Source organism: Gilliamella sp. LMG 34359 (assembly GCF_984569085.1).
This window is the reverse complement of the sequence record NZ_OZ474906.1, coordinates 1,211,100-1,268,770: the sequence shown is the minus strand read 5'-3', so window position 1 is coordinate 1,268,770 and position 57,671 is coordinate 1,211,100. Positions and strand designations below refer to the sequence as shown.

55 protein-coding genes and 3 pseudogenes (1 of these 58 only partly in view) are annotated in these 57,671 nt (G+C 36.1%); 9 read left to right on the top strand and 49 right to left on the bottom strand.

Going from position 1 to position 57,671, the window contains the following annotated elements; genetic code table 11:
• Positions 1–473: 473 nt before the first annotated feature.
• The 4 genes from AC5LXV_RS05905 to AC5LXV_RS05890 form a co-directional block, all read right to left on the bottom strand.
• On the bottom strand, positions 474–878 hold the full coding sequence (locus tag AC5LXV_RS05905; RefSeq protein ID WP_493467638.1) for an Imm7 family immunity protein: 405 nt from the start codon (positions 876–878) through the stop codon (positions 474–476).
• A gap of 12 nt (positions 879–890) precedes the next feature.
• Complete coding sequence (locus AC5LXV_RS05900; RefSeq protein WP_493467637.1) at positions 891–1,586, bottom strand: restriction endonuclease fold toxin; 696 nt, start codon at positions 1,584–1,586, stop codon at positions 891–893.
• Between the two features lie 329 nt (positions 1,587–1,915).
• Positions 1,916–2,398, bottom strand: coding sequence for an immunity protein RhsI2 family protein (locus tag AC5LXV_RS05895; protein ID WP_493467636.1), 483 nt, complete (start codon positions 2,396–2,398; stop codon positions 1,916–1,918).
• Between the two features lie 12 nt (positions 2,399–2,410).
• The gene (locus tag AC5LXV_RS05890; RefSeq protein ID WP_493467635.1) at positions 2,411–2,812 is read right to left on the bottom strand and encodes a hypothetical protein; all 402 of its coding nucleotides are present in this window, start codon (positions 2,810–2,812) and stop codon (positions 2,411–2,413) included.
• 313 nt (positions 2,813–3,125) lie between these two features.
• On the opposite strand from AC5LXV_RS05890, the pseudogene AC5LXV_RS05885 reads away from it, so the two are divergent.
• A pseudogene (locus AC5LXV_RS05885) lies at positions 3,126–3,236 on the top strand (SymE family type I addiction module toxin); the annotation flags it as partial.
• A gap of 43 nt (positions 3,237–3,279) precedes the next feature.
• Here AC5LXV_RS05885 and AC5LXV_RS05880 read toward each other — a convergent pair.
• Entirely contained in the window at positions 3,280–3,669 is a 390-nt protein-coding gene (locus tag AC5LXV_RS05880; RefSeq protein ID WP_493467634.1) for a hypothetical protein, read from the bottom strand.
• Positions 3,670–4,398: 729 nt separating this feature from the next.
• On the opposite strand from AC5LXV_RS05880, the gene AC5LXV_RS05875 reads away from it, so the two are divergent.
• A protein-coding gene (locus tag AC5LXV_RS05875) for an IS3 family transposase (protein ID WP_493467633.1) occupies positions 4,399–5,480 on the top strand; the annotation gives its coding sequence in 2 pieces (ribosomal slippage) (positions 4,399–4,639 and positions 4,639–5,480; 1,083 coding nt in all).
• Positions 5,481–5,646: 166 nt separating this feature from the next.
• Here the strand turns inward: AC5LXV_RS05875 and AC5LXV_RS05870 are convergent.
• The 9 genes and pseudogenes from AC5LXV_RS05870 to AC5LXV_RS05830 form a co-directional block, all read right to left on the bottom strand.
• Complete coding sequence (locus tag AC5LXV_RS05870; protein ID WP_110433767.1) at positions 5,647–5,868, bottom strand: Imm31 family immunity protein; 222 nt, start codon at positions 5,866–5,868, stop codon at positions 5,647–5,649.
• Positions 5,869–5,879: 11 nt separating this feature from the next.
• Entirely contained in the window at positions 5,880–6,527 is a 648-nt protein-coding gene (locus AC5LXV_RS05865; RefSeq protein ID WP_493467632.1) for a polymorphic toxin type 17 domain-containing protein, read from the bottom strand.
• Between the two features lie 65 nt (positions 6,528–6,592).
• The gene (locus tag AC5LXV_RS05860; protein WP_493467631.1) at positions 6,593–6,790 is read right to left on the bottom strand and encodes a hypothetical protein; all 198 of its coding nucleotides are present in this window, start codon (positions 6,788–6,790) and stop codon (positions 6,593–6,595) included.
• 555 nt (positions 6,791–7,345) lie between these two features.
• A complete protein-coding gene (locus AC5LXV_RS05855) occupies positions 7,346–7,951 on the bottom strand; it encodes a hypothetical protein (RefSeq protein WP_493467630.1) in 606 nt (201 codons plus the stop codon).
• Positions 7,952–8,202: 251 nt separating this feature from the next.
• Complete coding sequence (locus AC5LXV_RS05850) at positions 8,203–8,562, bottom strand: hypothetical protein (protein ID WP_110433765.1); 360 nt, start codon at positions 8,560–8,562, stop codon at positions 8,203–8,205.
• A 4-nt stretch (positions 8,563–8,566) separates the two neighbouring features.
• A pseudogene (locus tag AC5LXV_RS05845) lies at positions 8,567–8,929 on the bottom strand (hypothetical protein); the annotation flags it as partial.
• A 624-nt stretch (positions 8,930–9,553) separates the two neighbouring features.
• Positions 9,554–9,895: a hypothetical protein gene (locus tag AC5LXV_RS05840; RefSeq protein ID WP_493467629.1), complete on the bottom strand. Its 342-nt coding sequence runs from the start codon at positions 9,893–9,895 to the stop codon at positions 9,554–9,556.
• 288 nt (positions 9,896–10,183) lie between these two features.
• Positions 10,184–10,522 carry a hypothetical protein gene (locus AC5LXV_RS05835; protein WP_493467628.1) on the bottom strand — a complete coding sequence of 113 codons (339 nt, stop codon included), beginning with the start codon at positions 10,520–10,522 and terminating at the stop codon, positions 10,184–10,186.
• A 133-nt stretch (positions 10,523–10,655) separates the two neighbouring features.
• The gene (locus AC5LXV_RS05830; protein ID WP_110433761.1) at positions 10,656–10,871 is read right to left on the bottom strand and encodes a hypothetical protein; all 216 of its coding nucleotides are present in this window, start codon (positions 10,869–10,871) and stop codon (positions 10,656–10,658) included.
• Here AC5LXV_RS05830 and AC5LXV_RS05825 point away from each other — a divergent pair.
• A complete protein-coding gene (locus AC5LXV_RS05825; RefSeq protein ID WP_493467627.1) occupies positions 10,836–11,039 on the top strand; it encodes a SymE family type I addiction module toxin in 204 nt (67 codons plus the stop codon). The genes AC5LXV_RS05830 and AC5LXV_RS05825 overlap by 36 nt on opposite strands.
• Positions 11,040–11,080: 41 nt before the next feature.
• Here AC5LXV_RS05825 and AC5LXV_RS05820 read toward each other — a convergent pair whose 3' ends face one another.
• The 15 genes from AC5LXV_RS05820 to AC5LXV_RS05750 form a co-directional block, all read right to left on the bottom strand.
• Complete coding sequence (locus AC5LXV_RS05820; protein WP_493467626.1) at positions 11,081–11,371, bottom strand: MafI2 family immunity protein; 291 nt, start codon at positions 11,369–11,371, stop codon at positions 11,081–11,083.
• A 1-nt stretch (position 11,372) separates the two neighbouring features.
• Positions 11,373–11,819: a polymorphic toxin type 50 domain-containing protein gene (locus AC5LXV_RS05815; protein WP_493467625.1), complete on the bottom strand. Its 447-nt coding sequence runs from the start codon at positions 11,817–11,819 to the stop codon at positions 11,373–11,375.
• A 76-nt stretch (positions 11,820–11,895) separates the two neighbouring features.
• Positions 11,896–12,228 (bottom strand): hypothetical protein, encoded by a 333-nt coding sequence (locus AC5LXV_RS05810; protein ID WP_025331479.1) that lies wholly within the window; start codon positions 12,226–12,228, stop codon positions 11,896–11,898.
• Position 12,229: 1 nt separating this feature from the next.
• Positions 12,230–12,403 carry a hypothetical protein gene (locus AC5LXV_RS05805; protein WP_493452437.1) on the bottom strand — a complete coding sequence of 58 codons (174 nt, stop codon included), beginning with the start codon at positions 12,401–12,403 and terminating at the stop codon, positions 12,230–12,232.
• Between the two features lie 235 nt (positions 12,404–12,638).
• Positions 12,639–12,800, bottom strand: a complete 162-nt coding sequence (locus AC5LXV_RS05800) for a hypothetical protein (RefSeq protein WP_181415299.1) — start codon at positions 12,798–12,800, stop codon at positions 12,639–12,641.
• 204 nt (positions 12,801–13,004) lie between these two features.
• Positions 13,005–13,382, bottom strand: a complete 378-nt coding sequence (gene cdiI, locus AC5LXV_RS05795; protein ID WP_110424027.1) for a ribonuclease toxin immunity protein CdiI — start codon at positions 13,380–13,382, stop codon at positions 13,005–13,007.
• Positions 13,379–14,632 (bottom strand): CdiA family toxin C-terminal domain-containing protein, encoded by a 1,254-nt coding sequence (locus AC5LXV_RS05790; RefSeq protein WP_493467624.1) that lies wholly within the window; start codon positions 14,630–14,632, stop codon positions 13,379–13,381. The genes cdiI and AC5LXV_RS05790 overlap by 4 nt, the downstream gene beginning before the upstream one ends.
• A 418-nt stretch (positions 14,633–15,050) precedes the next feature.
• Positions 15,051–15,287: a hypothetical protein gene (locus tag AC5LXV_RS05785; protein ID WP_493467623.1), complete on the bottom strand. Its 237-nt coding sequence runs from the start codon at positions 15,285–15,287 to the stop codon at positions 15,051–15,053.
• The gene (locus tag AC5LXV_RS05780) at positions 15,284–16,540 is read right to left on the bottom strand and encodes a glycohydrolase toxin TNT-related protein (RefSeq protein WP_493467622.1); all 1,257 of its coding nucleotides are present in this window, start codon (positions 16,538–16,540) and stop codon (positions 15,284–15,286) included. The genes AC5LXV_RS05785 and AC5LXV_RS05780 overlap by 4 nt, the downstream gene beginning before the upstream one ends.
• Positions 16,541–16,606: 66 nt before the next feature.
• Positions 16,607–17,200, bottom strand: coding sequence for a hypothetical protein (locus tag AC5LXV_RS05775; RefSeq protein ID WP_493467621.1), 594 nt, complete (start codon positions 17,198–17,200; stop codon positions 16,607–16,609).
• A 236-nt stretch (positions 17,201–17,436) separates the two neighbouring features.
• Positions 17,437–17,907 carry a hypothetical protein gene (locus tag AC5LXV_RS05770; RefSeq protein WP_086362887.1) on the bottom strand — a complete coding sequence of 157 codons (471 nt, stop codon included), beginning with the start codon at positions 17,905–17,907 and terminating at the stop codon, positions 17,437–17,439.
• Between the two features lie 20 nt (positions 17,908–17,927).
• Positions 17,928–28,553 (bottom strand): two-partner secretion domain-containing protein, encoded by a 10,626-nt coding sequence (locus tag AC5LXV_RS05765; protein WP_493467620.1) that lies wholly within the window; start codon positions 28,551–28,553, stop codon positions 17,928–17,930.
• A gap of 273 nt (positions 28,554–28,826) precedes the next feature.
• Positions 28,827–29,141, bottom strand: a complete 315-nt coding sequence (locus AC5LXV_RS05760) for a hypothetical protein (protein WP_493467619.1) — start codon at positions 29,139–29,141, stop codon at positions 28,827–28,829.
• A gap of 317 nt (positions 29,142–29,458) precedes the next feature.
• Positions 29,459–29,704, bottom strand: a complete 246-nt coding sequence (locus tag AC5LXV_RS05755; protein WP_110434313.1) for an AraC family transcriptional regulator — start codon at positions 29,702–29,704, stop codon at positions 29,459–29,461.
• Between the two features lie 343 nt (positions 29,705–30,047).
• Positions 30,048–30,542: a hypothetical protein gene (locus AC5LXV_RS05750; RefSeq protein WP_493467618.1), complete on the bottom strand. Its 495-nt coding sequence runs from the start codon at positions 30,540–30,542 to the stop codon at positions 30,048–30,050.
• 862 nt (positions 30,543–31,404) lie between these two features.
• On the opposite strand from AC5LXV_RS05750, the gene AC5LXV_RS05745 reads away from it, so the two are divergent.
• From AC5LXV_RS05745 to AC5LXV_RS05735, 3 genes are all read left to right on the top strand, one after another.
• Positions 31,405–31,977 (top strand): RNA 2'-phosphotransferase, encoded by a 573-nt coding sequence (locus AC5LXV_RS05745; protein WP_110434316.1) that lies wholly within the window; start codon positions 31,405–31,407, stop codon positions 31,975–31,977.
• A gap of 391 nt (positions 31,978–32,368) precedes the next feature.
• Positions 32,369–33,541, top strand: a complete 1,173-nt coding sequence (locus AC5LXV_RS05740; RefSeq protein WP_493467617.1) for a M20 aminoacylase family protein — start codon at positions 32,369–32,371, stop codon at positions 33,539–33,541.
• Positions 33,542–33,556: 15 nt separating this feature from the next.
• A complete protein-coding gene (locus AC5LXV_RS05735; RefSeq protein WP_493467616.1) occupies positions 33,557–34,981 on the top strand; it encodes an MFS transporter in 1,425 nt (474 codons plus the stop codon).
• A gap of 170 nt (positions 34,982–35,151) precedes the next feature.
• Here the strand turns inward: AC5LXV_RS05735 and mnmE are convergent, their stop codons facing one another.
• From mnmE to AC5LXV_RS05720, 3 genes are all read right to left on the bottom strand, one after another.
• Complete coding sequence (mnmE, locus tag AC5LXV_RS05730; RefSeq protein WP_493467615.1) at positions 35,152–36,513, bottom strand: tRNA uridine-5-carboxymethylaminomethyl(34) synthesis GTPase MnmE; 1,362 nt, start codon at positions 36,511–36,513, stop codon at positions 35,152–35,154.
• A 125-nt stretch (positions 36,514–36,638) separates the two neighbouring features.
• Positions 36,639–37,241 carry a YdcF family protein gene (locus AC5LXV_RS05725; RefSeq protein WP_493467614.1) on the bottom strand — a complete coding sequence of 201 codons (603 nt, stop codon included), beginning with the start codon at positions 37,239–37,241 and terminating at the stop codon, positions 36,639–36,641.
• An 11-nt stretch (positions 37,242–37,252) separates the two neighbouring features.
• The gene (locus AC5LXV_RS05720) at positions 37,253–37,804 is read right to left on the bottom strand and encodes a DNA-3-methyladenine glycosylase I (protein WP_493467613.1); all 552 of its coding nucleotides are present in this window, start codon (positions 37,802–37,804) and stop codon (positions 37,253–37,255) included.
• Between the two features lie 246 nt (positions 37,805–38,050).
• Between AC5LXV_RS05720 and AC5LXV_RS05715 the strand changes: the two genes are divergently transcribed.
• A complete protein-coding gene (locus tag AC5LXV_RS05715; RefSeq protein WP_110434322.1) occupies positions 38,051–39,415 on the top strand; it encodes an MFS transporter in 1,365 nt (454 codons plus the stop codon).
• A gap of 109 nt (positions 39,416–39,524) precedes the next feature.
• On the opposite strand, the gene gorA is transcribed toward AC5LXV_RS05715, so the two are convergent.
• The 12 genes and pseudogenes from gorA to ribH form a co-directional block, all read right to left on the bottom strand.
• Positions 39,525–40,877, bottom strand: coding sequence for a glutathione-disulfide reductase (gene gorA, locus AC5LXV_RS05710; RefSeq protein WP_493467612.1), 1,353 nt, complete (start codon positions 40,875–40,877; stop codon positions 39,525–39,527).
• 164 nt (positions 40,878–41,041) lie between these two features.
• The gene (locus AC5LXV_RS05705) at positions 41,042–41,521 is read right to left on the bottom strand and encodes a hypothetical protein (protein ID WP_110453704.1); all 480 of its coding nucleotides are present in this window, start codon (positions 41,519–41,521) and stop codon (positions 41,042–41,044) included.
• 167 nt (positions 41,522–41,688) lie between these two features.
• Positions 41,689–43,113: a bifunctional D-glycero-beta-D-manno-heptose-7-phosphate kinase/D-glycero-beta-D-manno-heptose 1-phosphate adenylyltransferase HldE gene (gene hldE / locus AC5LXV_RS05700; protein ID WP_493467611.1), complete on the bottom strand. Its 1,425-nt coding sequence runs from the start codon at positions 43,111–43,113 to the stop codon at positions 41,689–41,691.
• Positions 43,114–43,154: 41 nt separating this feature from the next.
• On the bottom strand, positions 43,155–43,919 hold the full coding sequence (gene tatC, locus AC5LXV_RS05695) for a twin-arginine translocase subunit TatC (protein WP_493467610.1): 765 nt from the start codon (positions 43,917–43,919) through the stop codon (positions 43,155–43,157).
• Between the two features lie 14 nt (positions 43,920–43,933).
• Positions 43,934–44,257: pseudogene (gene tatB / locus AC5LXV_RS05690) on the bottom strand (Sec-independent protein translocase protein TatB); the annotation flags it as partial.
• A 3-nt stretch (positions 44,258–44,260) separates the two neighbouring features.
• Positions 44,261–44,470 (bottom strand): twin-arginine translocase TatA/TatE family subunit, encoded by a 210-nt coding sequence (tatA, locus tag AC5LXV_RS05685; RefSeq protein ID WP_110424093.1) that lies wholly within the window; start codon positions 44,468–44,470, stop codon positions 44,261–44,263.
• A 74-nt stretch (positions 44,471–44,544) separates the two neighbouring features.
• Positions 44,545–46,086: a ubiquinone biosynthesis regulatory protein kinase UbiB gene (ubiB, locus tag AC5LXV_RS05680; protein ID WP_493467609.1), complete on the bottom strand. Its 1,542-nt coding sequence runs from the start codon at positions 46,084–46,086 to the stop codon at positions 44,545–44,547.
• A gap of 13 nt (positions 46,087–46,099) precedes the next feature.
• Complete coding sequence (gene ubiE / locus AC5LXV_RS05675) at positions 46,100–46,876, bottom strand: bifunctional demethylmenaquinone methyltransferase/2-methoxy-6-polyprenyl-1,4-benzoquinol methylase UbiE (RefSeq protein WP_110434330.1); 777 nt, start codon at positions 46,874–46,876, stop codon at positions 46,100–46,102.
• A gap of 62 nt (positions 46,877–46,938) precedes the next feature.
• The gene (gene nadR, locus AC5LXV_RS05670; protein ID WP_493467608.1) at positions 46,939–47,874 is read right to left on the bottom strand and encodes a multifunctional transcriptional regulator/nicotinamide-nucleotide adenylyltransferase/ribosylnicotinamide kinase NadR; all 936 of its coding nucleotides are present in this window, start codon (positions 47,872–47,874) and stop codon (positions 46,939–46,941) included.
• A 143-nt stretch (positions 47,875–48,017) separates the two neighbouring features.
• The gene (locus tag AC5LXV_RS05665; protein WP_493467607.1) at positions 48,018–49,061 is read right to left on the bottom strand and encodes a TrmH family RNA methyltransferase; all 1,044 of its coding nucleotides are present in this window, start codon (positions 49,059–49,061) and stop codon (positions 48,018–48,020) included.
• A 21-nt stretch (positions 49,062–49,082) separates the two neighbouring features.
• Positions 49,083–49,502 carry a transcription antitermination factor NusB gene (nusB, locus tag AC5LXV_RS05660; protein WP_493467606.1) on the bottom strand — a complete coding sequence of 140 codons (420 nt, stop codon included), beginning with the start codon at positions 49,500–49,502 and terminating at the stop codon, positions 49,083–49,085.
• Between the two features lie 4 nt (positions 49,503–49,506).
• A complete protein-coding gene (gene ribH, locus AC5LXV_RS05655) occupies positions 49,507–49,977 on the bottom strand; it encodes a 6,7-dimethyl-8-ribityllumazine synthase (protein WP_493467605.1) in 471 nt (156 codons plus the stop codon).
• Positions 49,978–50,340: 363 nt separating this feature from the next.
• Here ribH and lpcA point away from each other — a divergent pair, with 363 nt between their 5' ends.
• Both lpcA and AC5LXV_RS05645 read left to right on the top strand, forming a co-directional pair.
• Complete coding sequence (gene lpcA, locus AC5LXV_RS05650) at positions 50,341–50,916, top strand: D-sedoheptulose 7-phosphate isomerase (RefSeq protein WP_110434335.1); 576 nt, start codon at positions 50,341–50,343, stop codon at positions 50,914–50,916.
• A gap of 1 nt (position 50,917) precedes the next feature.
• The gene (locus AC5LXV_RS05645; protein WP_493467604.1) at positions 50,918–51,697 is read left to right on the top strand and encodes a class II glutamine amidotransferase; all 780 of its coding nucleotides are present in this window, start codon (positions 50,918–50,920) and stop codon (positions 51,695–51,697) included.
• Here AC5LXV_RS05645 and mdtH read toward each other — a convergent pair.
• From mdtH to asnS, 5 genes are all read right to left on the bottom strand, one after another.
• Positions 51,675–52,886 carry a multidrug efflux MFS transporter MdtH gene (mdtH, locus tag AC5LXV_RS05640; protein ID WP_493467603.1) on the bottom strand — a complete coding sequence of 404 codons (1,212 nt, stop codon included), beginning with the start codon at positions 52,884–52,886 and terminating at the stop codon, positions 51,675–51,677. The genes AC5LXV_RS05645 and mdtH overlap by 23 nt on opposite strands.
• The gene (locus AC5LXV_RS05635; RefSeq protein ID WP_034883504.1) at positions 52,887–53,345 is read right to left on the bottom strand and encodes a methylglyoxal synthase; all 459 of its coding nucleotides are present in this window, start codon (positions 53,343–53,345) and stop codon (positions 52,887–52,889) included.
• 133 nt (positions 53,346–53,478) lie between these two features.
• Positions 53,479–54,618: a porin gene (locus tag AC5LXV_RS05630; RefSeq protein WP_493467602.1), complete on the bottom strand. Its 1,140-nt coding sequence runs from the start codon at positions 54,616–54,618 to the stop codon at positions 53,479–53,481.
• 309 nt (positions 54,619–54,927) lie between these two features.
• Positions 54,928–56,151 carry a porin gene (locus AC5LXV_RS05625; protein WP_493467601.1) on the bottom strand — a complete coding sequence of 408 codons (1,224 nt, stop codon included), beginning with the start codon at positions 56,149–56,151 and terminating at the stop codon, positions 54,928–54,930.
• Between the two features lie 291 nt (positions 56,152–56,442).
• Positions 56,443–57,671 carry the 3' portion of an asparagine--tRNA ligase gene (gene asnS / locus AC5LXV_RS05620; protein WP_493467600.1) on the bottom strand. Its footprint extends 175 nt past the window's final position, so 1,229 of the gene's 1,404 nt are visible here — the last part of the coding sequence; the start codon falls outside the window, past its right edge; its stop codon occupies positions 56,443–56,445.

Below are 57,671 nucleotides of genomic sequence, written 5' to 3'. Positions count from 1 at the left end.
TTTACCCTCTAATTTATTGTATTCCCCAAAAGAGCTAGTATCATTCCCTTTTTGATTTTCTGTTATATTTTCGACTACATTCTCTTTGGTTGGATCTGTATTTGCACCACCTTATTAAAGATTGGCTTAAGTTTGCTATGGGCATTTTCGGTATCATGACTGAGTTCATTAATATCTTGTGTTTGCTTATCTGGGTCTCGAATGATTAACTTACCGTCACTGATTGCCGCATGGGTAATATTCGAGGCTTCATCGTTGTGGTCATAAATGATTGGTTACAGACCCAACGTCTAGCAATTCAACCTTAAACCGCAGCTGACAATTAAAAGTCGCTCGCTGGAAACCTTTGGCTTTACTAATTGTTAGACAGTAATCATTAATGTCCAACAAGGATTGTTGATTATCGGTAATTGAGGGGCTGAGCTAAGAGGTAAAATAAAATCCCCCACAGGTTAAGTGGGGGGGGATTAATTCTATTCCTCATCATCCTCAATCACTGGTATACAAGGCGATAAGAACGGATCTTTTTCTTTTTTAATTTCACCTCTAGCTAAGACAAAAACCTCAAATTCATTAAAAGCATCTTCCGACTCGTCATTTCTAATATATAGTAGTCCATAAGAACCAACTGCTATCTTAGCTACATACTCATAGAGCTTAAAAATATAAATTAATTCCTGAGAAAAATGATTTCTGCATCCACTAACTAATAACTGAGTTACGCCATTTACCTGATGTAATTTTAAAATCCCTAATGAATCATTTATTTTATATTCATTAATAAATACATGTAATTTTTCGAGTACTAAAGAGAGTGCTTTATCATCACTTTCATATGTGGAATCACTTATAGATATCCAACCGTAATATTCAACCATTTAATTACCTTATTATTTTGGGTTAAGAGGTTTAGTATCGATAACAACTTTTACTCCGTAACGGTTACTATATTTATTAAGTTTATTAATTACCGATTCAGACGGTTGCCCCTCAAAGTGATAATATACTGATCTATTTGAATCTTTCGCAGCTTCAAAGGTAGCTTTCATTTGGTCTCTAACACTCTTATTTACTTGCTGTAAAGCTGGCTTGATTTGAGCAATGTATATATCACTCATGCTATCAAATTCCCTACCATCATTTGCAAACCTAACTCCTGACTCACCACCTATCCTTTGAGCAAATGCATCTGCTGCATCAGGTTTATTTACTTTAACTAGCCCACCAGAATATTTGTTATTAGATTGAGTAGCAGCTCCAGTCCCCTTTCCAGCATTCTCTAAGCCATTCTCATTTACTACATGCTCATCAAAATTACTGTTTTTATTGGCCTGTTGATTTGCTACCTGATTATTATTTATATTATCCTTTGTTTCTTTATAATCACCAAATCCTTGCTCAACATTATTTTTACCATACTGATTTTCAAAATATTCTTTGTCTAATTTGTTAACATCAGATAATGCCTCATCCAATTTACCTGCTTTATTAGCATCTGAAATAACTTTATCTGATTTATTGATAAGTTTTTCTGTCTTACCTACATTTCCCAATCCTTTAGACGGTGTAATTATACCAATTAACAATGCCGCTGAATTCTCTAGGCTATCTGATCACCATCAGCAGCTTTAACAAAATTATCTTTAATTGCATCCCATGCTTGGCCGTTAATGATCGATTATGCAGCGTTCGCTACGGTTTGATTTGCTTTTCTCAGTTGGTTATAGCCTCAACGGCGGGCAACCCAACTCAAGACCACAGTTCATCGTTAAAGGACGCTGGTTTGAGTAGCTTGGCTTTTATGTCGGGCAGGCTGTCGTGGTGAAAATTGAGCGCAACAAGTTAATTATTTAACTTGCGATGCAGCTCTAAAAAGCAATAAAAGATCCCCGTTGGTTAAAGCGGGGATTAATGCTTATTCAACAGGTGCTAATGAAACTGCCATTTCTAGCACTATATCTAAATAGATCTTTTCTCCATTAGCCCCACTTCTTTTCAACTCATCACGAGCATAAATAATATTAACATTGGATCCGACTCTAAAAAGCTTTTTATCATCTTCTTTTATATAATTATAAATACCTTCTTCACATACTGATCCATCATCTAATAATAAACTGAAGCTGTTATCTATCAATGATGGATCTTGTCCGGCGACATAGGTTCTAGTTATAATTCCTGAAATAAATAGTAAAGGCATTTTATTTTGCTCAATACTATTCCACCATTCTTGGGAGCCAAAAAGACCATTAGTACCTTTAAGACCCATATTAGGTCTTGAATGATCCAGTGTGAGAGCTTGAGTTAAAGTGATCTTTTCTGGATTAGCTTGTAACTCTTCAGAAAGAAGATATACCAATTTCATAGGCACTTTTGTATTTTCTAACTTTAATAGCATAATTCTTTACTTTCATTGCACTTTTTCAAAATGGACAATATTATTATTAAAAATTTCCATTCCTTTACCTTGCCCAAGTTGGGTCGTCATTTGCCCACCTTCAACTTTAAAACGGGTATTGGTATCCATCCATTTTCCTGTTTGAGTTGACATACTCGGCAGTTGTTTTGCTGCCTTATTATTATTTATATTATCCTTTGTTTCTTTATAATTTCCACCACCTTGGTGAACGTTTTCTTTTCCATATACTGATTCAAAATAATCTTTATCTAATTTTCCGGTTATATTACTAGTTTTACTTTCATTAGCCGTTAATAATTTGCTTACTTTTAATGCTCTATTTATTATAGATAAAGTAAAATTCCCTTCAAAACCATTAATAATTATCATTATTCCAATGGTTTTACCGGCCATTACTTTAGCTTCTTCATCACTGTAACCAAAACTGTTAAAACTTACTACATATCCATTATAAATAGCACAGAATTAATTTGCTGCTGATGATTTTTTGTCTAGTCTGGTCTGCTCATCCTCTTTATTAAAGACAGGTTTTAGTTTGCTATGGGAATTTTCGGTATCATGACTGAGTTCATTAATATCTTGTGTTTGCTTATCTGGGTCACGAATGATTAGCTCGCCGTCACAAATTGCCGCATGGGTAATAATTGAGGGGGCGTAAATGGTAGATCATAGCCTCAACGGCGGGTAACCCAACCCCAAACCGCAACTCACCATAAAGGGGCACTGGCTGAAGCAACTTGGGTTTTATCCCGGATTACCTGTCACCATTAAGATTGAGCAGAATAAGTTAATTATTGAACTTGCTATGCGGCTCTAAAAGATTATTAAGTCAGATCCCCACTGGGTGGAGATCTGACTATCTACCACCATTTAGGATAATTAGTAAATTCATTTCTGATTAATGAATAAACATCATCAGTAATCTTACTACTATAGGTAGCCGTCATAACGTTTCCTTCTGGATCTTGTTTCTTAACTGACCATGCAAACTCTATAAACTCATGTTTCTTTATTATTTTTATAATAAAAACATCATTCATATCATGTAACATTGCGCTTTCTCTCTTATTAAGTCCTTTAGAGAAAAGATCCCAAACATTACAATCAATCCAAATTTCACCACTGTATGCTAAATGATGAGTAAACTGTTTCATATTAATATCAATTTTAAATTTAATTGATGGTAAATAATTATCTATCTCTATCTCATCAAAAAATATTTTGATAGGATCATTTAAATTAATACTCATTAACACCCCTTTTATTTAACTGGTCGAGTGTGAATTACAGCAGGAAGATCACCTAGTTTTTTAGGTGGTGCTAACTTTAATTCCCAACCATCAATTGTGATTAATTTATTATATTCAACGCCACTTTTTGTAGCTATATTGAGAGCATCCTGTAAACTATTAAATTGTTTCTCACAGCCTTTGGTGTATAGTTTTTAGCCGTGAACTGAGCATATTCTGCGATATGTTCTGTTCCCTTTCCATGAACCCACATTTTTTGCCCATTACCCATTTTACCATCTTGGGAGTCTTTACCGGCATCTTTATTAATAGCCGCACTGGCATCACCAACACTACCACCGCCGGCAGCTACTGCCAGACCGGATGCTAGTTAAGATAGTGCGCTGAGGATTTGTTTTCATCTTCGGTTAAATCTTTGACTTCTTTGCCATACAGTTGTTTGCGGATGATATCTGCTGCAACTTCACCTATCACAGCACCGGCTCCACCCGATAGCACTGAGGTATCTTGCAGATCAGCGACTACCGCACCAAGTATTGCATGGGCAATTAAGTTGCTGGCAATATCATCGGTTTCCCATTTACCATCTTTATCTAGGTGTCCAGTGTGCAGTTTTATCTGCTCAGCTAGCCATGGCGCACTGGCTAGAGCAGATTTGTAACTATCCCCTAAAATAGTACAGCAAAAAAGTAGAAAATTCTCTATGATAAAAGTAAAGGGGATTTAATTATGAAAAAAATGACTGAACATCAAATAGTAGCTATTTTAAAAGAAGCTGAAGCGGGTATTCCTGTCAAAGAGCTCTGTCGTAAATATGGCATGGGTAATTCAACTTTCTATAAATGGCGGGAAAAATATGGCGGAATGGAAACTTCGGATATCAAACGCTTAAAGGAGCTTGAGGCTGAAAACCGTAAGCTTAAGCAGATGTTTGCCGAACTGAGCTTAAAATCCCAGCTTCAGGAAGAAATTATAAAAAAGCTTTAGTGCCCACAAAAGCACGTAAAACGTGGGCACAGCAACTACAACAAAATCATTCTATTACTATTGCTATGAGTTGTGCCATTGTTGGCTTAAGCCGTTGTGCTTACTATTATCAACCTAAGTTACTGGATGATTCGGTGATTGTTTCGGTGTTGAATGCTATCACAGACCGGCATTTACGCTGGGGCTTTCCTAAATGCTTTAATCGTATCAGAAAGCTCGGCTATAAATGGAATCATAAACGAGTATATCGGGTGTATTGTGAATTAAAGCTTAATCTCAGGGTAAAGCGTAAAAAACGCATTCCTCCACGAACCCCAGAAAGGCTATCAGCACCCAATAAACAAGGTGAATGTTGGTCAATGGATTTTATGAGTGACAGTAGTTGTAATCAACGTCACTTTAGGACATTCAATGTCATCGATGACTTTAATCGTGAGGCGCTAGGCATTGATATTGCTGTAAGCTTACCAGCAGGGAGAGTTACCCGTTACTTAGATAAATTGGCTGAATATCATGGGTATCCATTAAAAATACGAGTCGATAATGGGCCAGAATTTACAGGAAAAACCTTTATAAACTGGGCTAAATCCCATGATATAGCCATTGATTATATCCAGCCCGGTAGTCCTTATCAAAATGGCTATATTGAACGATTTAATCGTACCTATCGTACTGAAGTACTCGATTTATATCTTTTTAACAACTTAGCACAAGCAAGGAGAATAACCGAAGAATGGTTAACGATTTATAATACCGAAAGACCGCATGAGGCATTAAATAACATGACACCGATTGAGTATAAAACACTAAAACAAGCAGCATGATTTTCTACTTGAATCTTGTACTAGGTTTGGGGTATTTACAGATTAGCTTTTATTCCGGCCTGTCCGTGATTATTAAAGTTGAGCAGAATAAGTTAATTATTGAACTTGCGATACAGAACTAAAAAGTAAAAAGATCCCCCGCGGTTGGCGGGGATAGTGTGCTAACTCAGTAAAAATCTTCTCGTTTGAATTTTTTACCTGTAGGAATAAGATCTTCTTTATCAAAACAATCTATTGTATCTTTATCATGCAATAACACTGCATACCCATACAAAATATCATCTTCCTCACTAACCCCCATAACTACACCTTTCCTCCCAGAATATTGTTTATGCTTGGTAGTAGGAAGAACTTCAACTTCTGAATAAAAATCAATTTTATCTTTCATCGTAATCTCAACTATTTATGCGTTATTTTTCCATCTAAAGATACGTTTAAATGTGAACCATCACGACTTGCCCAACCAAGCTGCGTTCTGCCTTTAGATGAAAACTGAACATCCCATTCAAAAGCCTGACCAACTGTACGAGAAGGCCCCTTTACCCATTCGTTTCCGAATTTATCAAGATACCGATTATTAGGGCCTCTAGGTAATGGATTTGTGGGTGAACATGTCTCTGCTAGTATAAATCTTATCTTCCCTTCTGTTAGTAATTGAACATAGTTTACTTTCCCTTTAATTGACCAAGGTTGAGCAGTGCCCGTAATACCAGTCGGATTAAATGGAGGTTCATCTACATAATTGAGAACCTTATTTCTTGCTTGTGTTGTCCCTACCGTCCCTTTTCCAGCTTCCGTTCCCAGACAAACTTCATTCAACCCTAAAGGATCTATCCGAGAGATTGGATTAGCCACGTAACTATAGGCATTTTCACCCTCCGATAAACCAATCGGGTCTTCACTAATGTAACGTGCACAGTGTGGGTCATAGTAACGGTGGCGATTATAATGTAATCCCGATTCTTCATCAAAATATTGTCTCGGCAGTCGCAACGGTTGGGGTACCGTTTGATAGTCAATCGCTAAGTTACTATAAGACTTATACACCGCACTCCATACAATCTCCCTCTGAGCCGTCAATAACTCCTGCAGTATCCCCTGTCGTAGTAAATCTAACCACCCCGTCGCCGACCATTAATTTGTGCCAATGGACTAAAGCCATGACCATCAGGTGCATACACATAACTTCGACACCAGTAGTTGTTCGCCTTATCACGTTCATTATTGACCACAGACGGGGAAATTGGCATCATCAGCATGACATTCAGTAAGTAGTTTATCATCAAGCCGAAAGAATAGGGTTTTATCACCGGTTTGCATATCCGTTTTACTAATCCGCCGTCCAAGGGCATCATAAGTATAACAATAACTACTGACAACCGTTTCATGGAATTGCGGGTCATGCGCATCATGGTAATGACGGATTTTCTTAAACTCGATTAATCGATGCTGACCATCCCAAGTAAAGCTGTGCTCGGTATGCTGGCGTTTACTACGACACTCACGAATCAGATTACCAAATTCATCATACTGATAATGCCGTCAGCCAGTCATCATCGATGCGCAACAAGGGTTGTTGGTTATCAGGATTGAGGATCTGAGCTAGGAGTTAAAAGCTAAAACAAAATCCCCGTGGGTTAAGGCGGTGATTAAGGAAAAAATATGAGTAAAAAATTAGATATTCGCCGCTTTATTAATAGCAAATTAATCGAGATAGCTCTAGAAGACCATGGGTAGCATGATTATTGGTAAACATATAAGTTATATTATTCTCTATCATTCTTAACTCAATACCCATAAGTTACATTACCATCGAGGTTAGAGATATCACGCTTCGACTGTTTGATTAGGCTTAGAGTATATCTTTATTTCTTATACATTCTCGGAAAGTATTCGTTTATTTTATCATTATCAAGTAATCTATCATTGGTAAAATCAACCGTGTCAGAAACAGCTATTCCATGGTGGATTTCTTCTGGAAAATCCTCAATCGAGGCATATATGGTTGGCATTAAATATCTAAAATAATCGCCCATCTTAGTTTCCCCTTCGTAGCCAACGGGATAATCTTCGCCTTCATAACTACCTTCAATACCTTGATATATAAAAAAACCTTTATTGGCTGACAAGTTGTAATCTGAAAAAACATTCAATCTATCAAATTTATCTTTTAAATATCTTTCAACTTCACTTCTTGAATTTACAAAATGAAAGAAATAATGAGAATATGAATCTAATATTACTGAACCATGTTTATCATTAGATATTTTTTTATATTTTTTTGATTCTTCCCACATATATTCATTAAGATTGTTCAATAATTGCTCTGCATCATTTGCAAGTAACAGTGCTTTGGGTAAATCACCAAATCCATTATTAATCATAACTGCAATCTTGCCGTTTTTATCCATTCCAAACCAAGTAAAAATTGTCCCAAAACCAGATTCCCAATTTATATTTAATATACTCATATTTATTTATCCTTCGTCCACGTTATCTGGCAATTTTCACATCGAGAAATGAGAGCATTATCAGGGATATGATTTTTACCCCAAACTTCTCAAGGTTTTACTGCATTTGTAAATTTATATTTTTAGGATTAGAACCCATTCGAATTAATTTATCAGCAGCAGACACCTCTGCACAAGCACCTGCTTTATTTTTACAAAAACTAGTAAATTCTCCTATTTTAAAACCTAATTGAGATTCAATGTATTCTATCTCAACTCTGTTGATAGCGTTCGTCTTGAACAATATAAGGTTCGGCAATTTCGTTCCAAACAACCTGTGCCATTTTTTGCCACTCTGTTGGATTTTCCTGTTTTGCTATGTAGTCCCTAATTAATCTTACTGACTGGTTGAATTGTTCTTTATTCAATTCAACAAATGAATAAAATTTTAAATATTCACCTTCTTCTGATTTTATGATTTCATGTAATTGAGGATAATCAGGTAAAAATACGGCATCAAGTAAATCACCAAATGCATCCCAATAACTGCTATTGACAAACCCTCCTGTTCTCTCAAAATTGGATTCCCTTTGTTCTTTATCATTCCAACCAATAAATAAACTTGCACCCATGTTATTACCTCACAATGATAATTTTGTTTTGCTGTGATATAGGTAGTGTTTTTATATAGTCTATAAAAATCTTTTGATTGGTTGGCGTTAATACTCTGAAATCAACAGGAACAAAATCTGCTTTTTTCAAATGATCTTGAATCACGTCTTTACCTCTACCTTGGTTCATATTTTTCTCATTAAATTTATTTAATCCATCAATCTCTTTTTGCGACAACTTATCAGTCGTATACATGGCATCTACAGTTTTACCTTTATTTGGAACTGCGGTAATTATAAAGTCTGGAGACGTACCCGAAGTTGCACCTTTAGGTGGTGTATAACGCTCCATCTGGCCTAATGCAGACTCAAGTTGAGCTGCTAATGCCGCTTCGGCAGGTTTTAATTAAGTCTTTACCGGCATCTTTATGAATAGTCCGTTCGAGCTCTTTTACCTGCTCTCCTAACTCTTTTAAGCTAGTGACAATGTTTAATCTGGTCTGCTCATCCTCTTTATTAAAGATTGGTTTGAGTTTGTTATGGGCATTTTCGGTATCATGACTGAGTTCATTAATATCTTGTGTTTGCTTATCTTGGTCTCGAATGATTAACTCACCGTCACTGATTGCCGCATGGGTAATATTCGAGGCTTCATCGTTATGGTCATAAATGGGGGATTGACCACTGGTTGGTTAAAAACTGTCATTACTAGTAACAGCTCTAATTGGTGATTATATTTTTTAAATAATGGTTATTTTGAGTTGGTTTATTGAAATGTATTTGTAAAGATAAATGGAAAGATGCCAATTTGATAGCGCATCTTTCCATATGAACATTTTAAATTTTTCAATTTAAGTTGATAAAACTGCTTTATATTTTATAACAAGCTAAATTATCAAGTTCATAAAAACTTAACTATAATTTTATTCACAGATGATTTCATAAAGTGTATCTGGTGGATTTTGATATTTTGCAAAATCAGCATGAATAACGTCTCGCATTTCAGCGAACTTTATTTTTTTATGGTATCGATTTGATTACACTCATTCATTGAAACCACCATTTTTGAAGCATGGGTAATTTTAATCATGTCAATCAATGTATTAATAAGTATATCTAAACGCTCTTTAGGATTTGTAGGGAAACCAATATCAGCATCAGGATAGCTAGGAACATCGCCAATTATAAAAGAAAATACATTTCCACTTGGAATTAAATAGTCAGGATAATTATATAGTTCATTTTTAGGAATTCTCTCTATTCCCAATTGGCTATTTTCAATATAGTTCATTAAATTTTCTAAATCAATCTGACTTAATATTGGTTCTATATAACCATCAACAAAACTAGACATATTAATTCTCCTCTTCAATATTATTTATCAAAAATCCAATCTCTTATAGGCTTACCACCTTTATCAAAATGATTCTATAATCTTTATTTTAAATATGTTACTTTTTTCGTAATAATAAATAATACTTCTAGAATCCTCTGCTTTTAGCCAATAGGGCTTTTATGCAGGTCAGGTTGTATTGGTTAAAGTTGAACAAGACCAAATGATTATCAGGCTTGCTATACAGATCTAGAAAATAATAAAAGGATCCTAGTTCTTAAGTTAGGATCCTAAATTTTTAAGCTATATCTATTCATTAATTGCTTCTATTAAATAATGATCTTTAGCGACAATTTTGAATATTACATTATTATTCCAAACACCACTAAAACTGTAACAATTAAAATTTTTAGGATCTTCATCTGAAAAATAGTCTAGAGTCATGGTTTTAAACTCATCATCTTTAGAAATCGTTAAATGCGATAATTCCTCACCCTCAACACTAAATGATTGAATAGCAAGTACCTCATAAAACAACAATGACCACTTTTGTTCTTTCCAATCCTGAAAAATTACATTTAAACCTTGTAAATCAGAAGTGAACCTTAATATTTTTCCATCTGATATTTGTAATTCATTAAGCTGCATAACTATTTTCCTGGATGTCTCTCATTTGGTAAAAATCCTGTCCCATGTCCTAGCTTATAATCTTCAGGTTTTATTTTCTGAATTGCATTTTGTCTTTTAGCTTGATTCCAAGTTAAATTATCAGGTTTTACCTCTATATGGTAATAATGGTATTTGCTGCCTGATTATTATTTATATTATCCTTTGTTTCTTTATAATCACCAAATCCTTTAGACGCTGTAATTATACCAATTAACAATGCCGCTGAATTCTCAAGGGCTATCTGATCACCATTAGCAGCTTTAACAAAATTATCTTTAATTGCATCCCATGCTTGGCCGTTAATGATCGCATTTATGGCGTTTGCCACGGATTGATTTGCTTTTCTCTGTTGGTTATAGCCTCAACGGCGCGCAAGCCAACACAACTCACCATTAAAGGCCGCTGGCTGGAAGCCTTCGGCTTTACTACCCGTCAGCCAGTCATCATCGATGCGCAGCAAGGGTTATTGATTATCAGGATTGAGGAGCTGAGCTAAGAGGTAAAATAAAATCCCCGCGGTTAGGTGGGGATTTTTGCTTACTGATAAAGTGAAAATACTATTTTAGGTAATCGAGGAATAAGATTAATATCATCACAATTGACAAGAAATTCTACATTTGTTGATAATATTTCTGAGTAATCGCCTTCTATTTCCCCTGCGAATGAGTACATAAGATCTTTTTCTTCTTCATCGACTTCACTTGAAATAATAACCAGCACTTGTAGCACCCCAGCACGATCGACGTCTATAGATATCATTCTAAATTTAGGCGATATATTAAATAACATAGCTCTTTGTGCAGATAGTAATAACTGTATATCATTCATTTTATTGCTCTCCTTTATTTGGATTCACGGGTACAATCTTCGGCGATCGGCTTGATTGAATCATAAATATGTTTGTTGGTTTATTAACATCAGGGAGACCATTAGGGTTTCCAGTATTAATATATCTTCCTGTAATTCCTTTTACCTCAATAACAACCGTACTTTGTTTAGCATTTTCGCTTATAAGTCTATAATTCCCTGAGTTATAGGCATCCAATACTTTTTGAGCATCATCAAGGGAGTTTAAATAGCTTTTATTTGCTGGAGCTGTACCTTGAATATGTCTCATTTGTTTCTGTTGGCTGACATTAGGACTATATACAACAGTTCCTGTCTGAGTTGAAACACAACCAGTCCCCTTTCCAGCATTCCCCAAGCCTTTCTCATTTACTACATGCTCATCAAAATTACTTTTTTTATTCGCTTGTTGAATGCTGTTAGTTATCAAACTTGAGATAAAAGTATAGACATCAAAGTAAGATCCTAACTGGATTCAGATGAGGACTTTACTATTACCTCTAAATTTAAAAATAAAAAAATAGACCTGTTTTATATTTTATTGCATTATCAACTTGAGTTAATAATTGAATCAACGCTTCGCTATTATTTGATACTATTGAATTTTGAATAATACTTTTAGCCTTAATAAGCTTATCAAGATCGATTATCTTTTCATCTTCATAATCATCAATATTTATATCTAATTCATTATTAAGTTGATTAATAACATTACTCTCTAAGAGATTTTTATAATTATCTTCATCAAGAATTAATTCAATCAAATCACCATCCACACAATTATCTAAATCTAGGCGTTCCATTGCACTTTTATTTACTGGAACGGATATATTTTTCATACTATTTATTCCTTTTTATATTAAAATGAGTTGCCTCATTATATTCACCTTGACTTCGGCCAGCTTCTTTTCCATTCTCTAATAATTTGTTGTTAGGAATATTACCATTCAAATCCAAATAAGCTCTTTTTCCCGAAATATTAGGATTATAAATTCGGAAGTAGTTTCCAGACAAATCCTCAACCACCTGTATACCTGTTGTTGGATTAGTATAAATTCTTTTTCCTTTTTCAGTTGTAGTTATTATTGGATTTGAGCCTGCAAACTCATTAATAGCCTTATCAAGACTTGCTGTAGCCCAATTACTTGAATATTGTTCTGCTCTAGCCGCACCGCCAGTTAGTTTTTCAGTATTTGTAACACCAGTCCCCTTTCCGGCGACTAATTTGCTGAAAAAAAGTTAAGCTGACCTATACGGCGGTGCGCTGGTTACTTTTTTGACGGTTGATGAATAGTGATAGATCGATCTTGTGGTGAGTCGTATAACTATTAGTATCCATACGTGTTATGTTGTCCCCCACCATAGCTAACTCACCGCCCGCATGAATTATACCACTATAGGGACTGGACATATCGCCTTTCGCCTGTATGAGTTCGTTTAGGGGATTTAATACAGAGTAAATTATCCACTTATTCAATACGGGATTTTTCATTAAGAAAATAATATTTATTAAAAAGATGGCTAACATTATTAATAACATATTATTTCCTTATATTTTCAGCGGTAATCTTAAGTAAGCTAAACTCCCAGTTTTTAAGCTGGGATCATTCACTACTTATGAATAACGCTCTCTTAGCTTCGACATATAGTGCTCTATTGATGCCTTATCCTTAGGGTGGGCGTCAATATAACTATCCGATATTACTTGCATAAGTTCAACAAAGTGTTGAGGCGTTAACTCAGAACTATCCATTTCACCAACATAAAAATCTACGTTCTTAAAATCATCAGGGCTATCATAATCTTGGTCTAAGGCATATCCTAATCCTTCATGCACATCACAACCGATACCTCTTGATGCATCATATATAAATTGTAGAAAATTCATCTTTTCTTCGTTATACATTGTTTCAAGTAAATAATATAAATCTACTCCACCGTTTTCGATAATATATTTTTCAACTTTACTTAACCATTCTATTTTATTGCTCATTTAGAATTCCTTGGAGGCATTGTCATATAAGCATTACTCACCTTTCCTGTTTTTGCATCTCTTGTTACCTGAAACCAATAACCATCAACTTTTACTGAATATTCTCTCTTGTTTGGATTTGATAAAAAATAACTTTCTGATTGCTTTGCCGCCTTATTTGACATATCAGCTACTTTTGAATCCGATAGTATAGCCGGATCATAAGTTGTTTTTGCCGCTTCTTTCTTATACCCTACAATCTGACCTGCATTTGGATCATTTCCGGCTTTAGCTGGAAGCTGATATTGGTACTCAATTAAACTAGGGTAATTTTTATCTGTAACTTTGAGATTAATTTTAGCTCCTAATATTTCGGCTGACTCTAAAAAAGCATCTTGTTTATGAGCTCCGGAGATATTATCTTTCTTTTTATTTAGCACACCAAGTTGAGTGTTATGTTGAGTTACATCAGCTATAAAGTTATTTGATGTTAACTGATTAGTAGCCCCAGCCGTCCCCTTTCCAGCATTCCCCAAGCCTTTCTCATTTACTACATGCTCATCAAAATTACTGCTTTTATTAGCCTGTTGATTTGCTGCATGATTATTATTTATATTATCCTTTATTTCTTTATAATTTCCACCACCTTGTTGAACGTTTTCTTTTCCATATACTGATTCAAAATAATCTTTATCTAATTTTCCCGTTATATTACTAGTTTTACTTTCATTGGCCGTTGATAATTTACTTCCTTTTAATGCTCTATTTATTATAGGTAAAGCAAAATGCCTTTCCAAACCATTAATCATCATCATTATTGCAATGGTTCTACCAGCCATTATTTCAGCTTCTTCATCACTGTAACCAAAACTTTTAAAACTTACTACATATCCATTATAAATAGCACGGAATTCATTTGCTGCTGATGATGTTTTGTTTAATCTGGTCTGCTCATCCTCTTTATTAAAGATTGGTTTGAGTTTGCTATGGGCATTTTCGGTATCATGACTGAGTTCATTGATATCTTGTGTTTGTTTATCTTGGTCTCGAATGATTAACTCACCGTCACTGATTGCCGCATGGGTAATATTCGAAGCTTCATCGTTGTGGTCATAAATGGTTGGTTGACCACTGGTTGGTGATAGACCATTACCAACAACTTTTCTAATAGATTGATTATATTTTAGATAATAGTTATTTTCAGTTGGTTTATTGAAGTGTATTTGTAAAGATAAATGGAAATATGTACATTTGGTAGCACATATTTCCACATGGACATTTTGAAATTTTTTAGCTCAAGTTAATAAAACTGTTTTATGTTTTTTGCTTTGGTTATGTGTATGAAGGATGTGTGTAACTTTTTTGATTGAATATTCGATACCCTATGTAAAAACTAGTAACGCTCATTTTTCAAGTTTCTGTGTAGATTAAGTTAGAACTAATATACTCACATCTAATTTCTTTTATTGACACAAAATATTCATTAACAAAAGGAAATTACGGCTGAGTGAACTCAGATTCACTACAGATAAGTCTATCTCTATTAACACTAAAAAGATAAGCTAATTTTTTAACTTGATAAGTAAATCTCAGAATTGATAAATAGTTAAACCAGTTCTGCGATAGGGCTCGCAGAACTGAAAGTTCATAAAATACATTCCATTATTGTACGTACTATTCAGTTTTCAATTAATTAGTCCAATTGTAGTTTCTTTTCAGTATTGCATAGAATTCGCTACAAACTTCATCTTCTGAATTAAAATCACCTATATAGTTTTTACTACCACGATCATTGTGAATTAATAGCCATTTTTCATTATCTTGAACAATACAAAGACAATCACCATCTTTGATTCCATCAAGACTATATGACATATGGGGAACTTTTTTAGCATCTAAAATTTTTTTTAATTCATTTCTATTCATTGTTTTATCACCTCTTTTATGTAACCATTATCTAAATACCATTTCACAGGTTTTGGTAACTTATATTGCGTTCCCTGACCTGGTTGACCAAACCATGGTAAAACTTTACTTTGTGATACATCTTCTATTGGTTTTATTATTTCATAAACTTTATAAGGTTTCTCTAATGAAGATGAAGGTATTGCTCGTTGTTCAAAAGCTATACCTTCTGGGGATATATAGTAACCAGTATCATATCCATATCTATCAACCGTTGCTCCTGGTTTAAGCGTGACTTTTTCAATTGGTCCATAAGCTCCACTATTTGGTGGCCATATACCTAAATCTTCTTGAACCTTACCTTCTAATTTATTATATTCACCAAAAGAACTAGTATCATTACCTTTTTGGATTTCTGTTATATTTTCTATTACCTTGTCTTTAGTTTCTTTATAATCACCAAATCCTTGCTCAACATTATTTTTACCATACTGATTTTCAAAATATTCTTTGTCTAATTTGTTAACATCAGATAATGCCTCATCCAATTTACCTGCTTTATTAGCATCTGAAATAACTTTATCTGATTTATTGATAAGTTTTTCTGTTTTACCTACATTTCCCAATCCTTTAGACGGTGTAATTACACTAATTAAAAATGCTGCTGAATTCTCAAGGGCTATCTGATCACCATTAGCAGCTTTAACAAAATTATCTTTAATCGCATCCCATGCTTGGCCGTTAATGATCGCATTTACGGCGTTTGCCACGGTTTGATCTGCTTTTCTCAAGTCGTTCAATGCGGTATCACAATAATTAACCCCCACGGCACAACTACTTAATGCAAGAACACCATCAAGAACAGTATCTGCAGCACCAGCACCAAGATCGACCGTATCACCATAAGCAGTCAGTGCACCATTGATGATTTGTGAAATCGTATTTTCACCAAGAGTTTCTCTAAGTTTATCTTTATAATAATCAATACTGCCTTTATGTTTTTCACGCCACCAGTCCATTGATTCTGTATTATTTTCCACCGCATTTTTACTACTACTAATAGCCGCACTGGCATCACCAAAATTACCACCGCCAGCAGCTACTGCCAGACCGGACGCTAGTTGAGATAATGCACTGATGGTTTGTTTTTCTTCTTCGGTTAAATCTTTGACTTCTTTGCCATACAGTTGTTTGCGGATGATATCTGCCGCAACTTCACCCACCACAGCACCGGCTCCACCAGATAATGCTGAGTTGCCTTGTAGTTCAGCCACTACCGCACCAAGTATTGCATGGGCAACTAACCTCGCGGTTTCGTTATCACCGGCTTGTATCTTTATCTACTCAGCTAACCATGGTGAACTGGCGCCAGCAAGGCCGCCGGTCATATCGCCGGTGATAATGCCGGTAATAATTGATACGGCTGAGTCAACGCCTTTACTAAAGTCATTGCCCATTTTGCCATCTTGTGAGTCTTTACCGGCATCTTTATGAATAGTGCGTTCGAGCTCTTTAACCTGTTCGCCTAACTCTTTTAAGCTAGTGACAATGTTTAATCTGGTCTGCTCATCTTCTTTATTAAAGATTGGTTTGAGTTTGCTATGGGCATTTTCGGTATCATGACTGAGTTCATTAATATCTTGTGTTTGTTTATCTTGGTCACGAATGATTAACTCACCGTCACTGATTGCCGCATGGGTAATATTCGAGGCTTCATCGTTATGGTCATAAATGGTTGGTTGACCACTGGTTGGTGAAAAACCGCCACTATCCTGTCCTTTACTTACCCCAACAGAGCCAGAGATGCTGCTGACATCATATTCCGCTTTGTTCTCAATATCAGTAAAGCCAATAGTGCCGGTATCTAAGCGATTTTTTGACGGGTCAGCTTTTGAGGCTATCACCGCGCCATTTAATTGGGTATGTTCGCCCACGGTAATATCATAACCACCACTGCCAGCAACATCCCTAATTGGTAATTATATTTTTTAGATAATGGTTATTTCGAGTTGGTTTATTGAAGTGTTTTTGTAAAGATAAATGGAAAGATGCACATTTGATAGCACATCTTTCCATATGACATTTTAAATTTTTCAATTCAAGTTGATAAAACTGCTTTATATTTTATAACAAGCTAAATTATCAAGTTCTGAAAAACTTAATTATAAATTTATTCACAGATGATTTCATAAAGTGTATCTGGTGGGGCTTGATATTTTGCAAAATCAGCATGAATAACGTCTCGCATTTCAGCGAACTTTATTTTTTTTATGGTTTCTATTTGATCGCATTCATTTATAGAAACTACCATTTTTGATGCATGGGTAATTTTAATCATGTCAATCAATGTATTAATGAGTATATCTAAGCGTTCCTTAGGATCCGGAGGAAAACCAATATCTATATTTGGTGCATATTCATCATAACTGGTTAAATAAGTAGAATTAGGATAACCGGGAACATCGCCGATTAAAAAAGTAAATATATTATCATTGGGAATTAAATAGTCAGGATAATTAATTAACCAATCTTTAGAGATTTTTTCTATTCCCAATTGACTATTTTTTATATAGTCAGATAAGTTACTTAATTTATTCTCATTTAATATTGGTTCTATATAACCACAAACAAAGCTAGACATATTAACTCTCCTTTTTAGTATTATTTATCTAAAATCCAATCACCTATAGGTTTACCATCTTTATCAATTCTTCTATAAAACCTTTTACCTTTATATATGTTACCATTATAATTATAATATGTTTGTTTATGTTCATGAGGTACAACCCGTCCATCTGAACCTATTCCCATTTGTCCGTGAGGAGTAAGTTGACCATAATCTTCTCTTGAGAACCAATTACCTTTTTCATCATAATAAGTAATACTTCTAGAACCATCTGCCCTTGATACCTCATAAATGGAATTTGGTGTTGATGTTTTAGGTGCTTTACCTGATGATACAATTATATGGTCAGTAACAGGTTTATTGGTTGCTGGATTAATAATTGGAGTTGACGACGTATTTTCTGTTTGCCTGCTAGCATTTACCTCTCGTTCTTTATTAACATGCTCTCTAAAGTTAGAAGATTCTCGAGCTTTTCCACTAGCATCAACATTGGCCTCGACATTACCTTTAACCTTATTGGTATTTGGTTGCGTAAAATGTATTATTTTAATTGCGTTAATTATCGAGACAATATTTTTTATTTGTATTTGATTTATCCCGGCCTCTAAAAGATTACTTAAATCACCTTCTGTTATTGCGTCGCTAGTTCCATAAACAAGTCCAAAAAGTGGAATATTATATAAAAGAGCCTTTCTTTGCTCATCCGTTAACGGTTCAAAGTTGGAAGCTAAACCTGCATCTAATGATTTTTGAAAAGTACAATTTGGTTCTCCCATACAATCTTCATAGATTTGATTCATAGTTTCAAATCTGTCAACCACACCTTGCTGAAAACTGAATCCATTAGTACCATTAGAAACAAAAAAGTTATTCTCAACCGCATTTTTACTACTATTAATAGCAGCGCCAGCATCACCAACACTACCGCCACCGGCAGCTACTGCCAGACCTGCTGCTAATTGCGATAGTGCGCTGATGGTTTGTTTTTCTTCTTCGGTTAAATCTTTGACGTCTTTGCCATACAGTTGTTTGCGGATGATATCTGCTGCAACTTCACCGGCCACTGCACCGGCTCCACCAGCAAGTCCTGAGTTGCCTTGTAGCTCAGCGACTACTGCGCCAAGTATTGCATGAGCAATTAAGTTGCTGGCAATATCATCGGTTTGCCATTTACCGTCTTTATCTAGATGCCCGGTGTGCAGTTTTATCTGCTCAGCTAGCCATGGCGCACTGGCGCCAGCTAAGCCGCCGGTTATATCGCCGGTGATAATGCCGGTAATAATGGCGGTAGCCGTGTCTATGCCTTTACTGACATCACTGCCCATGGTACCGATATTGTTACCTTTTTGCTTATTTGCTTCTAACTGTGTATCAACAGCCGCGTAATACCAATAATCCTGATTATCCGTATAAAATTTTTCAAAGGAAATTTTTGCCTTGTCTTCATCGCTTAAATCATTATATTGTTTCAAAGCTTCTGCTTTGGATAGAAGTTCCTTATTGTTTTCGATATCTTTTTGTGCCTGTATTCGGTCATACTTTTGTGTGATGCTTTTTGCTTGTTGGGCGATATCTTTTATTAGCTCAACGGTTTCTATTTTATCCAGCTCTTTTTGCTTATCAAAAATCTGTTTTAATGGATTATTGGCACTTTCGGTGTCTCGACTTAAATCAGCAATATTTTGTTGTTGCTTATCTTGATTACGGATGATTAATTGACCTTGCTCTACCGCGGATTTGGTAGTGCTCGATGCTGAATCACTGTTTTGGTAAGCTGTCGGCATACCCGGACCGCCGGTACCGCCACTGACCGATACATGCGTAACGTTAAAGTCGGCTTTGTTTTCGATATCACTAAAGCTTATTGTGCCGGTATCGAGTCTGTTTTTGCGGATATCGTCTGCCTCAGAGGCAATCACCGCCCCTTTTAAGTCAGTGTTATTGCCCACCGTGATATCATATCCGCCTTTGCCGGCAAATATGCCCGACTGGTCGGTGACACTTGCCCATTTGCTGTCAATATTGGTTGCCGATAATGAGCCGTTGGCACTAAAACCACCAAAGCCGGCTGTTCCACTTACCGAAGCACTGATTTTTTCATAGTCATAATCATCCGTATCTTGCAGTGATTGGATATTTAAGTTATTGCCAACATTCATTTTAACGCTGTCGCCTTTAAGCTGACCGCCGATAATGTTAACATCATTACCCGTTTTGATATTTAGGTTATTTTTCGCCTCTATAATACTTTCAGTCCATGCACTGCCATCCGCATTTTCCCGTTCACGACTGAAGTTACCATTAGCTTTGAAGCGGAAACCACTTTCATCACCCCCAAATTGTAGCTGTATACCAACGCCGCCACCGTAGCTTTTTTCATCACGGTCACTGTGCTGGGTATTGACCGCACCAATCACATTGACATCGTGATTAGCGGTCAGGTTGATATCATTGCCGGCTTTAACTTCACTGCCTTTTAAGGTGATATCGCCACCTTGTTGATTTTTATCTCCGCTGGCAATGATATGAATATTTCGACCGGCTGAAACCCCACTGCTAATTACATTATGTTGTTCCTCATTAACTTCACGCTCAGTACGTTGCGTACCAACCATCGCACTTATACCGATTGATGCCTGTGATTGTCCTTGCTGATTTTTCAATTGCAAATCTTCAATCGCTTCAATGGCACTTAAGGCTGATTTAATCGATTGCAGGGCGAGTATTTTGTCGTTATCTTGATGTTTCGCGTGTTTAACCGCTTGTGCCGCTTCATACATATCGGCAGCCGTTCCGGTTAATGCCACGGTTAACCCCGATTTTTCGTATTTATACTCTTCTTTATAGGTGGTTTTGGCATCTAACGCTTCGATATTAACATTTTCACCTTGTAACTTAATATCTTGTTTAGCGATAACGTCACTGCCTTTAATCGCAATATCTTTCCCTGCTTGAATATTGACACTACCATCGGTGCTACCCACCACACTACCAACATAGGCTTGCTCAGTATCAGTTTGTTTTAGGTTTTCTTTTTCTTTACCTATCGTAAAGCCAATACCACCACTGCCCATTAGCCCCGATTTTTTCTTAATCGTTTGCTCTTTGCGGTAATAGGACTCTTCCGCCGCATCAATCTTAATATCGTTGCCGGCTTTTAAGTTGACGTCATTGGTGCCCACCACTTGGCTGCCGGTCACTGATAGATTGTTACCGGCATTTATTGTTACGCTATCACCATAAAGTTCACTGCCTTTTTGTTTGTTGTTGTCAATAATCGTTCGAGTTTTTTCACTGCTACTTTTCAAGAATCCTTTCGTTTTGCTTTTATGAAATTCATCTAAATCAAAGTGCTCTTGGGACGCTTCAATGCTGATATCGTTTCCTGCTTGTAAGCCGAGATGACCACCGGCAGTTATCCCAACCGTTTTAGCTTTAATATCATTACCTGCTACCAGCTGAATATTGTTGGCCGCCATAATTTCAGTGCCGACCACGCCTTTTTCATCTGTTCTGCGATAATCTTTTTTGCTAGTAATATCAAATTTTTCTTCAATATCGGCAGTGGTTAATCCAATATCATGCCCGGCCTGTAACCATGTAGTTCCCTCTTTACCGCTGTTAACGATATAACCCGCCTTAGCATTAATATCATGCCCAGCATTAATCACAATATTGCCATTGTTGACTTGAATTGTGCTCGCCTGATCGATATTGGTCAGCAGATTTCGCTCGCGGGTTTGTGTGCGGGTGCTTGATAATAAATTGATATCGTTATCGGCGGATAGGTAAACTAATTTGTCACCGACTAATTTGCCATAGTTAATAATGTCATTTTGGGCATCAATTTCAACGCGACCACCATAAATCGTCCCTTTATTGGTCACATTATAGCCATCTAATAGGGCATCTTGTTTGGCCGCGATTAATCCAGTGTTATTGAGTTGTTCACCTTTGACAAAAACATTATCACCGGCAATCACCGCCCCATCAGTACCTAATTGCGGGCGGTTTACGATGTAAACTTGGGGCACTAATACCTCGGTTGGTTGACCGTTAACCATAACCGTTTTTTTCACCAACAAGACGATATCGGTTGTTAATGCGCGCATTTGTTCGCCGGTTAACTCAAGTCCGATGGCAATGCCAAATTCTTGAGCAAAACTGACCCCAGCATCCATTAATGCCTGATACTGTTCAAGGTCAGATTGATAACCTTGTAAATAACGGTGACCGGTTAAACCAACAATTTGTTGTTGAATAAGTTGTTGTTCATAGTAACCATCTCCTAACCGTTTTAATACTGAATCAGGATCAGCCGTTAAACGCTTAAGCATATAATCAGAGCTTAACCATTTTTTACGATTAGTAAAACGCGGATCAGTTTCAACAAGATAATTTTTGTTGGTATCTTTATTCACAATCCATAAACTATTGTCCGGTAAGGTTAAGTTTGGCTCATAGACACTAATGGTTTTGCTCGGCGTGATATCATTACTCACTTGCGGTACCGACTCATTAGTTGCGCTATGCTGACGCTCTTGATTAGTCAGATCTTCTTCAATATTGGTATCAGGTTTGGACTCAATGGTAGTAATTGAGCCTTGCGGATGGTAAGCATCGGCTTTGATTTTCGTTTTATCCGATTGATTTGAATTAATGGCAATACTTTGCGTTGAAACCACTTTCGCTTGTTGGCTAAGGGTATCATTGACCGTTTTATCCACCGCAACAGAGTTGTGGCTGTTTTCCACATTAACTTCACTGCGTGGTTGCTCGGTCAGTTGTGTTTTTTCAAATATTTGATGATCGACAATATTTTTATTTAAGGCATTATCAATAAAAATTTCATCGGGTTTTGTATAGTCACCTTTATCTTGAAATGAATATTTATCTTGCTTTAACCTTTTATGCAGATAAACTTTGCCTGAATAAACATATTTAGTTATCGCTTCTTGAGATTGATTATTCAATTGAGCGGCATTAATATTGACAGTTTTGCCGGCAACTATTTTACTGTCTTGATTATTGATGGTTTGTCCACGAATAATTACATTACCCGCAGCACTGATTTTGCTGGGGTCTGTCTCTAATATAACCGTACGATATGTATGTTTAATGACATTATATTCCCATGAATCTCCCTGACCATTTACACCTTTAGAGGGAACACTCATGCGTTGCAAGCGGCCTGTGTGTCTTAAATGCTCAGGAATATCCTTCCACCAATAATAACATCTATGATGATGGCCATTACTTTGGCAAGCTACACCGGGCATATATTTTGTATGGATACGATATGTCACTTCATCAGGTGAATATTTTATTTGACCATCCCCGGCTGAAGTTTGGAAGTAGGTTTCGGTTTCAGGTGGTTCATCACTTTTACGCATTTCAGTGACAATATGGTCATTGATATTGTTAAGTTGATTGGCCGCAATAGATAAATCACCATGCGCTTCAATGGTGGCCGAGTGATTATTGATTTGCTTGGCCATGCCTGTCACATTCCAGTTTTCATCAAGGCCGCCACCAATAATAAAATTCCCTAAACTGAGTAATTGTGCATGAGTGTAATTATTTAAGGTCTCCACACCTAAATGGAAGTTTTGCCGGGCGGCAATCACCGGCGCGAGGTTGTTTTTTGCTAAGTTATTTAACCAGTTGGCATGAATGGCTAAGTTATCGGCATAAATCCGACCACCGCCTAAGTTATCGAGTTTATTGGTTCGCATCACGGCGGTGGTTGCATCAATTAACCCGTGATTTGTCACATTTTGGTGTTTTAACGCCAGATATTCAGCACTAATTTCCGCTTGTTGCTCATTGGTTAACTGCTGGCTCTCTAAGGAAACTTGCTTACCTGCGGTGATTTTATTTTTGTTGATGATGTCGTTTTGTGTGCGAATCGACAGATGTCCGTTGGCTGACAATTGCGTTTCATTAACAAACGTCTCTTCTAAATCAAGCGATAAATTGTTTTTACTCTGAATGTTTCCATTACCACGATATGCTTTCGTTTTTAAATAGATATCATTGGCCAGTAACTGCCCTTGCGTGTTATCAAAATGTTGGGCATCAATAATGAGTTTTTCATTAGCGGTGAGTTTGCTATGTTGATTATTCAAATTGGGACTGGTCAGTACGATGTCGTTAGCCAGATATTCCGCTTGTTGATTGTTAAGCGAGCCGGCTTTGACGTCAATTAACCCATTGGTTTTTAATGACGCCAATTGATTATCTACATCGGCTGAATTTAATAAAATAGCCCGATTAGTGAGCAAGTTAGCATGTGAGTTATTGATATGATTGCTCGCTTGCATATCAATTACGCCATTTGCCGTTAGCTGCGCATCACGATTATCTAAACTATCGGTTGCCGTTAGTTTGATATCTTGTTCCGATAAAATGGTCGCTTGCTGATTATTTTGCGCCACTGCCTGAAGCGTAAGATTACCTTTAGCCTGCAATTGAGCCTGCTGGTTATTAATCTGCTGGGCATTAATATTGAGTGCTTTTTCAGTTAGAATATTCGCGTGTTGGTTATCAATATATTGGCTATTAAGGATTAAATCCCCTTTGGAAAAGAGTTGCGCCTGCTGATTATTCAGCTGCCCGCTGGTGATATTAAGCCCTTTTTCCCCCGCCAAAAGTAACGCTGATTCATTATTTAACTGATTGGCTTTTACGGTGATTTGTGACTGAGACTGCAACGATGCTTTGCTATTATTCAGTGTGTCAGCCTGAATATCAATAGCATTTTCAGCAACCAAAATCGCATTATTATTATCCATTTGCTGGCTGTTAATGGTGATGGCCTGGTCGGCTTTGATAGTGCCTTCACGATTATTTAACTCGTCGGCAACCAGCGTGACCGATTGATTACTGAATAATTTTCCCTGGCTGTTATCAAGCTTATCAGCATCAATGGTTATAGTTTCTTTTGCACTAAGCACGGCCTGCTGATTGTCAATTTGCTTAGCATGAATCTTGAGTGATTGATGACTGGCTAATTGAGCGGCAATATTGGCGAACTGCTGCGCATTAATGCTGATGGCTTTTTTAGCTACCCATATGGCTTTATTATTGTTAAGTGTTATGGCGCTGACGTTGATATTCCCCTCTGCGCCTATTTCACTCTCAGTTGTATCTATCGTGTCAGCGTGTATGGAGATGTCTTGGTCACTGATGAGTGAGGCGTTATTATTCTTTACGGTTTGTGCGGTAATATCAATATTCCCTAAACTGTAAATGTCTGATGCTGAGCTATTAAGTGTGTTAGCTTTAAGCTGCATCTGCCCCAGTGATGTTAACTGAGCATCTTGCAATGATAATTGCTGGTCACCGGTAATATTCATTTTGCCTTTGCTGGCAATGGTTGCGTTATTCAGGGCGGCTTGTTGGCTGCTGAAAGTGAAATCCCCTTCAGTCACATAATTGGCCCGGTCACTGTCAGCGGATTGCGTTTGGATATCAATCCCTTGTTTAGCTTTGATTTCACTATCTTCATTATTGAAAATTTGGCTTATGAGGTTTATTTTACCGCCGGAAAAAAAGGCACTATATTGGTTATCAAGACGATGGGCATTGATATCAATAGATTGATTGCCGGAAAACTGGGCATGGGTATTGCTCATCTCATCAGCCTGAATATTGATACCCTGTTCGCTGATAAGCAAAGCATTATCATTGCTTAATTGATGTTGAGCATGAATGTCTATGCCGGCTTTGCTCTGCATCTGCGTAGCGTGATTATCAATGTTAGTAGCATCAATAATCAGCCCACCCTCGGTTAACCATGCTGCGTCACGATTATTGAATTGCTCAGCAGTAATATCGATATTTTGTTTGGCTTCAATGGTTGCGTTTTGGTTATTAAACTGTTTAGCAAACAGCGAAATGGCCCCTTCACTTAACCAACTGCCGTTTTGGTTATTTAGCGCATTAACATGCATGCCCATTCCCAATTTGGCATACATCATCGAGCTTGCGCTTTCAGCCTGCCCCGCCACAACCGTTAATATCTGATTCGTCACCAGTTGAGCCCGGTTAAATGCGGCAAAAGCTAACGCTTGAATAGTTAAATCGTTGGCAGATTTGATAACCGCATCATCGGCTTTAAGATTGGTTGCCGATAGCTGAATTTGGCCGTTAGATAAAATTTCACTATGGTTTAATTGCTGCTGCGCACCTTTTAAGGTAATGTCCCCCTTAGCACCGATAGTGGCATTACTCAGGTCAATGTTGTCACTGTCAATAACCATTTGCTGACCTGAATATAAACTAGCGGCGTGTGCAGCAAGTTGCTCGGCTACGTTTAAATTCAGCCCTTGCTCAGCCTGTAATACCCCGTTATGATTACTCAATTGTTTGCTATCAATGGATAACGTCTGGTCAGAAATTAACTGACCATTATCGTTATTCATCGTTAAGGCACGTATGGCTAATTGGCCTTTGGCGATAAGGGTACTGAATTGATTATCAAATAATCCGTTAATAGTAATATTGGTGTGATTACCGCTTTGCCATGTTGCTTGTTGGTTTTGTAAGTTATCACCGGTAAAGGTTAAATCTCGACCACTAATTAAGTGGGCATAGTTGTTATTTAACGAGGTAAACTGGTAGTTAATTGTACCAACAGCATTGATTTTGCTCGATTGGTTGTCGATGTGATTGGCGGTTACGTTGATATCATTATTCGTTAACCAATTTGATTGCTGACTTTGTAGCGCATCAGCAGTAATATCAATATTATTTAACGCCCTGATTTGTGAATGATTTAACTGTAAATTATTCGCCTTGAGTGATAGTGCACCGGTGGTGATGAGTTTAAGATGTTGTGCATAATAGTTATTGGCATTTATAGCAATTGACTGTTTCGCTTGTAAATCAGCCTGATTTGTCGATAACGTTTGGCCGTTAACCTGTAAGGTTTGCTCGGTAACCAGTGCAAGTTCATCCGCATTTACCTTATCCCCAGACAGCAAAATAGCACCTTTAGCACTCAATGTGGCTTTTTGCAGCGCAATATCATTGGCATCAATGGTTAATTTGCCGTTAGTTAAGAGGTTCGCTTCCTGACTTTGTACCTGGTTTGCCTTGAGGTTAATATCTTCTTGCGCAATAAAGGTACCCTTGTTATTGGTTAATTTATCCGTTACTAAGGTAATGCCTTTTTGGGTTTGCAAGGTGGCATGGGAGGTATCAATTGCGGCGGAGTGATTTAAATTAAGTTGTTGCTCGGTTTGTAATTGCGCCGATTTAAGTGAAAGTTGCTCACTGTTGAGTTTTATCTCGTGTGCGTAAGTTTGGCTATTATCCAGATTAACACTCTGCTTGGCATTTAAAGCTAATTTTTGACTGGCTTTATTTTGTCCATTTAAGGCAATCTTGTTGGCATCAGCTTCAATATTGCCAGCTTGGGTTAGTTTACCTTGCGTATCAACCCCAGCGATGATAGCACTTTTTTGGCTACTATTAATCTGCTTGGCATTAAGTTTTATATCATTTTTCGCCATTAATGTGCCATCATTACTGATGGTTTTACCACTACTTAAGGTGACTTTTTGTTTACTGTAAATCTGTTTTTGATTGTCAATATCATTCCGACTACGCAGCTCGATATCTTGCTGAGCCTGTATGGCACCACGGTTGGTGATTTTACCATCTGCACTAATACTAAGCGTACTTACACTGGCGCCCAATTCACCCGCATTATGCACCCCAACCCCTTTTTCGGTCCCCACCATTCGGATGGCGCCGGCATACATGCCGCCTAGCTGTGATACATCAATTGAGACTTCTGGTTTGTCATGCTCACCACTATCTGCCAATGGGGTGATGGTTTTACCATCCTGACTGACCTGATTTTTACCGGTGACCACATTAAGTTCATTCGCCCAAATCGCTGAATTGACCGATACCGTACGGGAAATCAAGTCTGTATAACTTTGCCCGGTGCTATCAAGCCCTTTACCGGTGACCACTATCTGACCTTGCTCGACCCGATAACCAGTTAATTCGCCATTTTGCATGATAGGCTTACCGGTCGTTAACGTTGAACGACTGGCATTAATAAATCCACAACCATTACAGGTTATCCCCGAGGGGTTAGCGATAACCACCTGCGCCTTTTGCCCGGCCACTTCAATCACCCCATTTAATTGGCTAGGGTTGCGTGAATTAACTTCATTTAAGATGATTTTTGCCGGACCACTACTTTTTAAAAACTCATTACCTTGCACATAACCGGCAATTTGTGTCTGACTTATTTTGCCGTTGTTATTTAATATCGCCCCTCTCTCCGATACATCAAATTGCCGGTATTTATTGTGTGATACCCCTTTACTGTTGGGCGTTTGGATATTGACCTGCGTGATACCATTGGCTGTTGAAATAACCTGTGGCCGTTGGTTTTTAGCCGCCTGATTGTCCGCAACAATATCACTGCCGTATGCCGGTAAGCTAAGCGTGACAAAGCCTAAAGATAATGAAACGAATAAGGTTATGGGTTTAAGCGTGGAAAAGCGCCCTTTAACCGTGAGCGGTTTTTCATCGGTTGCAGCTTTTTGATGACCTTTGCTGGTGGTGGCTATTTCTGCAACCACCATTTGCATACCACGTTTTTTATTAAAAATGACACGATATAAATTCTTATTCATAACCTATTCCTTACTGACTTTATACTTCTTATTTTTACTTGATATTCGGTATAGCTAATTGTTAGGACTTACTTTATTTTTAGAAATCTATTGCTGCAGATTGCTTTGTATATCTTTGTATATCTTTATTATTATTTTAATAGTTCCAGTTAACATTAAAGCCTAATGCTAATGGATTGGTGTGGAAACCTTTGGGTTTGTGAATCGGTTTGCCGGCAAAAAGGTCATAATAAAAACCATAATTATTTCCTCGTATGCCTATTACGCCACCGGTTAAATTCTGCCAGCCAGATGAATAAGCTTATTGACAGGTTTAAGCCACGGTGAGTTATCTATTTCCAATAATAGCGCTTGATTAACGTTAAGGTATAAAGGCTCAGTTGGAAAAATAACTTCACTGGTCGCGGTAATGGATGTTAATAAATGGATGTCTAGCGATGAAGGGATTAAGGTATCTGGCAGTGCTTTTTCATGCGCTGGTTGATGGATAAACGGTTGTTCACTAAATTGCTGCGTGGGCGGCGGTTCGGCTAAGGCAACCGTCGCGGGTAGAACAATGAAACTCCATGCAAATAAATAGCTTTTCATTAATAAATCCATAATATTAACAATGAAACATCATCACACACAAATTTATACCGAACTATGCTAACATTAAATCAATTCAATGTCGATGCAAAAATTGATATTCATCATTTTACCATTTTTTTTAATATTTTATTTAATGTGATTTTACAGGCAAACCCCGTTCTATCCACCCTCGTCGACAGTAATCAGCAGAAAAATTGGTGTTAATTCATCTTAAGTTTTGTTAATTGAGTTTGGTTAAATTATGAATAGTTTAGTTTTAGCCATAGTGCTATAGATAAGGAAAGAGGAAAAGTCTAAGGTATTGCAAACTTCCATTATTCATATATTAAATTGACTGTAGACCAATGGCAAAGACATGTAAAAGTAGCATCATCAAGTTTCTTGATTTTAAGATGACTGATGTGATCTATTTCGCTAGTATATTTACCTTTCAATATGAAAGACAATTCATGGAAATGATAATCACTTATTTTAGTTTCAGCAATTGCAAAACCTTTTTTTAGTAGCGTATTAACTAAGGTTTCGATTGGCTTACAAACGGCTATTTTATCTACTTGCATGGTATGCTACTTTTATATTGATTAAAAAATAATAAGCCAATTAAGGTTAATTTATTAACTTTCATATCATTATCATCTATATTTATGCGTTTTTTTTCTGTTGGGTTAATCTCTTTTTGCTATTACTTATATTGTTTTATTAATACATTTTATTGATGAAATAAACAACCATTATTCTTAAATACTTTATCAGCAAATCTGCGTTTATATAATCCACTATATTGCGAATTTAATATTTCGGTAGATTATTTATTAGAGTTTGTTTGGCTAATTTTTTCAACATATTTCTGACTAAACTATCATTTTAAATTTGCATACCTATTAACCAAATTGGTTTTTAGTTCTAATAGGGTATTTTTTTAATACTTTCTAACCAAGTACAATAATAATTTTTTTGCTCGTTAATAGTGACTATTTGTTTTATATCCTCTTCTGGCGCAAAGAGACTGACTGTAGGTGTACTATAATCAACCCTCTGACCTAAACTAAGTTTCATGGTTAATAAAGTGTTAGTTAAAAACTTAACCATATAATATTGGGCACAACACCCTTTAATTAACATTTTGATATTATTGATTGTTGTTAAGCTATATAGTTTATAAAAAGTGTCAAAAGTTCTAATATCTTCTGTTTTGAAAATTTTATCGTTAGCATCGATATATTCCATTGAAACAATATCATATAACCCCTGATAGCTATAAGGTTGGTTGCTAGAAAGATCTATGATGGTTGGGTTGTGTTTTTTTTCACTCCAGACATTAATTACCGCATCGATTATTACATGTTGTGAATCCACACATTTGATTTTAAAACAGTTAACATTATCTCTGTTATACATTTTTTACCTTTAACTCCTGAAATAATTTAGATTTAGTTATCTCCATAAAATAGTTGCCTTAAAGATTTAACGCTTTAATCAAAAGCTGCTTTTATTTTACGATTAAAGTAGTTTACAATTTTAGAGAATACCCTTCGATCGACTTTAAGCGCAATAATTTATTTAACACCTTTAAATTTAATAACCCTTTTCTATCATCAAGGATTATAGCATTTAAACCTAACCAGCTTTTTTCATATAAATACCACCACATTTTCCAATAGAATAAATTATAAAAATCATATAATTATTCTCTTGTTAAGATTGTAGATAAAATTTAGGTTTGAAAGATAATAATATGATTTTTACCGAGATGACGAGCAATATTATTAAAAAAAATTTATTTGTTTATTTTATTTCGTTAATTTCGACTATAGCATATCTACATTATCACTATTATCTAGTGAATATCGCAATTATATTAGGCCAATCAATCCGCAGAAAAATCAACTAATAGTTGTTTTAAGAATGCAATATTTTCTAGCTTTTGAATATCAATTGAATATTTGCAATGAATAATAGACGCTAGTTATTTATCAAATAAAGATTGTTAATCCTTTTGAGAGATTAACGCAAAAAACTATTTAGCATAAATCGGTAAAAGGTTATTCATAGTTGCAACAGGCAACTTTTAAAAAAGGGCAGCCGATATTTTGGTAAAAAAAATTTTAGAACGTACACAATTTGATTAAAGTTTGGCATTTTATGCTTATATCGCATTGATAGTTTTCAATATTTTTATGATACATACAAATATATCTTGTATTACAGTTAATAAAAGCTAGAATCGAACTTATTATTTAATAGTACAAATATTTAGCATATGAGTAAAAAAATAAATATCAAGTGCACAAGTAAAGATTTAGTGAAGATCAGTAAATTTTTAAGCTATGTTTTAAGGCATAAGCCAGAGTCTATTGGTATCACATTAGATAGTGATGGTTGGGTTGGAATAGATGTTTTAATTCGGCAAGCGAAGAAACATGGTATGCAAATTTCTCAAGAATTAATTACCGAAGTCGTTAGAACCAATGATAAAAAACGCTTTACCCTCTCCGAAGATGGTTTAAAAATTCGTGCTGCTCAAGGACATTCGACTAGTCAAGTTAACATTGCTCATGTAGAGAAAATCCCACCTGAATATTTATATCATGGTACCGCAACCCGTTTTCTTGATTCTATTCAACAACAAGGTTTGATTGCCGGCGAACGTCATTATGTTCATCTTTCAATTGATACAAAAACAGCTGTAGCCGTTGGTAAACGTCATGGAAAACCAGTTGTATTGAAAATTAACGCGTTAGCAATGTTTCAACAAGGTTTTAAGTTTTATTTGGCGGATAATGGTGTATGGTTAACCGAGAATGTGCCAAACCAATTTTTAGAGGAAATTTAAATTAAATCTGCATAACTGAAAAAATAATTGCCAGTCATTTTGTAACATAAGTTAATTAGTCTATTACCCGTGCTTAGATTAATTAAGCAAAAGCATCTCGGTTCGTTAAATCTATTTTTTAGAATCGCTAATAATGTGGTTAGTTAACCGCATTTTTTCTCACTTTTTGATGATAATCCATATTATCAGGCAACTACGACTTCGCAATTTTCCAATATCACATGATAGAAATAATCGACATCGACAAAATTAGGGGTTATTGTATATTTGTTCATCTATGCGGTTTTAGTGATTGAGTTGTTTGAGGATTTCAATTTGATCTAAGCACAGATGTGTTGTCTCCCTTCTTTTTATTGATAACAACGATATTCGGGTTAATTAGGAGCCTAAAATGCAGCATATTATGGAAACGATTAGCAAAACAGAGCAAGAGTTTATTGATATTCGCCATCAAATTCATCAACATCCTGAATTAGGTTTTGAAGAGCATAAAACCAGCGATTTAGTGGCAAGTAAGTTGGCTCAGTGGGGCTATGAAGTACATCGTGGTTTAGCAAAAACCGGGGTGGTTGGTGTTTTAAAAAATGGTACTAGTGATAAAAAAATTGGTATTAGAGCCGACATGGATGCGCTACCTATTGTTGAAGCCTCAGGAAAACCATGGAGCAGTCAAACCCATGGCAAATTCCATGGTTGTGGTCATGATGGACATACGACTATTTTACTGTGCGCAGCTAAATATCTTGCCGAAACCCGTAATTTTGATGGCACGTTACATGTTATTTTCCAACCAGCAGAAGAGTTATTGTATGGTGGCAAAGTGATGGTGGATGATGGTCTGTTTAAACAATTTCCTTGTGATGTTATTTTCGGTATTCACAATATGCCAGGTTTTAAAGAAGGTCATTTTTATTTTAAAACCGGTGCACTTATGGCCTCATCCGATACCATTCATATCAAGATTAAAGGCAAAGGAGCTCACGGTGCCATGCCTGAACGAGGAATTGATGCCACTCTTGTTGCCTGTTATATCGGCACCGCGTTGCAGAGTATTGTTTCTCGCAATGTTTCACCCTTTGAGCAAGCCGTTATCACGATTGGTTGTATTCAGTCTGGTGAAGCGCCAAATGTGGTGAACAGCGATGCACTTATGAAACTAACCGTTAGAGCACTGGATAATGATACCCGGGCGTTACTACTTAAGCGTATTAGCGAAGTTGCCACTTCACAAGCGGAAAGTTTTGGTGCCTCAGTAAAAATTGAGCATGTCAATGGTAGTCCGGTTTTACATAATGGTGCGGATGCAACAAAATTTGCCTTTGATGTTGCCCAAAAATTAGTCGGTAAAGATCGCGTTCATGATAATTGCCATCCTTTTATGGGTAGTGAAGATTTTGCTTTTATGTTAGAGAGTAACCCCAATGGCTGCTATATGATTATCGGTAATGGCGATGAACCCGGTTTTTGTAGTGTGCATAATCCTGGATATGATTTTAATGATAACTGTATTGTTACTGCGGCAGCATATTGGGTTGCATTAACGGAAACCTATTTAAGCAAATAAGGATTACGTGTAGCTATGTCAAATTTAAATATGTTAAATACTCAAAATTCAGCCATACAACAGTTTAAAAGTCATAACCGGTTAACATTCGGCATTGTATTAGGGGTGATTACTTTTTGGCTTTTTGCTCAGTCAATCGTTAATGTCGGGCCAGCGGTTCAGCACTCTATCGGTATTACCCCTGCATCGTTTAATTTAGCAGTAAGTTTAACCGCCCTCTTTTCTGGCTGTTTTATTGTGGTTGCCGGTGGACTCGCTGATCGTTTTGGACGAGTTCGCTTTACTTATTTGGGTTTTATATTAAGTATTATTGGTTGCCTTTGTTTGATCTGCGCACAAGGTGAAGTGCTGTTTATTACTGGTCGTATTATCCAAGGTTTATCTGCTGCCTGTATTATGCCATCGACTTTGGCGTTAGTGAAAACCTATTATCAAGGTAAAAATCGTCAGCGCGCATTAAGCTTTTGGTCGATAGGATCTTGGGGCGGTTCAGGTACTTGCGTGCTGGCCGGCGGTGCGATAGCAACCTATTTAGGTTGGCAATGGATTTTTATTATCTCTATTGTTTGTGCTTTGTTAGGTATGTTGTTATTGAAAGGGACACCAGAAACTAAAATTGACGATCCATCAAGTTTGCCTAAATTTGATTATGTTGGACTATTCGTTTTTGTTATCACTTTAGTTACGTTAAACCTTGTCATCACCAAAGGATCTACTTTTGGTTGGACTAGTGTAACGACATTATCACTCGCTATGATATGTTTGGTTTTTCTGATTTTATTTTTTGTTATTGAAAATCGCAAAGCGAATGGCGCATTTATAGATTTTTCACTGTTTAAGAATGTCCCTTATCGTGGCGCTACCTTATCTAATTTTCTGCTCAATTCTGTTGCCGGTACATTAATTGTTGCCAGTACTTATACTCAACAAGGGCGAGGCTTTACCTCTTTCGAAAATGGATTATTGACCATTGGTTATTTAGTTTCGGTTTTATGTATGATTCGAGTAGGTGAAAAGATCTTACAAAAAGTTGGTGCGAAAAAACCAATGTTACTCGGGCCGTTAATTACTGGTTCGGGTATTGCCTTGATGACGCTGACTTTGTTACCGGATATGTTTTATATTATTTCGGTGTTTGCCGGCTATATTTTATTGGGTCTTGGCTTAGGCTTTTATGCCACACCATCAATTGATACCGCAATAGCTAGTGCTCCAGAAGATAAAGTTGGTGTTGCATCAGGAATATATAAAATGGCAAGTTCATTAGGTGGTGCATTCGGTGTGGCGATTTCGGCATCAACTTATGCTGCAATTATTGCTAATGGGCAAAGCATAGCGATAGCAGCAGCAATAGGACTCTGGATTAATGTTGGTTTTTGTCTGTTATGCTTTATGTCAATTTTAATTTTAGTTCCAAGCAATGCGGGTAAGAATAAATAGATCAGCTTAACTTTTTATTATCTTAAAACTCATCATTGGGATGGAACTTTTAACTTCTATCCCTATTTTTTAAATGGCTAGATGAATTAAACCCATAATGCTTAGAAAGCAATATGGGCTTATTTATTGGAAATATTCTTTAAAGATGTAAATTTATGGGCTCGTTTTACTCATTTGCCTATACAAAATGAACTGAATATTCTTCCTAATAGATCATCAGAAGTAAATTCACCAGTAATTTCACTCAGCGCTTCTTGAGCTAATCTTAACTCTTCGGCTAAGAGTTCACCTGCATGGAATGTAATAAGTTGATATTGACCATTATTTAAATGCTCAGCTGCTTTTTCAAGTGCTTGCAAGTGACGACGTCGAGCTAAAAAACCACCTTCAGTACTACTCGTAAACCCCATAGCTTGTTTTAGATGCTCACGCAATAACATCACACCTTCACCCGTACGAGCGGATAATTGAATAAGTGCATATCCCTCTTCTTCGCTATAACCAAGTGCCTCACCGGTTAAGTCTGCTTTGTTGCGAATCACAGTAACCGGCATATTTTTTGGCAATCGCTCAATAAATTCTGGCCAAAGTTTTTCGGGATCGGTTTCATTCGTTGTTGTGCTATCGACCATAAATAAAACCCGATCGGCTTGTTCTATTTCTTGCCATGCACGCTCAATACCTATCCGCTCTACTTCATCACTTGCTTCACGCAGTCCAGCGGTATCAATGATATGTAAAGGCATACCATCAATATGGATATGTTCACGCAGTACATCACGAGTAGTGCCGGCAATATTGGTAACAATAGCAGCATCACGACCTGCCAATGCATTGAGCAAACTGGATTTTCCAGCATTTGGACGACCAGCAATAACCACTTTCATCCCTTCGCGTAATAGAGAGCCTTGTTTAGCTTCTTGGCGGACTTCGTTTAATCGTTGAATAACTTGATTAAGTTCTGCTTCTATTTTACCGTCAGAAAGAAAATCAATCTCCTCTTCCGGAAAATCGATAGCCGCTTCGGTAAAAATACGCAAATGAATCAAGGATTCAACCAGTGAATTAACCTTTTTAGAAAATACACCTTGTAAAGACGAGATAGCAGATTTAGCCGCCTGTTCTGAACTGGCATCAATCAAGTCAGCAATCGCTTCGGCTTGGGCTAAATCAAGTTTATCATTTAAAAATGCCCTTTCCGAAAACTCACCCGGCCTTGCGATACGCACACCAGAAATTTCTAAAATTCGCTTTAAAAGTAAATCTAAAATAACTGGGCCGCCGTGACCTTGCAATTCAAGCACATCTTCACCAGTAAACGAGTGCGGATTAGGAAAAAATAGCGCAATACCTTCATCAAGTGTCGAGCCATCGTTTGCTAAAAATGGAAGATATTCGGCATACCTTGCTTTAGGTAATTTACCTAATACTGCCTGCGCTACCTCTTGGGCTTTAGGACCTGATATGCGCAATATGCCCACACCGCCACGACCGGGCGGCGTTGCTTGCGCAACAATTGTATCTGATTTCATATTTGTTTATAGCTAATTTAAAGTTTGATAGTTAATAATATCATGGACGCTCGACAAAAACAGTAGTGACTACCGCTTTGGCCGTTATTCGCTAATTTTAGCGTATTTTATCCATTATTTCGTCGTTAATTCGCCGGTTTGGTATTATTACTAGGGTGGTCAAAGAGCCAAGAATTTGCCAATGCAAGTGGCTCGCGAATTAATGCAACATACCTATCACCATTATTAAAGCTTAATGGAGCAGATAAGCCAGATACATCATTAATTCCTGAACGTTTAGCCAGCATTATTGAACGTAAAATATGGAAATCATTAGTTACTACTACTGTTCTACCTAAAGGTAAAACTCGATTGGCAAAAATAAATTGCTCTGCAGTACGTTTGGATTGGTCCTCTTGATAAACTCGAGCAGCATTGATGCCGTTGTCGATAAGATATTTAGCCATCACACTTGCTTCTGTTGCTGATTCATCTAGGCCTTGACCTCCACAAACTATCACTTTGGTATTGGGATTATTTTGCAAATAATTAATGGCGGTATTTAATCTAATTTGTAAAGTAAGTGGAGCTTGGGCAGGTGTGCCAACCACCTGCGAGCCTAAAACAACTAAGGTATCAGCATTGGCGGCTGGTTTTTGTTTAGCAAAGATAAAAATAACAACGTTACAAATGATAAAATAAACTAATAGTGCTATTAGACAATATTTTATTAAATTGATAATTGTCATTAATTTTCCCCTTATTTTTTAAAACAATCTTCGAAATGGTCGTTAACTAACCCCATCGATTGCATAAATGCATAACAAATTGTTGTGCCAACAAATGTAAATCCTCTCTTTTTTAGGGCTTTTGACATTTTATCGGATATTTCTGTGCTAACAGGGACTTCACTTTTATCTTTAAAATGATTGATGATTGGCTTACCATCAACGAATGACCAAATAAATTGCGAGAAACTCTCATTATTATTTTGCATAGCTAAGTAGGCATGCGCATTTTTCACGATGCTATTAAGCTTTAAACGATTGCGAATTAAGCCTGTATTTTCAAGTAATAATTCTATATCAGTTGTGGTTAATTGGATAATTTTTTCCGGCTGAAAATTGAAAAAACATCGCCGATATTCGTCTCGCTTTTTTAATACAGTGACCCAAGATAATCCGGCTTGTTGTCCTTCAAGACAAATTTTTTCAAATAGTTTAAGGCTATCATATTGAGGATAACCCCATTCGTTATCATGATAATCAATATATAACGGGTCATTTGAGACCCAACTGCATCGTTTTGTCATAATTATTTCATCCTAAAATTTTCAAATCATTATAAACGATAACTAGATAGAATTATTATTTAATATCAATTTTTATACACACTATAAATCAAACAGGCATATCGTTATTGTTGATTAATTTTTTTTATGATTAAAAAAAAGAGTATATTTTATGGCAGAATGATCTTTCAATTTTAGCATTTAGTCAAAAAATGGATATTTTCTTTACTGACTATATTTACTTAACAATAAGAATAAGGTTTTTTCATGAGTCAATCTGAAATTAACGCTGAATGGCAGCCGGTCGCACGGCCATTGAATAGTAAGGATTTTAAAACATTAATATTGTCATCTTTAGGTGGAACGCTTGAGTTTTATGACTTTGTGATCTACGCACTATATATTGATACCATCGTCAAACCACTGTTTTTACCACCTACCTTGTCGCCATTAACTTTAGATTTATTTGCTTGGGGTATATTCGCTGCGGGTTATTTGGTTCGCCCTGTTGGCGGAATTATCATGGCGCACTTTGGAGATAAAGTTGGTCGTAAACAGATGTTTACCTTAAGTGTGGCGATGATGGCCTTACCTACTTTTATTATCGGTATTTTACCTACTTATGAAACAATTGGTATTGTTGCGCCACTATTACTGTTGCTGATGCGTATGTTACAAGGTGCCGCTATTGGTGGTGAAATGCCGGGAGCATGGGTATTTATCGCCGAGCACACGCCAAAACAGCGTTACGGCTTGGGCGTCGGTACATTAACTTCAGGCATTACCGGTGGTATCTTACTTGGCTTTTTCGTCACGATTATGGTTGATCTCTATTTTACTAGCCAAAATATTTTAGATTATGCATGGCGTATTCCTTTTATTATTGGTGGTATTTTTGGGGTTATTTCTGTCTATCTACGAAAATTTTTATCAGAAACCCCGATCTTCAAGGAATTAGCCGCCCGTAAAGCATTAGAAAAAAGTATTCCCGTTGTGACTGTTATAAAAAAACATAAAACAGCTTGTTTGATTGTCGCTTTATTAACTTGGTCATTATCAACCGCTATTATGGTTGGTATTTTAATTACCCCGGGTCGTATTGTCGGCGGTATGTATCATTTTGCTAATCTTGATTGGCGTATTGGTGGCTGTATTGCCGCTTTAACATTATCTATTGGTTGTGTTATTTCTGGTTGGTTAGATGATAAATTAGGTACAGCTAAAACAGTAATCCTGACTTGGGGCGGATTAGCTGTAGTAAGTATCTATTTTTATAGTTCATTAGCGCCAGATATGTCATTAACAAAACTTTATTGGATTTGGGCACTATTTGGCTTATTTATTGGATCGATCGCCATGACGCCAATTATCGGTACCAGAACATTTCCACCGGCTATTCGTTATTCTGGTTTATCGTTATCTTATAATTTAGCTTATGCGTTATTTAGTGCAATTACTCCTACATTAACTATCTATTTATTGAGCCCTGATCATATATTAGGTGAATATAGTTATCTTGGTGCAGGTATTTATATTTCAGCTGTAGCGATACTTGCCGTGTTAGTTGGTTTTTCAACATTAGCTCAAAAAGGTTGGCAGAATAACGCAAATAACAAATCAGTTAATTCATAAAGAAGAGCAATAAAAAACAGGGCGATTGCCCTGTTTTTTATTGAGGATATGATGAACCTAGAATGTATTAATATAGATGTATTAATATAGGTGTATTAATATGAATGTATTAACGCATTGTAACAAACTCTTCCGCTGCTGTTGGGTGTATAGCAATAGTGTTGTCAAAATCTTTTTTAGTTGCGCCCATTTTTAGTGCTACAGCAAAACCTTGTAAAATCTCATCCATACCATAACCAATACCATGAATACCGACTATTTTTTCTTGTTCGCCAATACAAACTAATTTCATTTTGCATGGTTGACGATGAGAAGTTACGGCAGTATACATAGCCGTAAATGTAGACTTATAGACTTTTACGTTTTCTGGCCCATATTGCAATATAGCCTGTGGTTCACTTAAACCAACAGTACCGATCGGTGGGTGAGTAAATACTACAGTTGGAATATTGCTGTAATCTAAATGTTCATTAGGTTTATTATTGAAAAGCCGTTCGGATAAACGCCGGCCGGCAGCCACGGCAACTGGCGTTAATGCCGCCGCACCGGTATCATCGCCAACCGAATAAATTCCCGCTACATTGGTGTTTTGATATTCATCAACAACTATAAATCCATTGCTATCAACCTCAATACCTGCCGCAGATAAGTTCATCTCTTTGGTTGCTGGCTCTCGACCGATGGCCCAAATTAAACAATCAACCGTATAACTTTCGCCATTTTCTAATGTTAACGTCAATGATTGGTCACTATTTTTACTAACAGAAGATGGAATGGCAAAGGTATGCAGATGCTGACCATCATTGGTTATCACTTCCATAAGTGTTTCTACGATTAACGGATCGAAAGCTCGTAATGGGGTACCTTGTCGAACAAATTGATGAGTCTCAGCACCGAGTGAATGTAAAACACTGGCAATTTCACAAGCTATATATCCGGCACCGACAACCGCCACTCGTTTAGGTAAGGCTTTTAATTCAAAGAATCCATCGGAAGTTATTCCATATTGCGCACCGGGAATATTGGGAATAGTTGGCTTACCACCAACCGCAATAAGAATATGATCGGCAGTAAAGTGCTCTCCATTGACATCAAGCGTTTTGCTATCAATAAATTTGGCATATCCATGGATCACATCGACATTATTATTGTGTAGTACTCGATCATAAGATTGATGAACACGATCAATATAAGCCGTTCGGCTTGCAATGAGTTTATCCCAATCAAAATGATTAATTGTCGTATCAAATCCATAATCAGGGCCATAGTGATTAATCGCTTCGGCAATTTGTGCACCATACCACATAATCTTTTTAGGAACACATCCAACATTTACACAAGTTCCACCCAATAATTTAGCCTCAATAATGGCACACTTTTTACCATACGATGCAGCTCGGTTAATTGAGGCAATACCACCACTACCACCACCGATAGCAATATAGTCATAGTGTTTAGTCATATAAAAAATCCTTAAAACAAATTAGCAATTGATGGTTAATAGCTTTGCATAAAGCCGACAATAAAAAAAGTATTAATTATGAAATTTAACGATAGTTATTAACTATTGATTAGTTTCGGAGAATAATTTTATTCATTAAGATAATAATATTGCTACTGATATGACTATTCCCCACATTTATTCAATGCCTGAAAATTGACAGGTTTAGAACTCATTTTTTCAGTAATCTCAAGATAACATTTTCTGTCTTCAAGTTTATATAAAATATTATATGTTTTACCCAATTCAGCGGTAAATTGGTGATATTTTGTGGTACAAGAAACTTTATCATCTCGTGATTTGCCAATAACCGTAACAAGTTTATTGGCTGGAGATTTAGTTTCAATTGAGGGAACGTATTTAGGATAAATATTAAATGGTACAATTTTATGTGGGAATACATAGCCAAGACTTTGAAAATTAGCGCAGTTGCTAGTTTTACCATCATAAATGTTTAAAGAAAAATAGGTAGGATAATAAGTTTCAGTGGTGAATATCAGTTCTGGATCATGGAGATTTGCTTCATAACGATATTTTTGAACAGGTACTCGATGACAAGCGACACTCATCAATATCATTAACAACACTGTAATTTTTAATTTCATTATTCTATTCCTTATTAGTCATTAAATAAATGATCTTTATTGATACTAAAATAAATCTTAATTGAGATAAAACAAAGATAAAAATAATGGAAAAAATTAAATAACAGTAATCATCTAGTTAAATTATTGGCTACTTAAATAAGTAGCCAATTACTACCAGATATTATTTATTGTTGTTTAATTTTATCAATGATATTAGTGGTGGAACAACCATCTTCAAAATTGAGGACTTTAACTACTCCACCGGCCTCAATAACTTCTTTTCCACCGGCGATATCTTCAGGTTTATAATCGCCACCTTTGACTAATACATCAGGTAATATACTGGCAATTAATCGTTGTGGTGTCTCTTCCTCAAAAGGAACCACCCAATCCACTGAATCTAACGCGCCCAATACTATCATTCTTTGCATTAATGGGTTAATTGGTCGGGACTGCCCTTTCAATTGTTTTACAGAGGCATCACTATTTACCGCCACAATTAAACGATCTCCAAGCTTACGAGCATTAGCAAGATAGGAAACATGTCCGGCATGTAAGATGTCAAAACAGCCATTAGTCATGACAATTTTTTCGCCTCGCAAGCGTGCTTTTCGAATCTCCTCTTTTAATTCATCTTCAGTCATCACGCCAAAACCATCCTCGGCACGAGCTCGGATGGCATTACTTAATTCTACTTGGGAAACCGTTGATGTGCCTAATTTACCTACAACCACACCCGCAGCAGCATTAGCTAAAAAACAGCTCTCTTCAAGTGATTGTCCTGCGGCTAATGAAGCCGCTAAGGTCGCTATTACAGTATCTCCCGCACCGGTAACATCAAATACCTCTTTAGCTTGCGTTGGTAGATGATAAACGGGTTTATCTAATTGAATTAGTGTCATCCCTTTTTCACTACGAGTGACAAGCAAGGCTTTGAGATCATATTGTTTGATAAGCTGGTAACCTTTTTCAATGATCTCTTGTTCTGTTTTACATACACCCACGACAGCTTCGAATTCAGACATATTTGGGGTCAATAATGTTACACCACGATAACGCTCAAAATCAGTCCCTTTCGGATCCACTAATATTGGCACATGTACTTTTTTAGCTTGTTTTATCATTGTTTGTACTGCTGTTAATGCACCTTTAGCATAATCTGATAATACCAATACTTTAGAAGTCGAAAGCGCGATATCAATACGTTCTAGAAGAGGCGTATGATCGACATTAGCAAAACCTTCCTCAAAATCAATTCTAATCAATTGTTGATTTCTAGATAAGACTCTTAACTTAGTAATAGTTGGGTGTGTTGAAACAGATACAAAATCACAATGAACATGACGTTTGGTAAGTTGCTCATCAAGCACTTTAGCCGGTTCATCGATTCCAGTGAGACCAATTAACCGCGCTTTACCACCAAGAGAAGTTATGTTCATTGCAACATTGGCTGCACCGCCAGGACGTTCTTCAAGAGAATTAATTTTCACAATTGGTACCGGCGCCTCTGGAGATATACGGTTGGTGCCGCCATACCAATAACGATCTAACATAATATCACCAACAACTAGAACATTTGCTAGATCAAACTCAGGAAGAGAAGTTTTCATTTTGTTATCCTATACTTGTATTGAGTAAATCACATATCAATTTATTGTTGATCAACACTTTCATCGTCATCTTCTGCTATGACTTTTTTTCTTGGTTGATAGAAGCGGGCAAAAAATGTCCCAATTTCAAATAATAAACAGATAGGTACAGCTAATAAAATTTGCGAAAATACGTCAGGAGGTGTAACAAACATTGCTACGGCGAAAACACCGACAATAATATAAGGCCTTTTTTTACGTAAATTTTTAGGGGTGGTTACACCAGTCCAACACAGTAAGATAATGGCAACAGGGACTTCAAATGCAAAACCAAAAACAATAAATAACGTCATAACAAAATCAAGATATTTAGTTATATCGGTGTTTATCGCAACATCAACTGGTGCCGTATGAATAAAAAAGTAAAAAGCGAGAGGAAATACTGCAAAATAGGCAAATGCAATACCAATATAAAAAAGTACCGTACTGGAAATGATTAACGGCATAATCAGCCGTTTTTCATGTTGATATAATGCCGGAGCAATAAATCCCCATACTTGATACAAAATATAAGGAATCGAAATAAAGATTGAAATAACTGCGGTCAGTTTGATCGGAGTAAAAAAAGGTGCCGCAATGTCTGTTGCAATCATACTGCTACCTTTAGGTAATTGGCTAATCAGCGGATTGGCAACAATATGGTAGATATCATTTGAAAAAAAGAGTAAGCACGCTAATACGAATAATATACAGATAATACATCGTAAGAGTCGTGTTCTTAATTCTACAAGATGACCTATAAGTGGTTGCGTAGCGTCGTCTGTCATAATTTATCTTTATCTGAATGAATTGTTGTATCTGTTTGGCTGACTGAATCAATCTCTTTTTGTAATGATTCAGTAACCCGTTTTAATTCATCAATGGATTCTTGGATTTCGGGTGTAAGCGTATTTAAACCACTTTGCTCTGCTTTTTTTAAGCTATCTTGTAACTCTTGTAGTTTAAGTTCTTTATTCAATTCTAACTGAACTGTTGCTGACATACGACGAAGTACTTTTATCCAGCCAGCGACAGTTTTAATTGCAATAGGCAGACGTTCTGGCCCCAATACCACCAGCCCGATAATTAAAACTAATAGTAGCTGACCAAAGCTAATATCAAACACAGGTTACTCTTTATTGGTATGGTTATCTTCAGATGATTCAAAATTTATGACTTTTTGTGAATCATCTTCTTTTTGATCATCATCGTCATTCATGGCTTTTTTAAAACCTTTAATTGAAGCTCCAAGATCAGAGCCCAATGATCGTAATTTTTTTGTTCCAAATAATAGGGCGATAACCGCTACAAATATGAGTAGCTTAGGCAAACTTGGCATATGACAACTACCTCCAAATGCTTAAAATAGTCAAATTATACACTTAAACAGTGATATTCCCAAAAATAACTCGCTTAATGCACAACAAGCGCAATAATGCCTAAAAGACTAAGCACACCAACCATAAACATTAATCTTCGTTGGCATCTTTTGCTACGTTGAAGTTCTTGATTAATCTGTTTTAGTTGAATATGCATCTGTTTAGTCACCCGAGCCTGATCATCTAATTTTACCGGTAGTTCAACGACAAGATTTTTCCATTCAGGTAAAGACTGCCAAACTTGTTGTAATAACTTTTTAGCACTATATTTTTCTTCATACCATTTTTCTAAAAATGGTTTAGCGGTTTGCCATAAGTCGAGATCTGGATAAAGTTGACGGCCCAGTCCTTCTATATAAAATAACGTTTTTTCAAGTAAGGTTAACTGAGGTTGAATATCCATCTCAAATTGACGAGCTACTTGAAATAGCGCTAATAAAATTTGCGAAAAAGAGATCTCACCTAATGGTTTGGCGAATGCTGGTTCGCACACATTACGCATAGCCATTTCTAACGCGACGGCGTCAGTGGTTTCAGGAACCCAACCTGATGTGATATAAATCTGGGCAATTTTTCGATAATCTTGATTAAAAAAAGCGAGGAAGTTTTCAGCTAAATAGCGTTGATCATCTTCAGTTAAAATACCAACAATAGCACAATCGATGCCAATATAACGCGGATTCTGAGGTTCGCTTATATCCACAAAGATATTACCTGGGTGCATATCCGCATGGAAGAAATTATCCCGAAAGACTTGTGTAAAGAAAGCTTGAACACCTCGTTCGGCTAGTAATTTCATGTTGACGTTACTTCTTTTTAGTTCGTCGATATTAGCGATCGGTGTACCATAAATTCGTTCCTCAACTAGGATATTTTTACGGCAGAGATCTTGGTAAACATAAGGAATATAGAGAATCTCACTATTAATAAAATTATCCCGCAAACGCGCGGTGTTATAAGCTTCTTTAAGTAGATCTAACTCTTTTAAAAGCGTACTTTCATAATCATTAACAATCTCTACAGCACGTAATTTTTCACCAAATTTTATCCGTTTGGTAAATTGGTTAGCAACCCAATACATCAAACGAATATCCGATTTGATGATAGGTAATATATTTGGCCGCAAAACTTTGATTACCACTTGAGCTTGGCTACTTTTTAACGTAGCAGTATGCACTTGTGCAATAGATGCGGAAGCTAAGGGTTGCTCATTAAAATCTGAAAAATAATAGTCAATTGGGCATTCTAAAGCCGTTTCGATAATTTGTTTAGCAATTTTGCCATCAAAAGGAGTAACTTGATCTTGTAATTTAGCTAGTGCATCAGCCAGATGTTTTGGCAATACATCCCGTCTTGTTGAGACCATTTGTCCAAACTTTATCCAAACCGGTCCAAGTTCTTGTAAGGCTTGACGTAACCTTTCACCGATTTCTTGTTGCTTTGCTTTAGGTCTAATCCAAAACAAGCTAAACAATACTACACGTAACCATTTTGAAGAACGGTGTTTTGGTAATAGTTCATCTAATCGATAAGCCCGAAATACAGTTAATATTTTATAAAGTCGAAAAAATGTCATTATTTTTTTCACATTAAAATTTAAAACCAGTATGTAAAGCTACAATACCACCTGTCATATTGTGATATTTAACGTCGGCAAATCCGGCATCTTCCATCATTTTTTTCAATGTTTTTTGATCTGGGTGCATACGAATAGATTCGGCTAAATATCGATAGCTTTCGGAATCATTTGCCACAATCTTGCCCATTAACGGTAGCATGGTAAATGAGTAAAGATCATAGGCTTTATTTAAAATCTGATATTGTGGTTTAGAAAATTCTAGAATCAATAAGCGTCCACCTGGTTTTAATACTCGCCACATGGATTGTAACGCTTTTTGCTTATCAGTCACATTTCGTAAACCAAATGAGATAGTAATACAATCAAAATAGTTATCAGCAAATGGCAATTCTTCTGCGTTTGCTTGTACATATTCAATATTTTTAAATAAACCTTTGTCTCGTAGCTTGTCTCTACCTACTTTAAGCATCGATTCATTGATATCGGCTAATACTACTAAGCCATCATCACCAACAATCTGCGAGAATTTAGCCGTTAAATCTCCTGTTCCACCGGCAAGATCAAGAACTTTTTGACCTTTCCTAACACTACTATATTCAATAGTGATTTTTTTCCAGATGCGATGAATACCGAATGACATTAGATCATTCATAATATCGTATTTATCAGCAACAGAATGAAAAACTTCTGCAACGCGTTTTGCTTTATCTTGTTTTAAAACTTGTGTATAACCAAAATCGATTTTATCTTGATTTTCATCATGTTGCGGCTGAGAAGATTGAGACATAAAAATTCACCTTTCACAAAGAGTTAGCTTATTTTAACATAAGCTAACCTAAATGTGATGGACTAAATCAATAGTGAATCAACCATTTTAGAAACAATTTCGAAATATTGTAATGGGGTAGAATTTGCAGGTAATTGGTTTTCATGAATAATTAAATCAAATTGATAACTATTTTTTAGTCCATTTAAGACTTCGTTAGTTTTACCAAAAATCTGTTCATAGTATTGGGCTAACGTTTCGAAATCTATAGAGGTAAAGAGGAGTTTATTGGCATTTTCAACTGCTTTAGTCATTCTCTCTACTTGTAACATTGCGATTCTTAGATAATCATTTTCACTTAAGTAACGTTTATTTTCTGGTGTCGAAATTTCTCGTTGAATATAATTTAAATAACCATTAGAGACATATTGAGTGTTATAAATATTGGCTAATTGTACTGGCAATTCATTAAATTTATCATGGCCGATAATCGCCACTTTTTTGACAAAAAAAGGTTTAGCCGCTTGGGCAATAAAAGACCAGTTTTGATAAGGATTTTCACGAATTTTGGTCGCACTAATATTGAAGAATTCGCGATCGGCATCAACAATAACCACTGGGCAACCAAAATAGCGTTCATGTTCTTTTACATCTTGGGGTTCACTAGTAAATACCACCGAAGGTTCAATTTTATGTTCGGATAAAATCCGTTTAATGCTATCGCTCCACTCTTGCCAACCATTAGGATAATAGTTAATTCCGGCTTCATCGGAAATATGGATATGAATATTATGTCTATCTTTAAAGGTCTCTTTTAACCATGAAAAACGATCACTGACTTGTGGCTGTCTAGGTAAATGACTTTTATCAAACAGTTGTTTATCACGACTTGCTTCACAACCTAGCATTACATGTAATTCATCAACTTGCGTTAACGCTTTTTCAATAAGATAAACATGACCACTGTGTAACGGATAGAACTTACCAAAAATTAAACCAACTCGATGTTTAGATGACATAATAATTACCAATACATTTAAAAACTGGATACCAATGTACAGAAAAAAAAACCATTTTCTAACCAATTGATGCTATTTAATATTATCAGAAGATAAAAATGTTAACTTCCTCAAAAATTCGCCAATAATTAAAATCATATCAATTAAGATTGATATTTAATAGTTGATAAAACAATCCCAGTCGCAACTGAAATATTTAACGCTGACATATTATCATTACCTTTCAAATATACAACGTTATCCGCACAATTAATTAATTTTGTGTTAATTTGTTGGAAAATAACTAATGCTACCTTCTTTTTAAATTTGAGTTGGTATAATTCAGTTGATGTAATAGATTTTAACTGGCATGGTAATAGAGCAACAACTTGATAACCATGTTGTTTTAATGTATCTATTGATGCAATAAAATCATCACTCTTAATTGGTTCAATTGCTTCAATACCACCTTCAGCAACGCGCATTGCCGAACCACTATCAAGTAAATTGGTTTGACGCAGAATAACACCATTAACGCCAAAAAAAGCAGCGCTGCGAATTAATCCACCTAAATTATGAGGATTATTAACATCGTCAATGGCAATGATGCAATCATTAACTTTATCATCGTATTTACTTAGATAATCAAGTAAATTGAGCGGTATCCGTTTTTTGACAATTAAACAGACGCCACCATGATGTGGAGTTTGGGTTAATTTAGTGATTTGCTCTGTTGACACAACATCATAACCTAGTCGTTGTTTGACTAACCAACTGATTAAATCCTTAAATTGGTAAGTCATATCTTGCGTTATAAACAACTTCACAATAGCCGAGCGTCGATGTTTAAATACTGCTTTACAGCTGTTTTCCGTATAAACTAAGGTCTCTTCTTTTTTTTGTCGATACTCATCGTAACCAAATGTTGGTGTTTGATCGTTATCGCGAACTTTCTTTTGCCACGGGGACTCATGTTCATCAGACAAATCAAATTGCGGTTTGGATGATTTTTTAGTTTTATTGGCTATTTTTGGTCGGAATGTTTCAATTCGATCATGTTTTGCTTTGGAATTTGACTGAAAACCATCATTTTTACGTTTATATTGATGATCATTACCTTTATCTTTTGCCGAGCGTGACTTCACATTGGATTGACTATTTTTGGCATAAAAGATTGTGGGCTTACTTTTTTCGCTAATATCGTTCATATTATTCCCAATTAAAGGCCGTTATCGTTTACGAATGGTTGGTGCAATTTTATCTAATACACCATTTATAAATTTATGACTATCTTCTGCTCCAAAAGTTTTCGCCAGATCAATAGCTTCATTGATAACGACTTTGTAAGGGACGTCATGCCTCTTCATTAACTCATAAATTGCAATTCGTAGTACCGCTAATTCAACTTGTCCTAACTCATTAACAGTTCTTTCTGTTAGGTAAGGTGTCATTTTTTCATCTAACTCTGCGGTGTTTTTCGCAACACCATGAAGTAACTCTCTAAAATATTTACTATCAACACCCTTCATATCTTGTTCAGCCATAAAGCTGCTCTCAACATCAGCAAGATCATTTCTAGAAACTTGCCAAGAATAAATGGCTTGAACGGCACACTCTCTTGCTCGACGACGAGGATTAACTAACGCCACTAATTTACTCCTTAATTGTTTGGATAACATTTAACATTTCAAGTGCGGTTAATGCTGCTTCTGCACCTTTATTACCCGCTTTGGTTCCAGCACGTTCAATTGCCTGTTCAATACTCTCTGTCGTTAAAATACCAAAGCCAACTGGGATCGAATACTCTAAACTAGCATTCAATAAACCTGAACTTGACTCGCCAGCAACAAAATCAAAATGTGCTGTGCTGCCACGAATAACCGTACCTAATGCGACAATAGCATCATATTTTTTGGATTGTGCAGCAACTTTTGCTGTTAAGGGAATTTCATAAGCGCCTGGTACCCAAATAACCGTAATGTTTTTATCTTCAACTTGACCAATACGCGTTAGTGCGTCTACAGCCCCATTAACTAAACTTTCATTAATAAATTGGTTAAAACGCGCGACGATAATGGCTACTTTGGCTTTTGGTGCAGCAACTTTACCTTTAACTGTTTGCATATTTATTCCTTAATCAATTGGTTCTGAATGCAATTTTATTTTCACTTTTTGTGAATAAATTATCTGTTAATGATAGCACAAATTAAAAGGTTATCCTATTAGCAAAAATGGCGAATTAACATGTTGATAACCAACCAAAGTAACCATGATTATTCGAAAGTTAATGTTTGAAAATTTTATGTCTAAAAAATGTAATTTATCAATTAATAAATTGCTATTCCTCTTGATAAAAAATATTGATTTTTTTAGTTATTGTTTTAACACTTTTAACCATTACGAGAAATTTTATTTTTATTGCTTGCAAGCAATTATTAACTAATTACAATGTTAAGAAGAGAGCGTCCTACAAAAGAGGTAATATTGATGTACATTAACACTATTCGCGACGAATTAAATCAGGCAATTGACGTATTGACTAATTTTGTTGCAAATGATGAAAACCTTAAAAAAATCCAGCAAGCGGCCACTTTAATTGCTGACTCATTTAAACAGGGTGGCAAAGTACTTTCATGCGGTAATGGTGGTTCTCATTGTGATGCCATGCATTTTGCCGAAGAGTTAACTGGTCGTTTTCGTGATAATCGACCGTCCTACCCAGCCATTGCTATATCAGATGTGAGCCATATCTCTTGCGTTGGTAATGATTATGGTTTTGACGCTATTTTTTCTCGTTATGTTGAAGGTGTTGGTCAAAAAGGCGATGTGTTATTAGGCATTTCAACTTCAGGAAACTCAACCAATGTCATTAAAGCAATTGAGGCAGCCAAGCAAAAAGGGATGAAAATCATCACGCTTACAGGTAAAGATGGGGGAAAAATGAACGGGTTGGCCGATGTAGATATTCGTGTACCACATTTTGGTTATGCTGATCGTGTTCAAGAAATCCATATTAAAGTAATTCATATTTTAATTTTACTCATTGAAAAAGAGATGGCTTAATATGTGCGAATTATTGGGTATGAGCGCCAATGTGCCGACTGATATCTGTTTTAGTTTTACCAGTTTAATTAAACGTGGTGGTGATAAAGGTCCACATAAAGATGGCTGGGGGATAACATTTTATGAAGGTAAAGGATGTCGAACGTTTAAAGATCCTCAACCTTGTAGTTTTTCGCCTATTGCCAAATTGGTTCAACAATACCCAATAAAATCTACAGCAGTAGTTGCTCATATTCGTCAGGCTAATCGAGGCGGGGTTGCCTTAGAAAATACCCATCCTTTTACACGCGAATTATGGGGAAAAAATTGGACATTTGCTCACAATGGGCAACTAACCGGTTATCAAAAATTAGACACTGGTATTTTTCAACCTGTAGGATTAACGGATAGTGAATATGCTTTTTGTTATTTAATCAATCAATTACATAAAAAATATTCACAAAAACCAACCAATGATATTGAACTATTTGATTATATTCGAGAGTGTGCAATTAAATTAACCGGACTTGGTATTTTTAATATGTTGCTTTCTGATGGTGAATATGTATTTGCCTATTGTTCAACTAATCTGCATTGGATCACCCGAAAAGCGCCATTTGGTAAAGCTAAATTAATTGATGAAGATGTAGAAATAGACTTTCAAAAACATACCACCCCAAATGATATTGTAACCATTATTTCAACCATGCCGTTAACATCAAACGAAATATGGACTAAATTAGCTGTTGGGGAAGCTATTTTATTTAAAAATGGTGAAATCAGCCAATCTTTCTCATCTTAACTTTAGTTATAGGTGGTTCATTTTTAAATAAATATTCTAAATAACCTAAAGTCAATAAGCCTACGAATGTTAAAACAATCCATGGTAAATGAGGCAAACCAATTTGAATAGCCATATCGTAAAGCCAACCTGCACCCGTATAGCCAATAAATCCGCCTAATGCAAGTCCTAATCGACTAAACCCCATATAGCTACCTTTAGCTTTCGGGTTGGTTAAAACAGTGGCTAAGGTCTCTCTAGCTGGCTCGGCAATAATAGCGCCAAGGTAAAAAAGTGCGATGAGAGACAATAGAATAGATAATTGTGTTGTAAAACCAATAATTATAAAAGCAAATGACATCAACAATAAGCCAAATTTAAGACGTTGATCCAACCTAAAATACTTTTCACTAAATCGAGCCAGTGGATATAGCAAAATCAATGAGATAGTCGCTTGGATAGCGTACATCCATTTTACATAGCTAGGGCTACCCGATACGTTGGTAATGGTTAAAGGTAACATCAACATAATTTGCACCCACAGCACATAATAACCAGTTAAAGTAAGTACATAATGAGTAAATTTTCTATCTTTGAGAACCATCTTCATGCCGTTAATAATCGGAGCTTTACCGATTGCAATATGATAGGCCGGTAAATAGATAAGATTAAAAATACCACATAAGAAGAAGATAAAAGCACCACACCAGCAAACTAATTGGAAATCATAATCTATTAAGATACCACCAATCAGTGCGCCGATAACGGCGCCGGCATTATCTTGTATCATCAGCAACGAAATAAACTTGCCTCGTTCGTGAGGTCTGGTGAATTTAATGGTTAATCCCATTCGGGGAGGATCAAATAACAATCCTCCTAATGCAGAGAGTAAACATGAAACAAGTAGTAACCAGTGTTCAGTGGCTAATGCCATTGAGATAAAACCAACCGATCGCAAAAACATACCGGTTATAATCATTGGTTTTGCACCAAAACGATCGGCTATTGCCCCACCAATTAAACCAAATCCTTGCTGAACAAATTGACGAAACCCTAAAGCAAAACCAACGAATAAGGCACTCCAACCAACTTGACTAACAAAATGTGTAGACACCAATGGAAAGACGACATAAAATCCCAACACAATAAACAAATTATCAAGTAATAATATATATCTACCCGTTTTACGAACTTGTGATGGAATTGGCATTTATTGTATTCTTTTAATTAGATAACCTTGATAATCTGGAATTTCAATTTCCACTTCTTTTGTGAAGATTGAAGATTGTATGAGTGCATTAGCCGTAGCTTGATTAGTCGCAACTGGAATATTCCAAACAGTTGATAAACGTAATAAGGCTTTTACATCTGGATCATGCGGAACAGCATTTAGTGGATCCCAGAAAAATATAAGAATATCAATTTTGCCTTCTGCGATCAATGCACCGATTTGCTGATCGCCCCCCATAGGTCCACTTAGCATTGGTGTAATATCTAATCCGGTCTCTTTTTTGATTAATGTGCCTGTCGTACCTGTTCCACATAAATTATGATGAGAGAGCTCTTCGCGATTTTTTTTGCACCAATTTAATAATGCTTCTTTTAAGTGATCATGCGCGACTAAAGCAATATTTTTCTTTGCTGGTAACTTTCGAGTAATATAAAGCATTGAATTAGTCCTAAAACGTTATTATTTTTTCTTTTTTATCAGACTATTTAACAAAGAGCAAGCAGTATTTGATGAAAAAATTTAATAAAAAAAGGCACCGAAGTGCCTTTCATTAAATCGCCAGATAAAATGATTAGAATTGATAAATTAATCCTAATGCTACAGTATCTTTTGCTGTTGCTTTAATTTGAGATTTAGTAAATGTACCATCTTCATATAAACCACGACGTGCACCAATATCATTTTTATCTAGCAAGTTGATTTTGTAATCAACAATTGCTGATAAGTTTTTATTGAAGTCATAAGTTAAACCAACATCAACATATTTAGCTAAATCATTACCTTTAAGACCGCTATCATTAGTTAAACTAGATGCATCTTTAACTTTGTGTTGAATATAAGCAACAGATGGTGTTAATCGACCAATATCAAAATCAATACCGTATTGTGCAACTAATTCAAAACCTTTGGTTTTTAAATCATCAGCTTTACGGGTAGTTGACGCATTGACCCAACCGGCTTTTTGTTTGCCTTGAATATAAAGTGCTGCTAAATAAAGATTGTCGTTATCATATTTAACACCTGCTGACCATGCTTTAGCATCTTTATGACCACCAGTTTGTGCATAACCAGCACCAATTGATAAACCTGTATCTAATACATCCCAATCAATTACCGAACCCCAGGCTTCAGCACTGTCATGACCAGTACGTTCGTTATGATTTAGATATTGAGTTGAACTATTATCCCCATTATCTGCATATTGAACAGCAAAACGTAGACCGTCAACCAAACCAAAGAAATCTGAATTACGATAAGTCGCAACAGCTTTTGTTCTAGCGGTTAATGCATAAATATCATTATTTGAAGCATCACCACCAAATTCAGGTAATACATCAGTATATGAAGTTAACGTTTTTAATACACCGTCATTACGACCATAATCAAATGAGCCGAAATCACCGAAATTCAGACCAGCATATGCATAACGAGTTTCATTATCAGCTTTTTCTCCAGTTTTAGCTTCATATTCCCAACGACCATAACCACTTAAGCTATCAGAGATTTGAGTTTGCCCTGACATACCTAAACGGGCGGTAGTTTTGTCACCTTCACCGGTTTGATTATCACGGTCAGTGAGATAGTTTAAGGCATAAACTCGACCATAAAAGTCAACTTTATTACCATCTTTGTTCCATACTTCGATAGAAGCACTTGCAGTACCTGCAATTAATAGCGCAGGAATAGCGATTGCTAATAGATTACGTTTCATTTAATTACCCTCTTAGGTATTTTATTATTAAAGATACAAAATATTTTGTTCTCGGTTTAATAAATAGCTGCTAGCAAATAGCAACTAAATTATTACTGGGATATCTATTATTATGAATACTAGATTTTTATTGCGAACATCATAGATTAATAATGTTGTTAAGGTATTATTCTGCGAATTGATATTATTTTATGGGGTAATATTAATTTTTTTTAAGCATAAAATGTTTTTTTAGACGAAGTCGCGTTCAATAGACGAAAAAAAAGGCACCTAAGTGCCTTTTTTAGAGATAGTTTAGATCTCAAGAGATTAGAATTGGTAAATTAAACCAACACCTAACACATCTTTAGTACCTGGTTTGAATGGATGACGACCACTGCTTTCACGTGTAGTATTCAACTCAGCACCAACATCGTATTTCTTAAGAAGATTGAATTTATATTCAACGATTGCACTAAAGTTTTTATTAAGATCATATGTCGCACCAACAGAAACATATTTAGCTAAGTTACGGCCTTCTTTATGATCAGCATCATAATCCCATTCACCAACATTAGCTAATTTATGTTGAACATAAGCAACAGATGGAGTTAAACGACCTACTTCTAAATCAATACCATATTGAGCAACTAACTCAAAACCTTTGATTTTAGGATCATTATAACGATCACCATCAACACCTTTCTCATCCCAAGTATTGAATTTAGTTTGGAAATAGTTTGCTGCTAAATATACGTTATAGTTATCATATTTGATACCTGCAGTCCAAGTTTTAGCTTTTTTAACTTCACCACCTTCTTCGTATTTAGATTTACCAGCGGTTTGTGCATAACCTGCAGCAGCAGTTAAACCAGTATCAAAGATACGCCATTCAACAACTGCACCAAATGCTTCACGACTATCACCTTTGAATCCCTCGAAATCTCTGTAAGTAGTACCAGTATTAGGATCAAAAATTGCTGGTCCATAAACTGCGTTAGCACGTTTTCCATCAAAAGTAGCTGAATTGTCACCATTGTCAGCATATTGTAATGCAAAACTAACATCATCAGTTAAACCAAATAGGTTGTTATTACGATAAGTTGCAACAGCTTTAGTACGAGCTGAAAGCACGTTCCAAGAATTATTTGCAGCTTCACCACCAAATTCTGGTAATACGTCAGTATAAGCAGTAATAGCTTTTAACACACCGTCGTTACGACCATAGTCGAATGAACCAAGATCACCGAAGTTTAAACCTGCAAATGCATAACGAACTTCGTTGTCACTGTTTTTACCAGCTTTTGCTTCATATTCCCAACGACCATAACCAGTAATACCGTCAGTGATTTGAGTTTGACCAGACATACCTAAACGAGCTGAAGTATCATCACCTTCATCTTTTTGACCACGGTCAGTGATATGGTTAGCTGCTTTTACTCGACCATAAAAGTCAACTTTATTACCGTCTTTGTTCCACACTTCGATAGACGCATTTGCACCAGCTGCTACTAAAAGAGCAGGGATAGCGATTGCTAATAGATTACGTTTCATTTCTTACCCTCATGGTTATTTTCCTAAAAGACACATCTTTTGGTTTGTGTCAATTTCGTTACAATGATTGTTCATCCAAAAATAATATTCAATTATTATTTTTATCTTACCTTTCAAAGCAATGTAAATTATGTATTAAAATTTTTTAAAATCAAGTGAACTTTTCGAAAAAAATGGTGTCTAAGGTTAAAATTTGGTTTGTTTGATTATTTTTTGCGCGAATATTGACTTTATTTTGACAACAAATTTGACATCAACTGACTGTTAGTCAGTTGATCATTTGAGCAGATTTTAGAAATTTGCATTACGAGGGGTTCTTGGAAATGGAATCACATCACGCACATTTTGCACCCCTGTGACATAGACAATTAGCCGCTCGAAACCAAGTCCAAAACCTGAATGAGGCACGGTGCCATAACGACGCAAATCACGATACCACCAATAGTCTTCTTTTTTAAGACCTAACTCATCCATCCGTTTATCTAACATATCTAAACGTTCTTCACGTTGTGAACCACCAATAATTTCACCGATACCTGGCGCTAATACATCCATAGCGGCAACAGTTTTACCGTCATCATTCATACGCATATAAAATGCTTTGATATCTTTTGGATAGTTTTTAACCACTACTGGTGCTTTAAAATGTTGCTCAGCTAAATATCGCTCATGTTCAGAAGCGAGATCTATTCCCCAACTTACTGGGTTTTCAAATTTAGCTTCACAATTTTGTAAAATAGTAATGGCATCAGTATAGTCAACTTGGGCAAAATCAGCATTAATGAAATTTTCAAGACGATTAATAGCATCTTTATCAATGTGCTGCGCAAAAAACTGCATATCATCGGCACGTTTTTCAAGTACTGTCTTAAAGACATATTTCAACATATCTTCAGCAAGTTTGGCATTATCGTTAAGATCAGCAAATGCAACTTCTGGCTCCATCATCCAAAACTCAGCTAAATGACGAGTAGTATTTGAGTTTTCAGCTCTAAAAGTAGGACCAAAAGTATAAACTTTTGAAAGTGCACAAGCATAAGTTTCCGCATTAAGTTGCCCAGAAACAGTTAAAAAAGCTTCTTTACCAAAAAAGTCTTTATCAAAATCTACCTTACCATTATCTGTTTTAGGCAGATTTAACATATCGAGTGTTGAGACCCTAAACATTTCACCGGCACCTTCAGTATCAGAGGCAGTAATAATTGGTGTTGAAAGCCAGAAGAATCCACGTTCATCAAAAAATTGGTGAATAGCCTGTGCTAAGGTATGGCGGACACGGGTAATTGCACCAACAATATTGGTTCTTGCGCGTAAATGAGCAACTTCACGCAGATATTCAATTGAATGACGTTTAGCCGCCATTGGGTAAGTTTCAGGATCATCAACAAATCCATAAACGTCAACTTGCGTTGCTTGCAATTCATATTTTTGACCTTGCCCCGGAGATTCAACCACTTTACCTGTCACTTTTACTGAACAGCCAGCAGTTAAACGTAAAATATCTTGCTCATAATTTGGTA

Coding starts and splice junctions, on each gene's coding strand:
- AC5LXV_RS05905 (WP_493467638.1), bottom strand. CDS start 878: ATGGTTGAATATTACGGTTGGATATCTATAAGTGATTCCACATATGAA.
- AC5LXV_RS05895 (WP_493467636.1), bottom strand. CDS start 2,398: ATGCTATTAAAGTTAGAAAATACAAAAGTGCCTATGAAATTGGTATAT.
- AC5LXV_RS05890 (WP_493467635.1), bottom strand. CDS start 2,812: ATGGCCGGTAAAACCATTGGAATAATGATAATTATTAATGGTTTTGAA.
- AC5LXV_RS05880 (WP_493467634.1), bottom strand. CDS start 3,669: ATGAGTATTAATTTAAATGATCCTATCAAAATATTTTTTGATGAGATA.
- AC5LXV_RS05870 (WP_110433767.1), bottom strand. CDS start 5,868: ATGAAAGATAAAATTGATTTTTATTCAGAAGTTGAAGTTCTTCCTACT.
- AC5LXV_RS05855 (WP_493467630.1), bottom strand. CDS start 7,951: ATGAGTATATTAAATATAAATTGGGAATCTGGTTTTGGGACAATTTTT.
- AC5LXV_RS05850 (WP_110433765.1), bottom strand. CDS start 8,562: ATGGGTGCAAGTTTATTTATTGGTTGGAATGATAAAGAACAAAGGGAA.
- AC5LXV_RS05840 (WP_493467629.1), bottom strand. CDS start 9,895: ATGTCTAGTTTTGTTGATGGTTATATAGAACCAATATTAAGTCAGATT.
- AC5LXV_RS05835 (WP_493467628.1), bottom strand. CDS start 10,522: ATGCAGCTTAATGAATTACAAATATCAGATGGAAAAATATTAAGGTTC.
- AC5LXV_RS05820 (WP_493467626.1), bottom strand. CDS start 11,371: ATGAATGATATACAGTTATTACTATCTGCACAAAGAGCTATGTTATTT.
- AC5LXV_RS05810 (WP_025331479.1), bottom strand. CDS start 12,228: ATGAAAAATATATCCGTTCCAGTAAATAAAAGTGCAATGGAACGCCTA.
- AC5LXV_RS05800 (WP_181415299.1), bottom strand. CDS start 12,800: ATGTCCAGTCCCTATAGTGGTATAATTCATGCGGGCGGTGAGTTAGCT.
- cdiI (WP_110424027.1), bottom strand. CDS start 13,382: ATGAGCAATAAAATAGAATGGTTAAGTAAAGTTGAAAAATATATTATC.
- AC5LXV_RS05785 (WP_493467623.1), bottom strand. CDS start 15,287: ATGAATAGAAATGAATTAAAAAAAATTTTAGATGCTAAAAAAGTTCCC.
- AC5LXV_RS05770 (WP_086362887.1), bottom strand. CDS start 17,907: ATGTCTAGCTTTGTTTGTGGTTATATAGAACCAATATTAAATGAGAAT.
- AC5LXV_RS05765 (WP_493467620.1), bottom strand. CDS start 28,553: ATGAATAAGAATTTATATCGTGTCATTTTTAATAAAAAACGTGGTATG.
- AC5LXV_RS05760 (WP_493467619.1), bottom strand. CDS start 29,141: ATGAAAAGCTATTTATTTGCATGGAGTTTCATTGTTCTACCCGCGACG.
- AC5LXV_RS05755 (WP_110434313.1), bottom strand. CDS start 29,704: ATGCAAGTAGATAAAATAGCCGTTTGTAAGCCAATCGAAACCTTAGTT.
- AC5LXV_RS05750 (WP_493467618.1), bottom strand. CDS start 30,542: ATGTATAACAGAGATAATGTTAACTGTTTTAAAATCAAATGTGTGGAT.
- AC5LXV_RS05745 (WP_110434316.1), top strand. CDS start 31,405: ATGAGTAAAAAAATAAATATCAAGTGCACAAGTAAAGATTTAGTGAAG.
- AC5LXV_RS05740 (WP_493467617.1), top strand. CDS start 32,369: ATGCAGCATATTATGGAAACGATTAGCAAAACAGAGCAAGAGTTTATT.
- AC5LXV_RS05735 (WP_493467616.1), top strand. CDS start 33,557: ATGTCAAATTTAAATATGTTAAATACTCAAAATTCAGCCATACAACAG.
- mnmE (WP_493467615.1), bottom strand. CDS start 36,513: ATGAAATCAGATACAATTGTTGCGCAAGCAACGCCGCCCGGTCGTGGC.
- AC5LXV_RS05725 (WP_493467614.1), bottom strand. CDS start 37,241: ATGACAATTATCAATTTAATAAAATATTGTCTAATAGCACTATTAGTT.
- AC5LXV_RS05720 (WP_493467613.1), bottom strand. CDS start 37,804: ATGACAAAACGATGCAGTTGGGTCTCAAATGACCCGTTATATATTGAT.
- AC5LXV_RS05715 (WP_110434322.1), top strand. CDS start 38,051: ATGAGTCAATCTGAAATTAACGCTGAATGGCAGCCGGTCGCACGGCCA.
- gorA (WP_493467612.1), bottom strand. CDS start 40,877: ATGACTAAACACTATGACTATATTGCTATCGGTGGTGGTAGTGGTGGT.
- AC5LXV_RS05705 (WP_110453704.1), bottom strand. CDS start 41,521: ATGAAATTAAAAATTACAGTGTTGTTAATGATATTGATGAGTGTCGCT.
- hldE (WP_493467611.1), bottom strand. CDS start 43,113: ATGAAAACTTCTCTTCCTGAGTTTGATCTAGCAAATGTTCTAGTTGTT.
- tatC (WP_493467610.1), bottom strand. CDS start 43,919: ATGACAGACGACGCTACGCAACCACTTATAGGTCATCTTGTAGAATTA.
- tatA (WP_110424093.1), bottom strand. CDS start 44,470: ATGCCAAGTTTGCCTAAGCTACTCATATTTGTAGCGGTTATCGCCCTA.
- ubiB (WP_493467609.1), bottom strand. CDS start 46,086: ATGACATTTTTTCGACTTTATAAAATATTAACTGTATTTCGGGCTTAT.
- ubiE (WP_110434330.1), bottom strand. CDS start 46,876: ATGTCTCAATCTTCTCAGCCGCAACATGATGAAAATCAAGATAAAATC.
- nadR (WP_493467608.1), bottom strand. CDS start 47,874: ATGTCATCTAAACATCGAGTTGGTTTAATTTTTGGTAAGTTCTATCCG.
- AC5LXV_RS05665 (WP_493467607.1), bottom strand. CDS start 49,061: ATGAACGATATTAGCGAAAAAAGTAAGCCCACAATCTTTTATGCCAAA.
- ribH (WP_493467605.1), bottom strand. CDS start 49,977: ATGCAAACAGTTAAAGGTAAAGTTGCTGCACCAAAAGCCAAAGTAGCC.
- lpcA (WP_110434335.1), top strand. CDS start 50,341: ATGTACATTAACACTATTCGCGACGAATTAAATCAGGCAATTGACGTA.
- AC5LXV_RS05645 (WP_493467604.1), top strand. CDS start 50,918: ATGTGCGAATTATTGGGTATGAGCGCCAATGTGCCGACTGATATCTGT.
- mdtH (WP_493467603.1), bottom strand. CDS start 52,886: ATGCCAATTCCATCACAAGTTCGTAAAACGGGTAGATATATATTATTA.
- AC5LXV_RS05635 (WP_034883504.1), bottom strand. CDS start 53,345: ATGCTTTATATTACTCGAAAGTTACCAGCAAAGAAAAATATTGCTTTA.
- AC5LXV_RS05630 (WP_493467602.1), bottom strand. CDS start 54,618: ATGAAACGTAATCTATTAGCAATCGCTATTCCTGCGCTATTAATTGCA.
- AC5LXV_RS05625 (WP_493467601.1), bottom strand. CDS start 56,151: ATGAAACGTAATCTATTAGCAATCGCTATCCCTGCTCTTTTAGTAGCA.